Origin of the sequence: Rhizobium sp. L43 (genome assembly GCF_002531725.1) — a bacterium.
Taxonomy (GTDB): Bacteria; Pseudomonadota; Alphaproteobacteria; order Rhizobiales; family Rhizobiaceae; genus Rhizobium.
The window spans coordinates 1-57,671 of sequence record NZ_NWSQ01000028.1; the positions used below are offsets into that span (position 1 = coordinate 1).

A 57,671-nucleotide genomic window follows, 5' to 3' on the forward strand; every position below is an offset into this window, starting at 1 on the left:
CAGAGATTGGTCTTGCGGGAAAGGCAGGAATAACATTCGCGGCATTCCGGGGTGTAGAGCGGAATGACGTGGTCGCCCTTCTTGACCGAGGTGACGCCGGGACCGACATCGACGACGATGCCGGCGCCCTCATGGCCGAGAATGGCGGGAAACAGGCCCTCGGGATCGGCGCCCGACAGGGTGAAATCATCGGTGTGGCAAATGCCCGTCGCCTTGACCTCGACCAGCACCTCGCCGGCCTTCGGTCCCTCCAGCTGCACGGTCATCACCTCAAGCGGTTTGCCTGCCTGAACGGCAACGGCGGCGCGAACGTCCATGGGGTTTCCTTTCGATTGTTACCAAATTTGCCGCGGCGCGGCCGTGACACGCGAGTGTCAGATTGCGGAAGAATGAGGTGTGTTTTGATCGGCTGTTGGCGCCGAGGAGACGGTCGAGCTTCGCCGCGCGGGCTCACTGCAAACGAGCGACATTGCAAGCGAACGCATTTATAGATCCTCCCAATGCGCGCTTACGGCGGCTTTATTCCTGCCTTCCAAGCGCGCCATCTTTCGTTAACATACCATTTCGTATTTGCATACCGAAAAGTATCCGAAAGCCGAAAACCAACTCGGGTGCCCATCCCAGGCCGGACGGCATAAAGGTTGCCCATACGGAAAAATACCGTCGCTTTGCGGCGACGGTATCCTTTCGGGAAGTGACCCTACGGTCCGGATGGCGTTTGATCAGCCTTGGTGCTCGCGGCCTTCAACCTGAATCACGAGATCGACCTCATCACCGATCATTCCGAGCGCTGCCTTCATGCCGAAATCGCTCCGCTTCACCTTGGTTGTCGCGCTGAAGCCGACAACGTGGCTTTTGTCCCACGGGTTCTGGCCTTCCTTATTGAACTTGACATCCAGCGCAGCGGACTTGGTGACGCCCGCAATGGTTAGGTCGCCAATAATTTGTCCCGTGGTGTCGGAGGTTTTCTTGAATTCCTTGCCAACGAAGGTGATTTCCGGAAATTCCGTCGCATTGAACCAATCGGCGCCCTGGATGTCGCCGTCGCGCTGCTTGTTGTTCGTCGAGATCGAACCGACCGCGACTTTGACATCAAGGCTGCTTCCCTCGGGCTTCGTGGCATCGAATTCGAAAGCGCCTGAGAATTCCTGCGCCACGCCAATCACTTTCGAGAAGCCCAGGTGGTCGATGTAAAACGCGATTCCTGAATGGACCGGGTCGATGTCGAATTTGGTGGCCCAGGCGGGCGACACCGTTCCGGCGAGCGACGCCACCGAAAGCAACAATGCTGCAAATCTGTGTTTCATTTTCATTCTCCTCCTCAAGTTAAGCTGGAAAACTCGATCCATAGTCCAGGAACGCGACAGCGACCGCCAATGCGGCCGGAAGCAAGGCGAGGGACACATGGACGAAAAGACGCGGAAACGGCCGAGATACGGTAAGCATCCGGCAGACACGCTCCGAGAACATCGGCAGCACGACGCAGAGGGCGAGGATCGCAATGGCGATGGGATCGGCTTTGCGGGTGATCAATACCACCGTGTAAGCGACGGAAATCAATCCACCCAATGCTCCGGTCGCTGAAGCACCGCCGAAGCGGAAAACGGGGTTGACGACGTGCACGAGGAGAATGCCAAAGCAGCCCGCTGCGAGAATGAGACAGAGTTGAAATGAGGAGGACGACGCACCCAGAAGAGTTATCGGCGCGAAGCCGAGCGCGAGCACGGCAACGACGCCGCCCCGCTTCACATCATCTTCCGGGCCAGCCGTCGCCCCGGGCAAGATGAGCCACATTAAAACCACGCCCGCTGCCGCCGCAGCCACCACTTCCCAAGACGCCACCCCCAAACGGGGCAGGCCAATATAAACAGCGGCCGCTGCCGGCAGAAAAAGGGAAACAACTCGAACCGCGGGTTGGGCAGCGATCTCGACCGCGAAGCCGACTATCGTCCCGAGAACAATCACGTAGAACACCTTGTTGACCGCCCCGACGGGCGGAAAAGCCGGCACTTTGTTGTAGACGAGCCAATAGGCTGCCAGCAATGCAGCGGGCATTAAAAGGTCGGTAAGGCGCATCAGGCCGTGCCAGCGCAGCAGACCCGACGCAAAAATGCCGACGAGCACCATGGCGAGCAGCGACGCGGCCAGCGCCTCCTGCGGGGAGTTGCCAAATCCAAGCATGCGAAATTTTCCGAATTGCGAGATGTATATCCTGCAGCGCCAGCCCGCTAATACGGGACACGCGCACCAAGAAAACCGGGCCCTAGCCTTCGGCTTGCGTGCGTCGACAGCTCACTGTCAATCGCCTTTGCTCATAATCCCCCCTTAGCCCGCATATTCCTCAACAGCGGTCGCCGCAGTCTTCAACTTAAATACCAAATGGTTTTTACATACCAGTCGGACTTTGAATGAAACCTAGTCTTTGAATTTTCAGATGTCAAGCTCGCTATAGACGCAAAAGCGGGTGGTTTGTCCCCGCTGCGTGGCAGCTTCCGATGATCGATAGAATGTTTCGAGGTTGAGTGCGCGTGCGACGCCGAAAGTCAGAGCCGCGCGTTTCTCATGTCGACGGCAGATGGTCTCTGTCAGGCTTTTGCCAGGACGCCGGGCGTGGTTGCCCGCGACGACCGGTACATGTCTCGTAAGACGACCCGGACCATGTCCCCAGGCGCTCCGTCCTTGAGGAAGCTCGAAATACCGCCATAGGTGAGCTCGAGAACGATACCGCCGATATAGAATGGGCTCGCAGGGGATTGCACGACGAGATCCAACTTGTCGATAAGGATCTTACCTACGCCCTCCCACTGATCCCGGAAAAGTTTGATGTGACGATCTCCCAACGTATGATCATGCTGTGCCATGCGCAGCAGCTCGATCGCCAACATTCCCCACTTGCGGTCATCTCCACGGTTGTTCGCCCACGTTGCGAGAATGTCGATGAGGTCCATCGGGTCATCGCATTTCCCGAGAATTTCCGTCAGCTGGACCACGTCGCCACCGGCATTGCCGGCGAGGAGCTGGAGGAAGATGTCTTCCTTATTGGCAAAGTTCGAATAGAACGCCCCTTTCGAATAACCGGCCTCCTCGGCGATCCGTTCAATCGAAGCCCCAGCGTAACCGTAGCGTGCCATGACTTCATAAGCGGACGCTAGAAGCTTCTCTTTCGTTCGAGCCTGACTTTGCTCACGTGTCAGTCGTGCCATTCGCAATTCCCGTTCTCGCGTATCCAGACACCGAGGCGTACCTCAAAATGCAGCGATCATACAAGAGCCGTTAACAGACAAATGAGTGCCCAGAAGATCGGATACTCCGGCCCCATCTTCTGCCAGCGCCAGTTCATGCCGTTGATCTTCACGACCGCGTATCCGGCTCCGAGCAGCACCAAAGCACCGAAAACAGCTGCAACCCTGGGATAAACAGAAAGAATCAATCCCGCCGCCGCGCATGCCTCCGCAACGATGGTAACGCCAACGAAAAGCTTGCCAGGTTTGAAACCTGCCGCTTCGAATGTTCCTCCGGCTTTCTCATGGTGCAGGCCCTTGCCGATGAGATGTGGAATGAACCAGACGCCGCAGAGAATGCGGAGCCAGTCAACCAAAACGAAATCCATTTTTCCTCCTTGACGCCGGCCGCCGCCGGGTCGGCGAGGATAGTTGCCATTCCCCGCTTGCCTTTTCAGATACTAAACGGTATTCACAATCCAATTGGAATGTCAATGCGACGCAATTTTTGAGTTTGGGAGGAATACCGATGGAACTGATGCGTGCCGCCCGGCTTCATGCCGTGGGTCAGCCGATGAGCATCGACGAGGTCGAGCGTCCGAAGGCCACCGGCAGTGACGTGATCGTGCGCGTGAGAGCCTGCGGAATGGTTCCGAATCTCGCGAACGTTCTGGCCAATTGGGAGACTTGGTATCCGCAGATGCCGCTACCGCCGCGGCCGGCGATTCACGGCCTCGATCCGAGTGGCGTGGTCCACGAGGTGGGTCCTCAGGTTGTCGGCCTTAAGCCAGGCGACAGGGTTTATGTGAATCCCGGACGTTTCTGCGGCACATGCCATCATTGTTCTTCAGGCAAGCCGCAGGCCTGCGAATATTGGACGCTTGGCGGGTACTTCGGCTACAATCAAAAAAGCATGGAAATGTTCGCCCGCTATCCTTACGGCGGGTTCGGCGAATTCATGCTCGCCCCGCAGGCGCAGGTCATCAAAATCCCCGACAACATGACGTTCGTCCAGGGTTCCCGTATGGGTTATCTCGGCACCTCCTACGCCGCCCTTAAGAAATGCGGTCCGCTGATGGGCAAGACTTTGATCATCAACGGCGCCACCGGAACGCTCGGCTTGGGTGCGACGCTGTTCGCGTTGGCGATGGGTGTTGCGAAGATTTATGCCGTGGCCAGGGGCGAGGGGCTTCTTGAACGGCTGAAAGCGATCGCGCCGGACCGGATCGTCACCTTTTCGAACGTGAAGGGATCCTCAGGAGCCTTCGTCAAGGCGCAGACCAACGGGAGCGGGGCGGACCTGATGCTCGATACGCTCGGCGCCAAGGCGCCGCTCGACTCCATGCTGGACGCCATGGGTGGCGTCAAACGGGGAGGCCGCATCGTCAACATCGGCGGCACGTCTGGGGCTTTGCCTGTCGACGTCAAATGGTGGATGGACGAGCAGATGGAACTGATCGGCTCGGTATGGTTCACGGCCGCAGAAGGGATGGAGATTGCAGCGATGGTCGAAGCAGGGATCATCGATATGTCGGTCATGTCGCCGATGGTGTCGCCGCTGGAGAAGATCAATGACGCCATTTCCGGAGTCGGAAAGGACGAAGGTGGCTTCATCTACTACGCTGTCGAACTGTAGCGGAGTTCCAATGGAGCGGCCTAGTTGCTGATCGGCCGCCTGCCGTTCTGAAAGCCGGGCGCGGTGTCCGGCCAAATAGGAGGAAGAAGCAATGGCAAGTGTCTGCATACATCCCTATGTCGATGGGGGATTGAAGAAGGGCGGCGGCCTGTTCGCCGGAGGCACTCTCATATGCGAGTGCACGACCAAGCCGGTTAAGGTGAAGATTAAGGGCGATATCGCCCATAATCATGCCTGTGGCTGCACCAAGTGCTGGAAACCAGTAGGCGCAAACTTCTCGATTGTTGCCGTGGCACCCACGGAAGCCGTGGAAGTCGTTGAGAACGGCGATAAGCTCACGGTCGTCGATGCAACAGCCCTCATCCAGCGACATGCCTGCAAGGAGTGCGGTGTCCATATGCATGGGCCGGTGGAGCGGGATCATCCGTTCAAGGGCTTATCCTTCGTCCATCCTGAGCGTTTCGAAGAAGAAGGATGGGCCGAACCCGGATTTGCCGCGTTCGTGTCCTCAATCATCGAGGCCGGATATGACCCTTCGAAGATGAACGCAGTCCGCGAGCGGCTCATCGAGCTGGATCTTGCGTCTTATGACTGCCTCTCACCTGGTCTGATGGACTACATCGCCACGTGGACGGCAAAGAAAAGTGGTGTGCTGGCGGCGTAGGCGCAAGGAGCCGGGCAGCGACCCGGTTCCTCTGCTTATTCGTTTGATGTGAATGTCTGATTTCCCTTGGCTGGCGGGGCTGCTCGGAAGGTTCCATAATTCAGCTTATGCCGCTTTTGCACTATAAAGTTGCTTATATACGTTTATGCAATTTAGTGGATTCACCTCCCGGTGTTTGAAGACGCGACAAGCGGATCAGAGCTCACGCATTCGCCCGTTGGTCGTGGGGAAGGATCGCGCAGCGTAACGGTCGAAACAAAGCAGCCCACGGGTCTGATGACCCAGGCGCCGCATCGAGCCCATGCTCACCATCCCACAGGTGCGGATGTCCGGCCCATCATTGGGCACGCTTTGTCTTACAGGGAAATCGGCAACAACATAGCCCCGGCGAGCACGCCGTTGATGAACGAAACCGCCTTCCTATAATGCCGTTGTCTTGCCTGCGCCCCGCGGAGCGCGACAAGCCGCTTGATCCCTGCCTATAGCCTGCGATCAGCCAAAGAACGCACGCAGCCGAGAAAAAAAGCCGCCTGGCTTGTGGTCTGCCAACGCTCGCAAGCGGCGAGCGACCAATGCTGCGCTGACATGTTCACCAAAACGGCAGAAGCAGACAACATCATGCAGTTGGTGGTCGCTCAGTTCGAAGAACCGTTTGGCTTCGCCGTAGCTATCGTTTTCCATTCCCGCCGCCCGCAGGACTGGATCGGCAAATGCAACAGAGATCGGACTGTCGTCGCCCCGCATCGCCATCCGCTCTGTTAGCGGCTGGTATTCGGTTTCGTGAAGCGTCCTAAGAAACTGCCTGGGACTGCGTTCGAGAATTTCAGCCCACCGTTCAAGCCGCTCGCGCCGCGTTGTTTCAAGGTGTGCATAGGTCGGGCTGACCTTTGCTATGGTTTTCAACTGCTCAAGTGCATGCTGTTCCATTTCGGCCTCCTATCTTCAGAAAATAGATGGTCCGCTCCCAATAACAGCTTCACTCAGGAAGCAACCCGTGTCCAATCACGATTGGGAACAGCAGCGACTACTGTTCGCCTATTGCTTACCGAACAGAGATTTATGCTGCAAATCGGCCAATTGTTGCTCAACGACGGCAGAAAAGATCTCTTCAAGACATCGGCCGGCATGGAACCCAATCTTTTAGGAAATCGTAAATTCGATGGCGCCTCAATCTAGACATGCAGGGCGCTTCCCAAAGCTTTCAGGGCCGCCTCCATCACCGCTTCGCTGCGGGTCGGATGCGCATGGATGGTGCCGGCGATGTCTTCCAGACGTGCACCCATCTCGATCGCCAGCGCAAAAGCCGCCGAGAGCTCGGAGACGCCGGCTCCCACCGCCTGCAGGCCGAGCACGAGATTGGTGTCGGCACGGGCTACGACGCGCACGAAGCCTTCTTCGGACAACATCGTCATCGCCCGCCCGTTGGCGCTGAACGGAAACTGGCCGGTGCGAATGTCATAGCCTTGCGCCTTCGCGTCTGCCGGCGACAGGCCGGCGCTGACGATCTCCGGGTCGGTGAAGCAGATGGCGGGAATGCAGCGTTTGTCCCAGGCCCGCTTCTTGCCCGCGCTGATTTCCGCCACCATCTCGCCTTGGGCCATGGCCCGATGGGCCAGCATCGGCTCGCCGGTCACGTCGCCGATCGCATAGATGCCGCGCATCGAGGTGCGGCAACGATCATCGATCCTCAGATAAGGGCCGGCACGATCGAGATCGAGTTCTTCGAGACCGGATCCCGCGGTCCTCGGGCGGCGGCCGACGGTGACGAGGATGCGGTCCGCCGCCAGGCTCTGCTGCCGGCCATCTGAGGTTTCGACGATCAATGCCTCGCCGTTGTCGGCAAGGCCGATCGCCTTGGCGCCGGTCAACACCCGGAGACCGCCTTCGGTCAGCTTGCGCATGACGGGCCGCACCAACTCGGCATCATAGAGCGGCAGCACCTGCGGCGTCGCCTCGACGACCGTCACTTCAGATCCCATTTTGGCAAAGGCGGTCCCGAGCTCCAGCCCGATATAACCGCCGCCGACCACGACGAGTTTTTTCGGCAGTTCCGTCAGCGACAGCGCCTCCGTCGAGGAAATGACCCGGCCACCGAAAGGCAGATTGGCAAGCTCCACCGGATCGGAACCGGTGGCAATGACGACGGTTTCGGCGCGGATGATCTGCTGGCCGGTTTCCGTCTCCACCTCCACCGTCTTGCCGTCGCGGAAGTGGGCTCGGCCATGGACGATCTTGACCCGCGCCTTCTGCAGCAGCCCCGAAACACCGTTGGTCAGCCGGCCGACGATGCCGTCCTTCCAGGCAATCGTTCTGCCGAGATCGATCGAGACGCCTTCGACGCGGATGCCCATCGGGTTCTTGCCGGCAAGCATCTTTTGCGTCGCGTCGAATTCCTCGGCGGCGTGGATCAGCGCCTTGGAGGGAATGCAGCCGACCGTCAGGCAGGTGCCGCCCGGCTTGCCGGCCTCGACGATGACGGTATCGATGCCGAGCTGTCCGGCGCGGATGGCGCAGACATAACCGCCCGGGCCGGCGCCGATGACGAGGAGCTTGCAGACAATCTCTTTCATGGATCAGCCTTCGATGAAAATGAGCGCCGGTGTTTCGAGGAGCGTGCGGATGCGCTGGACGAAGGTCGCCGCATCCCAGCCGTCGATGATGCGGTGATCGAAACTGGAGGAGAGGTTCATCCTCTTGCGCGGCACGAACTGCGCGCCGTCCCAGGCCGGCCGCGTGGCGATCTTGTTGACGCCGATGATCGCCACCTCGGGATGATTGATGATGGGTGTCGAGACGATGCCACCGAGCGCGCCGAGCGAGCTGATGGTGATGGTCGAGCCGGAAAGCTCATCGCGCGTCGCCGTCCCTGATCGTGCCGCTTCCGCCAGCCGGTTCATCTCGGCGGCACAATCCCAGATGCCGCGGGCTTCCGCATGCCGCACGACAGGCACGGTCAGACCGGCCGGCGTCTGCGTGGCGATGCCAATATGCACGGCACCATGGCGCGTGATGACGCCGGCATCGTCGTCGAAGGTGGCGTTGACGTCGGGCTGCTCGGAAATCGCCTTGACCAGCGCCCGCATCAGGAAGGGCAGAACCGTCAGCTTCGGATGATCAGGCCGGCGATCGCCGTTCATGGTGGCGCGCAACTCCTCGAGCGCGGTCATATCGACCTCCTCCACATAGGTAATGTGGGGGATGCGCGAAGTGGAAAGCACCATCTTCTCGGCGATGCGGCGGCGCAGGCCCGTCAGCTTGATCTCCTCGGTCGCCGTCTTCCTGGCAAAACCGTTCTTTGCCGCGGCAGGCGCGCTCCCCTGGGCGAGGAACTGCTCGATATCCTCACGCAGGATACGCCCGGCCGGTCCTGTCCCCTGCACCTGCCTGAGGTCGACACCGCTTTCCCTGGCGAAGAGCCGCACGGAGGGAGCGGCCAGCGGCTTTTCCGCCGGCGCCGCCGCCGGCACTGGTGTCACCGCAGGCGCCGGCGCTACCAGAGCCGGCTTTGCAATCTCGGGCTTGGCGGCTTCGGCGACAGGCGTCTGCGAAATCCGCACCGGTTGAGCCTCGCCGATATCTCCCGCCGCCTCGATCCGCACCAGCGGGGCCTTGACCGCGATGCGGTCTCCGACCTCGCCGGCGAGCCAGATGACGGTGCCATTGACGGGAGAGGGAATTTCCACGGTGGCCTTGTCGGTCATGACGGCGGCGATCACCATGTCCTCGCGGACGGGATCGCCTGTCTTCACGTGCCATTCCACAATCTCGGCCTCGGCGACCCCTTCCCCGACATCCGGCATCTTGATGATGAATTCGCCCACGGCTCAGGCCTCCATGACTTCGGCAAGCGCCCGCCCGACACGGCCGGGACCGGGGAAATAGTCCCACTCCTGCGCATGCGGATAGGGCGTGTCCCAACCGGCAACGCGCACGACCGGCGCTTCGAGATGATAGAAGCAATGCTCCTGCACCAGTGCTGCGACCTCGGCGCCGAAGCCGGAGGTCAGGGTTGCCTCATGCACGACGACGCAACGGCCGGTCTTGGAGACCGATTGGACGATCGTATCGAGATCGAGCGGCAGCAGGCTTCTCAAATCGATCACCTCGGCATCGATGCCGGCATCCTCGGCCGCGGCAAGCGCCACATGCACCATCGTGCCATAGGCAACCACGGTCACCGCCGATCCAACGCGCCGCACTTCGGCCTTACCGATCGGGATGGTGTAATGGCCATCGGGCACCTCGCCGAGATCGTGTTTCGACCAGGGCGTCACCGGCCGCTCGTGATGACCGTCGAATGGGCCGTTATAGAGCCGCTTGGGCTCCAGAAACATGACCGGATCAGGATCCTCGATCGCCGCGATCAGCAGGCCTTTGGCGTCATAGGGGTTGGACGGCACGATGACCTTCAACCCACAGACATGGGTAAAAAGCGCTTCCGGGCTTTGGCTGTGCGTCTGGCCGCCGAAGATGCCGCCGCCTGTGGGCATACGCACGACGATCGGGCAGGTGAAATCGCCGTTGGAACGGTAGCGGATGCGCGCCGCCTCCTGCGTCAGCTGGTCATAGGCCGGGTACATATAGTCGGCGAACTGGATTTCGACACACGGCTTCAGCCCATAGGCCGCCATGCCGATCGCCGTGCCGACGATGCCGGATTCGCTGATCGGCGTATCGAAGCAGCGCGTCCTGCCGTATTTTGCCTGCAGGCCCTGCGTCGAGCGAAAGACGCCGCCGAAATAACCGACATCCTCGCCGAAAACGACGACATTGTCGTCCTTCGCCATCGAGACATCCATGGCGCTGCGCACCGCCTCGATCATCGTCATCCTGGCCATGTCAGTACCCCGCCTTCTGCCGCTGGCGGCGGATATGCGGCGGCATCTCGGCATAGACGCCCTCGAAAATGTCGCGCACCGAAGGCCTGCCGCCGGCATGCAGCGTGCCATGCGTCTCGGCCTGGCGCTGCGCCTCGATCACCTCGTCCATGATTTCGGCTTCGGCCTGCACATGCCGCTCCTCCGACCAAACACCCTTGACGATCAGATGTTTCTTCAGCCGCAGCACGGGATCGCCGAGCGGCCAGACCTCAGATTCCGTCTTCGGCCGATAGGCGCTCGGATCGTCGGAGGTCGAATGCGCGCCGACGCGATAGGTGACATATTCGATCAGCGTCGGGCCGAGATTGCGGCGCGCCCGTTCGGCTGCCCAGCGGGCGACGGCATGGACGGCGAGATAGTCGTTGCCGTCGACACGCAGCGCCGGAATGCCGAAGCCAAGACCGCGGGCGGCAAAGGTGCCGGAGCCGCCGCGGGCGATACCCTGAAAAGTGGAGATCGCCCATTGATTGTTGACGATGTTGAGGATGACGGGCGCCTTATAGGTCGAGGCGAAAACGAGCGCGGAGTGGAAATCCGATTCCGCCGTCGATCCGTCACCGATCCAGGCCGCGGCAATGCGGCTGTCGTTCTTGATCGCCGAGGCCATCGCCCAGCCGACGGCCTGCACATATTGGGTGGCGAGATTGCCCGAGATGGTGAAGAAGCCGTGCTCCTTGGAGGAATACATAATCGGCAGTTGCCGGCCGCGTAAGGGATCGCTCTCGTTCGAGTAGATCTGGTTCATCATCTCGACCATCGGATAGTCGTCGGCAATCAAAAGGCCCGCCTGGCGGTAGGTCGGGAAATTCATGTCTCCCTTCTCGAGCGCCTTGCGGAAGGCGCAACTGACCGCTTCCTCGCCGAGATGCTGCATGTAGAAGGAGGTCTTGCCCTGCCGCTGCGCCATCAGCATGCGGGCGTCGAAGGCCCGCAGCTTCATCATGTTGCGAAGCCCGGTCAGCAGCTGTTCATCGGAGAGCGACCCCGCCCAGGGGCCGACCGCCTCGCCGTCGCGGTTCAAAACGCGGATGATCGAATAGGCGAGATCGCGGATGTCTTCCGACGCGACATCCACCTCCGGCCGCGGCACCGAGCCGGCCTTGGCAATCTTGACGTTGGAAAAATCAGGCTGGCCGCCGGGGCGGACGGCGGGTTCGGGGACATGCAGGCTCAAACGAGCGGAATCCACCATATTTTTTCTTCCTCCCTGTGCCGGCCGTGCTCCCCTCCCCGGAAGCAGAGCCGGGTGGTTCCTATAGATTGCGGGCGATCACCATGCGCTGCACATCGCTCGTTCCTTCATAGATCTGGCAAATGCGCACATCGCGGTAGATGCGCTCGACTGGATAATCGGCCATATAGCCATAACCGCCGTGGATCTGGATCGCGTCGGAGCAGACGCGCTCGGCCATCTCCGAGGCAAAGAGTTTTGCCATCGAGGCTTCCGACAGGCAGGGCAGCTCGGCTTCCCTGAGAGCGGCGGCATGGAAGACGAGCTGGCGCGCCGCCTCGATCCGCACCGCCATATCGGCAAGGCGAAAGGCAACGGCCTGATGTTCGAAAATCGGCTTGCCGAAGGCCGTACGCTCCCTGGCGTAGTCGCGCGCTGCCTCGAAGGCCGCCCGCGCCATGCCGACCGCCTGCGCGGCAATGCCGATCCGCCCGCCCTCGAGATTGGCAAGCGCGATGCGATAACCTTCGCCTTCGGCACCGAGCCTCAAATCCGCAGGAATGCGCATGGCGTTGAAGGCGATCTGGCAGGTATCGGTGGAATGCAGCCCGAGCTTTTCCTCGACGCGGATCACCTCGTAGCCCGGCGTCTCCGTCGGCACGATGAAGGCGGTGATGCCTTTCTTGCCGGCGTCGGGATCGGTGACGGCGAAGACGATGATGACATCGCCGTTCTTTCCCGAGGTGATGAATTGCTTGGCGCCGTCGATCACGTAGTGGTCGCCATCGCGCCGCGCCCTTGTCTTCAGGTTCGAGGCATCGGAACCGGCCTGCGGCTCGGTCAGCGCAAAACCGCCGATCCATTCGCCGCTGGCAAGCTTCGGCAGGAAGCGCTGCCGCTGCTCCTCGGTGCCGAATTTCAGGATCGGCACGCAGCCGACGGAACTGTGCACGCTCATGATCGTCGAACAGGGCCCGTCGCCGGCGGCAATCTCCTCAAGTGCGGCGGCATAGGCGACCACACCCGTATCCGAGCCGCCATAAGTCTCCGGCACCAGCATGCCGAGCAGCCCGAGTTCACCCATTTCCTTCAGTTCCTCGCGCGGGAAGATATGCTCCCGATCGCGTTTGGCTGCCCCAGGCGCCAGCCGGTCGCGAGCAAAATCGCGGGCGAGATCTGCGATCTGCTGCTGGAGGTCGGAAAGGATCATCTGTTCTCTCCTCCTATTGCCGTTCGATGGCGACGGCCGTCGCCTCGCCGCCGCCGATGCAGAGGGCGGCCATGCCGCGCTTGAGGCCGTAGCGCTCCAGCGCCGCAAGCAGCGTTACCAGGATCCGGGCTCCCGATGCGCCGATCGGGTGGCCGAGCGCGCAGGCGCCGCCATGCACATTGACCTTTTCATGCGGCAGGTCGAGATCGCGCATCGCCGCCATGGCGACGACAGCGAAAGCCTCGTTGATTTCGAAGAGATCGACCTCCGACAGCGGCAAGCCGGTGCGATCGGACAGTTTCTGCAGCGCGCCGATCGGTGCGGTGGCGAAAAGATTGGGCGCCTGTGAATGGGTGGCATGGCCGAGGATCGTGGCAAGCGGCTTGAGGCCGCGACGCTCCGCCTCGGAGCGGCGCATCAGCACCAGGGCTGCCGCGCCATCGGAGATCGAGCTGGAATTGGCCGCCGTCACCGTGCCGCCGTCACGAAAGGCCGGCTTCAGCGTCGGGATCTTGTCGAGCTTTGCTTTGCCCGGCTGTTCGTCGCGGCTCGCCACCTGCTCTGATTTGCCCGATTTCACCGTGACCGGCACGATCTCGCTGTCGAAACAGCCTTCGGCAATGGCCTTCTGCGCCCGCGTCAGCGAGGCGATGGCGTAGGCATCCTGCGCCTCGCGCGTGAACTGATAGGCCTCGGCGCAATCCTCCGCGAAGCTGCCCATCAAGCGCCCCTTGTCATAAGCATCCTCCAGCCCGTCGAGAAACATGTGATCCACGACACGCCCATGGCCGAGCCTGTAGCCGCCACGGGCCTTGTCAAGGAGATAGGGCGCATTGGTCATGCTTTCCATGCCGCCCGCGACGGCTATCGAGCCACTACCGGCGGCGATCAGGTCGTGCGCCATCATCACCGCCTTCATGCCCGAGCCGCACATCTTGTTGACGGTGCTGGCCGCGGTCGCAAAAGGCAGCCCGGCATGGATCGCCGCCTGGCGCGCCGGCGCCTGGCCCTGGCCAGCCGGTAGCACGCAACCGAAGACGACCTCCTCGATCGCCTCGGCCGCGACGCGGCTGCGCTCGAGTGCGGCGCGGATCGCCGTTGCTCCGAGCTCCGGCGCTGTCGCCTCCTTCAGCTCTCCCTGAAAGCTGCCGATCGGGGTGCGCGCCGCACCGACGATGACGATGGGATCCTGCAAAACCATTTTTCCTCCTTGGGGCAACGTGTTCACCTCGCCCCCATCCGCAATGCGCCGTCGAGGCGGATGACCTCGCCGTTCAGCATGTTGTTTTCCAAGATATGGCGCACCAGCCCGGCAAATTCCGCCGGCCGGCCGAGCCGCGGTGGAAAGGGCACGCTCTGGCCGAGTGACGCCTGAACTTCGGCCGGCATATCAGCGATCATCGGCGTCTCGAAAATACCGGGTGCGATCGCGACGACGCGAATGCCGTGGCGGGCAAGCTCTCGGGCGATCGGCAAGGTCATCGCCGCCACCCCGCCCTTGGAGGCAGCATAGGCCGCCTGGCCGATCTGACCGTCGAAGGCCGCAACCGAGGCCGTATTGACGATCACGCCGCGTTCGCCTTCGGCATCCGGCTGCGTCTTCTCGATCGCCGCGGCGGCAAGCCGAATCATGTTGAACGTGCCGATGAGATTGATCCCGACCGTGCGCGCAAAACTTTCGAGCCGATGCGGCCCGTCGCGGCCGATCACTTTTTCGGCCGGTGCGACGCCGGCGCAATTCACCAAACCGCGTAAGTCCCCGAAGGCTTCGAGGGCTGCAGCGATCACTGCGGCTGCTTCCTCGCCATCCGTCACGTCGGCCTTGACGAAACGGGCGTCGCTGCCGAATTCCCGGACGATTTGCTCACCGGCTTCCTCGTTGAGATCGGCGATCGTCACCCGTCCGCCGGCCTCCACGATCATACGCGCCGTTGCCGCTCCGAGGCCGGAGCCGCCGCCGGTTACGATGAAACTTGCACTTGGGATCAGCATAAATGTTCCTCCCTGCCGGCCGCGCCCTCCTCCAAGCGCAACCGACGGGTAGGATTCTATTCGCTCCACCTATTGCAAGCGATGACAGAACTGCTCCATTATTTCGGCCAGTTTTGCCATAGAGAGTGCGATGGCCGAAATCGAGCGACGGATGATTGCGCCGGCCTTTGTCGAGGAAGCCCTCGACAGCCTGCGGCGGCTGGATAAGCCGACAGAGCCTGTTCTTGCGCGCGCGGGGCTGCTGCCGCGGGTCGACCAGCCAGTGTCGGCCGAGACCTATGGTGCGCTCTGGCTGGCCATCGCCGCCGAGCTCGACGACGAATTCTTCGGCATGGGCGGCCGGCCGATGCGCAGCGGCAGCTTCACGCTGCTCTGCCACTCTGTACTGCATGCGCCGACGCTAGGTCATGCGCTTCGCCGGGCGCTACGCTTCCTCGATGTCGTGCTCGACGACCCCAGGGGACAGCTTGTCATCCGCGACGGCCTGGCCGAGGTCGAGCTCAGGGATTCCGGCGGCCCGCGTTCGGCCTTCGCCTACCGCACCTATTGGATCATCCTGCACGGCATCATCTGCTGGCTGGTCGGCCGGCGCATTCCGATCCGGCTCGTCGATTTCCGCTGCGCCGAGCCGAAACAAGGCGCCGACTACCGGCTGTTCTTCGGTGCGCCGGTGCGTTTCTCGCAAGCCATCAGCCGGCTCGGCTTCGACAGCGCCCTGCTCGACCTGCCGATTTCACGCAGCGAACAGGCGCTCAAACAGTTCCTGCGCGGCGCCCCCGCCAATATCCTGGTGCGCTATCGCTATGATGCCGGCATCGCCGCCGCCGTCCGTCGGCGCTTGAGCCAGGCGACACCCGCCATGTGGCGGAGCTTCACCGAACTCGCCGCCGACATGCGCATGCCGCCTTCGACGCTCCGCCACCGCCTGCACGACGAGGGACAAAGTTATGCCGCCATCAAGGACGACATCCGCCGCGATCTCGCCGTCGAGCTGCTACTGGGTACACCGAAAACCATCGGCGAGATCGCCGTTCAGCTCGGCTATTCCGAGCCGAGCGCCTTCTTCCGCGCGTTTCGGAAATGGATGGGCAAGAGCCCCGAGGGCTTTCGTCGGGACGGAGCGGAAATCGAGGGCATGTCAGTCGACTCGGTTGACCCGCCCTGACTGGCCACGTGCTTTCGCGAACATGGCGGCAATCCTCATCACGAAGGACTTGCTGAAGCGACCAAGAACCTCCTGATGAGGCTCGATGTACCAGGAGCGCTCGACGATATCGTAATTGTATTCGTCGACGACGATCCAACTCTGTTTGAGATCACCGAGACCGGCGCGCCGGCGTTCGATATCGGGAATTTCCAGCCCAATCCTTCCCACCTCCGGCGGCTGTGTGGTGATTGCCAGAAGGACGAGATGCGTGTTTCCGTCGCTCGCACTGCGCATCGCGATGATGACACAGACCGGGCGCTGTTTGCGCCCCTCGGTCTCACCACGCTGCTATTGCCATGCCCAGAGATAGGGATAGGCCATCACCTCGCCAGGACGAAACTCACGGTTCATCGTCATAGCTTTCACCGCGCGCCAGCCGCTCAATCGCCTCGCCGAACAATTCGGCATGCTCGTCCGGCATCTCCGAAATGTGATGGGCACGACGCGGGTCCCCGCCGCTGCGCATCCGCTGATAGTGCTCATAGCTCATCAGCACGAAACGCGGCTTGTTGTGGCGGGTGAGAACGACCGGCTCGCGGCTCGCGACGTCCGTGACATCGCCGATCTGTTTGTTAAGATCACCTGTCGTGAACTGTCGCATGAATATAGCCTCCGGTTTAATTTCCATATATTCCATATTTTCCATCTTTTCAAGAAAATGGCGTTCACGCGCCCTCGACGAGAATTCGCAAGGCTCTTCCCCCGTATCATTCAAGGGCACTTTGACCCCGCCGCAACCCGCGCTACATATTTCAGCGGGAGGAGTGCCATGTTTGATTTTTCGCTCGGCGAAACCGCGGACGCGATCCGTGAAACGACGGCGCGGTTTGCTGCCGCTCATATTGCTCCGCTGGCTGCGGAGATCGACGAAAGCAACACATTTCCACGCCAGCTCTGGCCTGAGATGGGTGCAATCGGCCTGCACGGGATTACCGTCGAGGAAGAATTCGGCGGCGCCGGTCTCGGTTATCTGGATCACGTTGTCGCCATGGAAGAGGTTTCGCGCGCCTCAGCCTCCGTGGGGCTCAGTTACGGCGCCCATTCCAATCTCTGCGTCAACCAGATCCGCCGCTGGGCCTCGCCGGAGCAGAAGCGCCGCCATCTGCCGAAGCTGATCTCCGGCGAACATGTCGGCGCGCTTGCCATGTCGGAGGTGGGCTCCGGCTCCGATGTCGTCTCCATGCGGTTGCGTGCAGAGAAAAAAGGCGACCGCTATATTCTGAACGGCACCAAATTTTGGATCACCAACGCGCCGCATGCCGATGTGCTCGTCGTCTATGCCAAGACCGATCCCGCAGCCGGCCCGAAAGGCATTTCCGCCTTAATCGTCGAAAAGGGCCTGCCCGGTTTCAGCGTCTCCAAGAAACTCTCCAAACTCGGCATGCGCGGCAGCGATACCGCCGAACTGGTCTTCGAGGATTGCGAGGTGCCGGCCGAAGCGCTGATGGGCCGCGAGGGAGAGGGCGTGAAGATCCTGATGTCCGGTCTTGATTACGAGCGCGCCGTGCTTGCCGCCGGACCGCTCGGCATCATGCAGGCCTGCCTCGACGTTGTGCTGCCCTATGTTCGCGATCGCAAGCAGTTCGGCAAAGCGATCGGCGATTTCCAGCTGATGCAGGGCAAGATCGCCGACATGTATGTCGCGCTGAATTCGGCGCGCGCCTATGTCTATTCCGTCGCCCGTGCCTGCGATGCCGGCCGGGCGACACGCACCGATGCCGCCGCTGCGATCCTCTTTGCCAGCGAAAATGCCGTTAAGGTCTCGCTGGAAGCGATCCAGGCGCTCGGCGGCGCCGGCTATACCAAGGAATGGCCGGTCGAGCGCTTTTTGCGCGACGCCAAGCTCTACGATATCGGCGCCGGCACAAACGAGATCCGCCGCTATCTGATCGGCCGGGAGCTCATCGCATCATGACGGTGATTTCCTCGGCAATCGATCGCGACAGCGAGACTTTCAAGGCCAATGCAATCAAGAACAGGGCGCTCATCGACGAGCTCTACGAGCGCTCGGCGAAGACCCGCGAAGGCGGTTCACAAGCAGCCCGCGAACGCCACACCGGCAAGGGCAAGCTGCTGCCGCGTGACCGCATTCAACTCCTCATCGATGCCGGCAGCCCTTTCCTGGAGATCGGCGCACTTGCCGCCAACGGCATGTACGGCGACGAGGCGCCGGGTGCGGGCATCATATCAGGCATCGGCCGCGTTTCCGGCCGCGAGGTGATGATCGTCGCCAATGACGCGACGGTAAAGGGCGGCGCCTATTTCCCCCTGACGGTGAAGAAACATCTGCGGGCGCAGGAGATCGCCCTGCAGAACCGGCTGCCCTGCCTCTATCTGGTTGATAGCGGCGGCGCCAATCTTCCGCATCAGGCCGAAGTCTTTCCCGACCGCGACCATTTCGGCGCGATCTTCTACAACCAGGCTCAGATGTCGGCCGAAGGCATTCCGCAGATCGCCTGCGTCATGGGAAGCTGCACCGCCGGTGGCGCCTATGTGCCCGCCATGTCCGACGAAACGGTCATCGTGCGCAATCAGGGCACCATCTTCCTCGCCGGCCCGCCGCTGGTGAAGGCCGCGACCGGCGAGATCATTTCGGCCGAAGAGCTTGGCGGCGCCGAGACCCATGGCCGCCGCTCCGGCGTCGTCGATCACGTCGCGGAAAATGACGAACATGCGCTGCTGCTCGTCCGCGATATCGTGAGCACCCTCAACAGCGTCAAATCAGTCGATATCGACCTCAAGCCACCGCGGCCGCCGAAACTCGATCCCGAGGATCTCTGCGGCCTCATCCCGGATGACGTGCGCTCGCCCTATGATGTGCGTGAAGTCATCGGCCGGATCGTCGACGGCTCGGAACTGCACGAGTTCAAGCCGCTCTACGGCACCACGCTGGTCTGCGGCTTCGCCCGTATCTGGGGCATGCCGGTCGCCGTCATCGCCAATAACGGCGTGCTGTTTTCCGAAAGCGCGCTGAAGGGCGCCCATTTCATCGAGCTCGCCTGCCAGCGCCGCGTGCCCTTGCTTTTCCTGCAGAATATCTCCGGCTTCATGGTCGGCGGCCGTTACGAGGCCGGCGGCATCGCCAAGGATGGAGCAAAGCTGGTGACGGCGGTCGCGACCGCGACCGTGCCGAAGGTCACCGTCATCATCGGCGGTAGTTTCGGCGCCGGCAATTACGGCATGTGCGGCCGCGCCTATCGGCCGCGTTTCCTCTTCACCTGGCCGAACAGCCGTATCAGCGTGATGGGCGGCGAACAGGCGGCCTCCGTGCTTTCCACGATACGCCGAGACTCCATGGAAGCGCGCGGAGAAGATTGGCCAGCCGATGAGGAGGAGGCCTTCAAGGCGCCGATCCGCGCCGGTTACGAGGCCGAGGGCAATCCCTATTATGCCACAGCCCGCCTCTGGGACGACGGCATCATCGATCCCAGCCAGACGCGGGACGTGTTGGGCCTTGCCTTTTCCGCCTGCCTGAATGCGCCGATCCCGAAAGGGCCGCACTTCGGCCTGTTCAGGATGTGAGGCGGCGATGATGGAAAGCCTTCTCATCGCCAACCGGGGCGAAATCGCCCGCCGCATCATCCGCACCGCAAAATCGCTCGGCATCCGCACCATCGCCGTCTATTCCGAAGCCGATGCCGGCCTGCCCTTCGTGAGAGAGGCTGATGAAGCGATTGCCATCGGCCCCTCGCCGGCCCGCGAAAGCTATCTCTCGCAGGAACGCATCCTCGAGGCCGCCCGCAAGAGCGGCGCCGCTGCGATCCATCCGGGCTACGGATTCCTCTCGGAAAATGCCGATTTTGCCGAGGCCGTTGAAAAGGCCGGCATCATCTGGGTCGGGGCGCCCCCGGCGGCCATCCGGGCGATGGGGCTCAAGGACGCCGCCAAGGAATTGATGCAGGCAGCCGGCGTGCCCGTGACCCCCGGTTATCTTGGATCGGACCAGAACGAAGAGCGGCTGGCGGCGGAAGCCGAGACCATCGGTTATCCCGTGCTGATCAAGGCGGTTGCCGGCGGCGGCGGCAAGGGCATGCGCCGCGTCGACCGTCCGCAAGAATTCGCCGAACTTCTGGCCTCCTGCAGGCGTGAGGCAGCCGCCGCCTTCGGCGACGATCGCGTTCTGATCGAACGCTATATCGCCAATCCGCGCCATATCGAGGTGCAGATCTTCGCCGATCAGCTCGGAAATTGCGTGCATCTCTTCGAACGCGATTGCTCACTGCAGCGCCGTCACCAGAAGGTGATCGAGGAGGCTCCCGCCCCTGGTCTCGATGCCGCCACCCGCGCTGCGATCTGCGATGCGGCAGTCAAGGCAGCAAGAGCGGTCAATTATGTCGGCGCCGGCACCATCGAATTCATCGCCGATGCCTCGGAGGGCCTGCGTCCCGATCGGATCTGGTTCATGGAGATGAACACCCGGCTGCAGGTGGAACACCCCGTTACCGAAGCGATATCAGGCGAAGATCTGGTGCTGTGGCAGCTGAAGGTCGCGAGCGGCGAGCCACTGCCGAAAACGCAGGACGAGATCGTCATGAACGGCTGGGCGTTCGAAGCCCGACTCTATGCCGAAAACCCCGCCGCCGGCTATCTGCCCTCGACCGGCCGGCTCGACCATCTCAGACTGCCGCAAACGGTCCGCGTCGATAGCGGCGTCGAACAGGGCGATGAGATCACCGCCTTCTACGATCCGATGATCGCCAAGATCATTGCCCATGGGGCGACCCGCGAGGCCGCACTTTCGAAGCTTGCAGCCGCCTGTGCCGGCATCGAGGTCTGGCCGGTCAGATGCAATGCCGGCCTGCTTGCCCGCATCGCCGTCGATCCGGATTTTCGCGCCGCCCGGATCGATACCGGCTTCCTCGACCGCCACGACGATAGCCTTGTGGCGACGGAGCCGGATTTAACGGCCATCGACCGTGCCGCCACGGTGCTTTCGAAGAAAACCGACGATGATCCCTGGTCGGCGCTGACCGGTTTTCGCATCGCCGGGCCAAACGACAACCGGGTGCGCGTGCGCATCGACGGTCACCTCTATTGGGGACGCGCGCACCCGGACCTTGAAGCAAATGCCTTTGAGATGGACGAAACAACGGTGCTTTTTGACGCTGGCAATGCCTGGCCGATCAGCCTGCCCGCCGCGAGCGGGGTCGAAGCAAACCATGGGCCAGGCGATGGCGCGATCCTGTCGCCTATGCCCGGCCTCGTCATTTCGGTGGATGTCGCCGAAGGCGATCATGTCGCCAAGGGGGACCGCCTGCTGACGGTCGAAGCGATGAAAATGGAGCATTCGCTGCGCGCGCCCTTCGACGGCATTGTCGGAAAACTGCAGGTTTCCACCGGCACCAGGGTCTCGGAAAACCAGCTGGTCGTCACCGTCATAAAGGAGCAGGACTGATGGCCGGCCGCTATTTCGACGAATGGACGGTCGGCGACCGCATCGCCCACGAGATCCGCCGCACGGTCACCGAGACCGACAACCTGCTGTTTACGACGCTTTCCCACAATCCGCAGCCGCTGCATCTCGATGCCGACTATGCGGCCGGCACCGAATTCGGCCGGATCGTCGTCAACGGCACCTTCACCTTTGCGCTCACCGTCGGACTTTCGGTCGGCGACACCACGCTCGGCACGCTCGTCGCCAATCTCGGTTACGACAAGGTGACGATGCCGAAGCCGGTCTTCATCGGTGACACGCTGCGGGTGGAAACGGAGGTGACGGAACTGCGTCGCTCGAACTCCCGCCCCGATGCCGGCATCGTCACTTTCCGGCACAGCACCCTGAACCAGCGCGGCGAGACCGTCTGCCAGTGCCTGCGCATGGCGATGCTGAAGGTGAAGCCATCATGAAGCTGCGCTCGCTGCTCTTCGTGCCCGGCGACCGGCCGGAGCGTTTCGAAAAGGCGCTCGCCTCGGGCGCCGATGCGGTCATTCTCGATCTGGAAGATTCGGTTGCGCCCGCCAACAAGCCACGAGCCCGCGGGGCCGTGCACGATTTCGTCCTGCGTCCAGCGGGTGACACCCATCTGCTGATCCGCATCAATCCCCTCGCCTCCCCGGAATTCGAAGACGACCTTGTCGCTCTGAGCGGCCTTCATCCTTTCGCGATCATGCTACCGAAGGCCGAGGGTGCGGCCTCCGTGCTGAAGCTCGCAGGCTCTCTTGCATCTGAAATCCCCATTTTGCCGATCGCAACCGAAACACCATCCGCGATCTTCGAAATCGGCAGCTACCGGGAGGTCGCGGCGAACCTTTGCGGCTTGACCTGGGGTGCCGAGGATCTGCCCGCCGCGATGGGGGCTGCGACCGCGCGCAGGACGGATGGCCGTTATACGCCGCCTTTCGAGCTTGCCCGCTCGCTGACTCTATTTGCGGCGCACGCCACCGCCGTTCCGGCCATCGACACCGTCTATCCCGATTTCCACGATCTCAACGGTCTCAGGGCCTATGTCGGCCGTGCCCGGCGCGACGGCTTTTCCGGCATGATGGCCATCCATCCAAGCCAGATCGAAACGATCAACCACGCCTTCACGCCTGAGGCTTCCGAGGTCGCCTGGGCAGAGAAAGTCGCCGCCGCCTTTGCCGCCAGGCCAGACGCCGGCGTCATCCAGCTTGACGGACGCATGCTGGATTTGCCGCATCACAAGCTCGCCCTCCGCATCCTGAAGGCCGCCGGACGTTAGACAGCCGCTCCGGGGGCTCGAAAGGACGCCGGCTCAATCGTAGGGGGAATAACATTGCCTGCGCGGTCCCCGGGAGGGCTGAAAACTATTGTCATAGGCTGAATACGACCGGTACCGGCGCGCGCACCAAGCATAGTGTCTCCCGTCATAGTCATCCGAATATTCCTCCGATGGCGCAGGAGCATCGGGCGGTGGCGGCATGATAACGGGTGGTGGCCCCGGAGGGCCGGGAAGCAATGGAATGGGCGGCGGAACTTGCGCCATGGCAGCCGATTGCGCTGCCAGAAGCAACGAGACCGTGGCGAAGGTCAGCAAATATTTCATCGAAAACTCCTCATGTTGCAGCGCATCTCTGAAAGGTGCTCCCTGCCGTCAACGGCTGAATTTCAGATCCGGCTTGTCGCCGTCCCAGCCTTGAAGCCCTCCTGGAACCGAGCGGAATCGAAGGCAGTGCGTACCCATCTTGCCGGATATGCACATCGCATCGTCCTTGACCGTCCAGCTGATGGAGAGCGCAAACGGCATCGGACCACGAATGCTTCCGGTGCCGTCCTTCGCCAGGGTGACTTTGAGGGCCTTGCCATCCGGCGCCAGTGCCGACCAGGGCGCCCCATCGGCGAGGATCGCGGCCGCCTTCTCGGACGGCAGGAACGGTTCCTGCGCTGAGAATGCCGGGCTCGCCGCGAACGCTGCAATCACTGCTCCTGCAAGCCGTAGATATGTCTTCATGCCAATGTCCTTTCTGCTGGTTTTGAAATGCTGCAGCCGCTACGCCGCGCGTGAATTGAGAATTGCCGTCATTGAGAGACCGTCGCGCCCTTGTCGCTCCAGCTCGGCGGCAGACCGAGCTGACCGGCGACCGCCCCTTTGATGCCGGGCGCAGGTCCGAAGGCCTTGCAGGCGTCGTATTTCGGGTCCCTGCCGAACGACGCCTTGATCTTCTGCATCAGCCGGATGGATGACGTTGCCTTGAACGGATCCTGACCCTTGACCAGCATGCGGCTGAAATCGGCGCCGAATGCGGATGACAGGGAATAGGCATCCCCGACCTGGGATATCCGCGCCTTTGTCGTCAGCATGTTCGCGCCGCGCGACCAGATCATCGCCGCCTGCTGCGTACCGTCCTGGCCGACCGCTTCGGCTTCCACCGACAAGCCGCCGAGACCGATCGGAATCCTGGGAATTGGAACCATTGCCACCGAAGCGCCGAGCGTGGCGACGGTGGAGGTCGCGGCAACCGCACGGTTCGTCGCGACGATGTCGGTGACGGTCGCATGGACGACGAGATCTGCCGGCTGGTTTGGAGCCACGACCTTGAAGCGGTCGATGAGGCCCATACACAGCGCCCGGTCGACGGCATTGCTCAGGAGCGCCAGGTCCTTGGCGTCGAAAGAACCGCCGCCGGCATTCTCCACCACCGTCGGAACGATGCGTACCGTTTGCGCGGCAAGAACCGCTGGCGAATTCACGCGCAATTTTGCCTTCGTCAGAGAGCCGCCCGACGCGGCCATTCCCGCATAGGAGCCGAGGGAAGTGCCCTGCTGCAGGGGTACGTTCGTGCAGGAGGAGAGCAAAGCGAGGAGGACGGCGCAGATTGCCGCCCGCATAGGCACTTCTGCTGGTCGGATATTGGGGGTCATCGGCGAATCTTCTGAACCGGGATCATGGATTCAGCTTTTAGAGAGGCCAGCGTTAATGGCGGTAAAGCCGGTGTAAAGTTGGGTAAAATATTGAAATCCGAGACCCGCGGGCGCCGTTTGACTTGCGCCGCCGCGGGGTGGCGGGTGGCCGATCAGCCCGATTTCGCCGTTCGCTCGGAGACGACCTGCTGTTGCGGAGGCAGGTAACCGGCGCCGATGGCGACGTAGAGATCGACATAATCCTTGGCGACCTGCTGCACGGTGGCGGCTAGGCTTGCCTCAGCATCGGAGACCGAACGCTGCGCGTCGAGGACGTCGAGCAGCGACGAGGCGCCGTCCTTGTAGCTCGTGGTCGACAGTGCCAGCGATTCCTGAGCCGTCTGCACCTGCCTGCGCAGCGGCGCCAGTGTCTGGGTGTCGCGGCGAACCGCCGACAACGCGTTTTCCACCTCTTCGACCCCGTTCAGTACCGCCGCTTTCCAGGCGAGATATTGGGTCTTGGCATCGGACTTCTCGATATCGACATTCGCCCGCAATTTACCGCCGTCGAAGATCGGCAGGTTGAGCGTCGGCCCGAAGGACCAGCTGGTCAGGCTTGCACCGCTGGCGCCCGATGATTTGACCCAGCTCGGCGAAATCGAACCGGAGAGCGAGATCGACGGATAAAGCTGGGCTTCGGCAGCACCGATATCGGCGACGGCCGCCGCCAGCTCGCGTTCGGCCTTTCTTATGTCGGGACGGTTGCGGATGAGATCGGCCGGAATGCCGGCGCGAATGTCGCCGCGGAAGACCGGCTGGCCGGGGCTTTTCTGCAGCTCGCCCATCAGCGAGGCCGCCGGCATCCCGAGCAGAGTGGCAATGTGATGGGCCGATTCGGTGAAGCTCTGTTCGAGGCCGGGAATGTCGGACTTCGTCGACTGTACCAGACCCTCGGCCTGAACGACGTCGAGGCGGGAGGCGGCCCCTGCCTTCAGCTGCAGCTGGGTGAGTTCGTAAGTCTGTTGGCGGGATTTCAAGCTCGCCTGTGAAAGCGCAATGCGCTCCTGATAGTAGCGGGCGTCGATATAGCTCTCGACCAGGTCTTTCAGGAAGGTGAGCTTTGCATTGTCGGCCGTCGCATAGGCGGCCCCCAGCGAGGCGATGGCGCTCTCCTTCGAGCGACGGTACTGGCCGAAGACGTCGAGCAGCCAGGAAAGGCTGGCCCCGCCGGCCGTCGTGTTGGTGGTGCCGACCGTCGTGCGGAGCCGCCCCTTCTCGCCGGATACCGTGTGCGATGCATCGACACTGAGGCTCGGCAGAGCGCCGGCGCCGGCAACCGTGACATTGGCGGAAGCCGAGTTGATGCTCTCGAGCGCCTGCAGCACATCGAGGTTCTCGCTGAGGCCATGGGCCACCAGGCCGTCGAGCCGCTTGTCGCGATAGGCCGTCCACCACTCAGCCGTCGCGACATCGCCGTTGCTCTTGCTGCCACCCTCTGCGAATTTGGCGGGGAGCGGCATCTCAGGGGGAACATGATCCGGCCCGCTGACGCAGCCTGCGAGCAGCAGCGTGAGGGCGGATGCGGCGTAGCGGAGCGATGATAGTCTTGTAGAGAGCGACGGATACACTGGCGAGCTTCCTGAACCGGGATCGTGGGTCAGGCTTAGCGAGGCCAGCGTTAACAGCGGTTAAGAAACTGTAAAGTTAGGTAAAATCGCGAGGGTCAGCCGAACCAGGAGACGTCGGCCGCCGCGGAAGCTCGATTGTGATGGCCAGTCCGCCGCCGTCGGGCAAGGATGCATGCACCCGCCCGCCATGGCGCTCGACGGCCTGCCGGGTGATGGCGAGACCCAGGCCGTATCCGCCTCTCGGCACGGCCTCTTTCCCGCGTGAGAACGGCTGGAAGATGCGCTCGAGTTCGTCGCGCCTGACGCCCGGCCCCTGATCGGTGACGCAGATTTTGAGGCGCTCGGCCGCCGCCTCCCAAGACACGGATATGCCCGAATGTTCGGCCGTGTACTTGACGGCGTTGCGCACGACGTTTTCGAGCGCCCGGTAGATCAGCTCGCCTTCGACCTCGGCGCGGAAGGCGCCGTCGACGCTCTTTGTAATCGAGACATCCCGCGTCTGGGCTTCGAATGCCGCGTCGCCGAGGATTTCGTTCAGCAGTTCGATGACATCCAGAGCCTGGGTTTTCAGCGGCAGGCCGGATCCCGCGGTCAGCCTGGCGAGCGTCAGAACTTCGCCGACCAGCGCATCGAGCCGTTCGACCTCCCGGTCCATGCGATCCAGCATGGCGCCAAGCTTCGCCGGGCTCTGCCGGAGCACACCGACAGCGGCCTGCAGGCGGGACAAGGGCGAGCGCAATTCATGGGAGACGTCGTGGAACAGCCTCTGCTGCGCATTCTGAAGCTCCTGAAGCCGCGCGGCGGTGGAATCGAAGTCATGCGCAAGTGCGGTGACCTCGTCCCTGCGGCCGGCCATCTGGTCGCCGATACGGACGTCGAAGCGGCCATGAGCAAGCGCGCTCAGGCCATCGCGAAGGTGCACGACAGGGCGAATGAGATAGCGGGCGAGTGCTGCGGCAGCGACGGTACTCGAAACGAAAATCGAAAGCCAAGGCACCAGCAGAGCCAGGTTGTCGACAATGTTGAGAAGGAAGTTCGCTTCCGGCGCCACGGAGATCCGGTAGCAGATTCCGTCCTTCAGGATGGACTTCGTCTCTGCCGAGCCCTCGTCTCCGCAGGCAAGCAACTCCGTGGTTTTCGACAGCGTCAGGCCCAGCGGCACCGTCTCCTCACTTGTGCGGATGAAGCGCGCGGCGGCGTCCTCGCCATCCCTTGCAAGCACATTCGCCGTCAGCGTCAGAATGATCGCCCGCTCCTGGTATTCCCGATCGCGGCCGGGGGGCGGAATTTGAAAGAGGTTGACGATCACGATGATGACAGCGAGCGTCGTTGCCAGCGTCAGCCAGATCGTCGCGAAAAACTTCCAGAAAAGCCTAGGCATGGTCAGTCCACGAGAAGTTGATAGCCCTGGCCGCGAACGGACTGGATCCAGGATTGCCCGTCCTCCCTCAGGCCGAGCTTCTGGCGCACGCTGCTGATATGGACGTCGATACGGCGATCGAACGGGGTCAGCGGCTTGCCGAAGGCCCGCTTCGAAATCTCCTGCTTCGACACAAGCTGGCCGGCGCTGCGGGCAAGCACCTCGAGCAGGCTGAATTCGGTGCCGGTCAGGTCAAGGCTTTCTCCGCGCCATTCGGCGATCCTGCTGCCCGGATGGATCACGAGCTGTCCCGCCCTTACGGTATCGGTGGACGCGCCGGTCGCCGGCTGACCGGCGCGGCGAAGGATGGCGCGCAGCCGCGCCGCCAGCTCGCCCGGCGAGCACGGCTTCGGCACATAGTCGTCGGCGCCGAGATTGAGACCCGATATCCTGTCTACGTCATCGCCCCTTGCGGTCAGCATCAGCACCGGGACCTGGCTGAGCTTCCGGATCCTTTGCAGAACCTCGATCCCGTTCATCCGGGGCATCATGATGTCGAGCACGATAATATCGACCGTATTGCCGGCGGCAGCCGCAATGGCGGCGCGGCCGTCCGTATCCGTTACGACGTCATATCCTTCTTCGACCAGATATTCCTGCAGAAGCGTCGTCAGCTCGGCATCGTCGTCGATGAGGAGAACCTTGTTCATTCACTTCGTCCGTCATTAATCCCGTCAAGCCATACAGCACAAACACCGTCGTGGGAGCGAGTTTTACCTAACTTAACACTAACTTGACCGCACTTAACGTTCGTCCCGTTACTTATCCTGCCATGACATAGACGCGCGCCGAGGCCGGTTGCCGCGCATGAGCAACAATCATCCGTCGAGTTGGCGCGGATCGGTCAAAGGCAGCGATGTCTTTGACCACAAGGAGTGCATCGTTGAGAAAACCGTCTGGCATATTCGCCACCGCCGTTGTTGCGGCGGTGCTTCTGTTTCCGCTGCGCAGTGCCGCGGCGGATCAAGCCGCTGCGCCGGCCCTCACCGTCTCGCTGGTGACGCCGGCCGAGCGGGATTGGCCGGAAACCGTTCCCGCAAGCGGCTGGCTGAAGCCCTGGCAGGAAGCCATTATCGCTTCCGAGACGAGTGGCCTGCGCATAACCGAAATCCTGGCCGATGTCGGCTCCGTGGTTAAGAAAGGGCAGACCCTCGTCCTGTTGTCGCAGGACAGCGTACAGGCCGACCTTCGCAAGCAGGAGGCGGCCATCGCGACCGCCAATGCGACGCTCGCAAAGGCGAAGGCCAATGCGGATCGGGCACGCCAGCTTCAGCCCTCAGGCGCCCTCTCGGATGAGAAGATCGTCGAATATTTCGCCGACGAACAGACGGCGACAGCAAGTCTTGCCTCTGAAAAGGCGGCACTCGACAGCCAGAAGATCAAGCTCGACCAGACGACGGTCACGGCCGTCGACGACGGTCTGATCACCTCGCGCTCGGCCGAGCTCGGCGCGGTCGTCTCCTCCGGCACCGAGCTGTTTCGTATGGTCCGCCAGCAGCGGGTCGAATGGCAGGCGGAGGTTTCCGCCCGCTATCTCTCGCGCATCTCAGAAGGATTGAGCGTCGACATCGACGGGCCGGACGGGCGCCGCATTCAGGGCAAGGTGAGGCTCGTCGGACCGTCGGTCGACACCAATACGAGCCGGGCGATCGTCTATGTCGCGCTTCCCCAGGACGTTCACCCGCGCACCGGCCTTTACGTCACCGGCACGATCGAACTCAGGACCACGCCGGCGCTGACGGTTCCGGAGACGGCGATCGTGTTCCGCGACGGGATCAACTACGTCTTTGCGGCCGGCGAGGACAAGCGGGTAAGACGGGTGCGGGTGGAGACCGGCCGCCGCAACGCCGGCGAAGTCGAAATCGTCTCCGGCATCGATAAGTCGGCGCGGGTGGTGACGTCGGGCGGAGCATTTCTGTCGGACAACGATCTCGTGAAGATTGCGGGAGAAGGCTGATGAACTTTTCCGCATTTTCGATCCGCAATCCCGTCCCGGCGATCCTGCTCTTTGCGATGCTTGCCGTCGGCGGTTTGCTGGCTTTCAAACACCTGCCGATCCAGAATTTCCCCGATATGGACCTCCCGACCATCAAAGTGACCGCGACGCTCGACGGCGCAGCACCTTCGCAGCTGGAGACGGAGGTCGCCCGCACGATCGAGGACAATCTTGCCTCGCTGAGCTATCTCGATCACATCACCACGACGATCACCGACGGCACGGTGTCGATCAGCGTCTCCTTCAAACTGGAGAAGGACAGCGAAACCGCCTTGAACGAAGTCCGCAATGCCGTGGACAGCGCCAAGGCCGATCTGCCGGCGCAGATGCAGACGCCGAGCGTCACCAAGGTTACGGTGCAGAATTCGGCGCTGGTCACCTATGCCGTCCAGTCTGCCACCCTCAATGAAACCGAGCTCTCCTGGTTCATCGACAATGATCTGACCAAGGCGCTGCTGTCGGTGCCGGGTGTCGGGCAGGTCAACCGCATCGGCGGCGTCGACCGCGAGGTTCACGTCGATCTCGATCCGACGACGATGGCCGCCTTCGGCGTCACGGCGACCACTGTGTCGGCGCAGTTGAAATCGGTTCAGGCCGATACGTCGGGCGGCCTCGGAGAAATCGGCGGCACCCGGCAGACATTACGCACGCTCGGCGCCGTAGCCTCGGTCGATGCCCTGAAGGAATTGCGAATTCCCCTGGCAAACGGACAGCAGGTTCGCCTCGATGACGTCGCATCCGTCACCGACAGCTTCGCCGAGCGATCCTCGATGGCCTATCTCGACGGCAAACCGGTGATCGCCGTCGAGATCAAGCGCTCGAATGGGTTTTCCGACAGCGGTGTCTCGACCGATGTCGACACGGCAATGAAAGAGTTCGCAGCCAAGCATTCCAACGTCCAGATCGAGGAAGCCTACAGCACCATCGGGCCGATCCTCGACAATTACGACGGCTCGATGCACATGCTGTACGAAGGAGCGATCCTGGCGATCGTCGTCGTCTGGCTCTTCCTTCGGGACTGGCGTGCGACGGTCCTGTCGGCGGTGGCGCTGCCATTGTCCGTCATACCGACCTTCCTCGTCATGTACCTGGCCGGCTTCAGCCTTAATATCGTCACCCTGCTTGCGCTGTCGCTCGTCGTCGGCATCCTCGTCGACGACGCCATCGTCGAAGTCGAGAACATCGCCCGCCACCTGCAGATGGGCAAACGGCCGATCGACGCCGCTCTGGAGGCGGCCGACGAGATCGGGCTCGCCGTCATCGCCACCACCTTCACGCTGGTTGCGGTCTTCCTGCCGACGGCCTTCATGAGCGGTATACCGGGACTGATATTCCGCCAGTTCGGCATCACGGCCGCGGTCGCCGTCCTTGTCTCGCTCGTCGTCGCACGCCTGCTGACGCCGATGATGGCCGCCTATTTCATGAAGGCTCATCCGACAGAGGAAAAGGATGGCCGCATCATGCGTGCCTATATGGCGATCGTGAAAGCCGCCATGAACCATAGGAAGACCACGGTGGCCCTGACCGCCGTCGTCGTCGCGCTTTCGCTCGCCACCATCCCGCTGCTGAAATCCGGCTTCCTGCCCGCTTCCGACGACGCGCGAGCCCAGATCACGCTCACCGTGCAGCCGGGCGCCACGATCGAGCAGACGGACGCCGCGACCAGGCAGGCCGCCGATATCGTCGGCAAGCTGCAGGACGTGACGCATGTCTTTTCCGCGGTCGGTTCCGCATCCCAGGGCGGCGGCCCCGACACCAGCACGACGAGCAGCGTCGGATCGGCGACGATCGTCGCCGTGCTCTCACCCATCGGCGAGCGCGACCGCAAGCAATCGGAAATCGAAAACGACATCCGGCAGGCGCTCTCGGTCCTATCAGGCGTGCGGGTCGCGGTCGGCGGCGGCGGCAACGGCACGAAGCTCGAGATCACCCTTGCCAGTGACGACGCCAACGCACTCGACAGCGCAAGCACGGCGCTGGAAGAGCAACTCCGAACGCTGCAGGGCATCGGCGCGGTGACGTCGACCGCGGCGAGACAAGCGCCGGAGATCCAGATCACGCCCGACTTCGCGCGCGCAGCAGCGCTCGGAGTGACGTCGAACGCCATCGCCGAGGCTGTGCGCGTGGCGACGAATGGCGATTATTCCGCCGATCTGCCGAAGCTCAACCTGCCGCAGCGCCAGGTTCCCATCGTCGTCCGCTTCAGCCCCGAGACACGCACGAAGCTCGACGACATCAAGAACATGCGGGTTGTGGGAACGAACGGCAATGTCGATCTCGGATCGATCGCCGATATCCGGATCGGCGGCAGTCCCTCCGAGATCGACCGCATCGACCGGATGCGCAACGTCACCGTATCGGTCGAGCTCAACGGCCGCATCCTGGGCGATGTCAACCGCGAGGCGCAGGCGCTGCCGGCGCTTCAGCATCTGCCGTCGGGCGTCACCCTCGTCGAACAGGGTGAACTTCAGCGCAGTTCGGAACTGTTCCAGAGCTTTGGCCTGGCGATGGCGATCGGGGTGTTCTGCATCTACGCGATCCTCGTCCTGCTCTTCCACGACTTCCTGCAGCCGTTCACCCTGCTGATGGCTCTGCCGCTCTCGCTCGGCGGCGCGCTCCTGCCGCTGGTGTTGACCGGAACCAGCTTCTCGATGTCGGCTGTCATCGGGCTGCTCATGCTGATGGGCGTGGTGACGAAGAACTCGATTCTTCTCATCGAATACGCAATCATGTCGCGCCACCAGGGCATGCCCCGGTTCGATGCCCTTGTGGATGCCTGCCACAAGCGCGCCCGGCCGATCATCATGACCACGATCGCCATGGCATCCGGCATGCTGCCGGTCGCCCTCAGCCTGACCGGCGGCGATTCCAGCTTCCGGCAGCCGATGGCGATCGTGGTGATCGGCGGGGTGATGATGTCGACGCTGCTCAGCCTCATCGTCATCCCTGTCATCTTCACCTTCGTCGACGATCTCAACGAGGCACTCAAGCGCCTCGTGCACCGGGCCGGGCGTGAAACCACCGACGCCGAACCGCAGGCATCCAACGATCGCGCAGCGATCACTTTCAAGCCCGAACTTTCCAAGCGAGGGCAAGGTCAGAGATGACTGCGCTCGCCGGATTATTGGCCAGACGGTGTCGCACCCGATACGGACGACGCCTGGCGATCGTCAACCTCTTCGGTCGAGTTCCTCCCCCCGGAACAAGGCCGCGGGACGTGTCCCCCCGCAGGCGGCGTCATGCCGCCTGCGCGTCCTGCCATTCGATGGAGACGGCATAATGTCGGACCTCCCCGCAACCAGGCGACTGGGGAAGAGCCTGGTGCGAGCCCTTGTCGCCTTGCTCTCCTTCGCGCTTGTCCTGTCCGGATGCACCGAGATCATGGACAGGGCGCTCGATGCGAAGGAAGCGGAAACGGCTTCGATTGCCGGTTATGGCGAGATTCGAACCTATCTGGATGCCCGGCTCGACGAAGCGCCGAAAGACATCCTCGATTGGGAACCGGCAACCAGGCGGGATCGCGTCGACGCATTGATGATTTCAGGTGGCGGCGCCGGCGGCGCCTTCAGCGTCGGCGTGCTTTCCGCATGGAGCGTGATGAAAACACGCCCCCGGTTCGATGTCGTGACGGGCGTGAGCACGGGTGCTCTGATCGCGCCCTTTGCCTTCCTCGGATCGGCCTATGACGATACTCTGGTGCATCTCTACACGAGCGGCGTCGCCGAAGAGCTCGCCCGCAGCAAACGAGCCGGCGGATTGTTCGGCCCAAGCCTGCTGAGAGCCGATCCCTTGCGGCGAATGGTCGAGCAGTTCATCACGCCGGCAATCCTGCGGCAGGTTGCGGCCGAGCATTGCAAAGGCCGTCGTCTCCTCGTTCTGACGACCAACCTCGACACGCAGAGAGCCGTCGTCTGGAACATGGGCGCCATCGCAACCAGCGGCCGGCCGGATGCGCTGAGGCTGTTTCAGGACATCATGGTGGCCTCGGCAAGCATACCGGGCGTTTATCCCTCAGTGATGATCAAGGCCGAGTCCGGAGGACGCCACTTCGAGGAAATGCACTCGGATGGCGGCTCCGCCTCTCAAGTCCTCATGCTCCCACAGGCTCTCCTGACAAGCTCCCATCGCCTCGGTCCGACAAAGCGGGCGGCCGTTAATTTCTATGTGATCATCAACAACGCGCTCATGCCCGAATTCGCCAAGACGCCCGACAAGACGTTATCCGTGGTCGCAAGAGCCTTCTCCATTTTCGTCAAATCCCAGACGCAGAGTGCACTGACGGCTCTCTATAACTATTCGAAATTGACAGGCGCGCGTTTCCATCTCGCCTCAATCGACGTGCAAGTTCCCTATTCCATGCTCGATCCGTTCAACACCGGCTATATGCGCGCTGTCTATAATCTCGGCTACGCGGAGCTCATGGCTGGAACCTTGTGGAGAGACAGTCCGGTTTTTCGCTAATCGAGCGACGCGTCGCGGTAACATCGGGCTGCTCATGCCGATGGGTGTGGTGATGCTTCGCCTGCGCCGCAGAAGAAGCTTTACCAAACTTTACACTTCCTTAACCGCGCTTAACATCCGCACGGCTATTAGAGTACGACCTCAGTCAATCCGGAGTGTCGTGTGTCCAAGGCACATCGAAATATTCTCCGTTGCCGTTTCACGGAGCGGAAAAACCTATACTCCGCGATATCGCGGCAACTTCTCAATTTCAATTCGGAATTTCTTTATTATTGTACTTTCTGTCGCGACCGAGTTATTACATTTATTCAGTTTTTTATTCAAAATCATTACATCTCAATTGCGGACTTCCTATGGCTTAGGATTCGATCAGGCCGCATAGAAAATGTTCGAATAGAGCGCGATGCTCTATCGGAAGACATTTCAATTGGAGGAACGGGGTGATTGATCACATGCGCCGGGTGATCAGGGCACGTTTTCCGAATAGATCGAACAGTTGCACGGCAGCACTCCTGCCTCCCATGCAGACGAGGGCGTCATCGCTTCGAAATCGGGCAATGGGCCGCTCGCGTAGCCGACCGCCCCGAGCGAAGCGATGGCAATCCGGCCGTCGCTGATCGAGAGCAGCGGTCCATCGGCACCCTGCTCGTAGAGATCGGAATGGGCAGCGGCAAAGCGCGCTTTCTCCGCCTGCGGCGCACCTTGCATGCCGGCCACGTAGTGATGGCCGTTGCGCTCGACATGGGAGAGGCCGAGCAGCGAGACCAGCGCCAGATCCTGCTGCACGGCAAGCCCGGCCTGGCAGGTCAGATCCTCGCCCGAGAGAAACAGTCCTGGCACGGTTCCGGTTCTGATGCGAATCGCCTTCATCAGCGAGCGGTAGATGCCCTTGCAGGTTTTCGAGGAGACGCCGGTATAACCGAGCCCCCGGGCACGGGCGAAGGCCTCGTCGCCGTCGTCGCTCTCGTCGATCAGGAAGGGCAATTGTGCGGCGAGAACGCCGAGCGGTGTTTCCATAGTGATCAGGCGTGAGAACGGCTGTTCGACAAAGGCGATGGCGGCACGCAGCCTCGCCAGCCGGGGCGTCTCCTCGATCCGCGCCAGCAAGGCGGCGAGCTGTTCGGCAGAGCCGAACTGTTCGTTGCCGTCGACCGTCAACCGGTAGTCGGGCACCCGGTCCAGCACGGCGGCGATCCTCATCAGGCGGTCGATATCGGCATCGGTCGCGCCCGAAAGCTTGATCTTGAACCAGCGATTGCCATAGCGCCTTATCACCGCCTCGAGGCTTTCCGGCAGGCCGTCGTCGACGGGCCGGACGATATCGCCCTCGGTGATCGGGTCGAGAAGCCCGATCGTATGCCGGGCCGAGATCGCGCCGGCGGGGCGAAGATCGGCGAGCACCGCCGAGGCGGCGTCCGCGTCGATATCGCGGGGCAGCATGCGGCCGCCGATGCCGACGAGGTTGCGCTGCACCGCCTCGAAGAAGGAAAGCCCCACAAGACGGCAATAGGCATCGAGCGCAGCGCGGGCGATGAGCGACGGGCCGAAACCGGCGGCCAGCGGATTTCCGGGCAGGCGCCGCACGGTCTCCATCTCGTTCAGGCGAGCGGCGGCGAATAAAGTCGCCGGCGCAGACGGCTCGAGCGACGCAGCCGCAGCGGTGCGGATCGAGGCGCGCAACTGATCGACATTTTGCGCCGGGGTCAGCGCCGGATCCTTGTCGAACCATTTCGGCACCATCATCTCCGCCGCGCCGCCAATGGCGGTTCGCCCCTTTTCATCCTCGACACGGACCCTGAGGAAGGCTTGCGGCGCCTTTTCAAGGGTGGCCGCACCAAAGCGGAACGGCAAGCGCAGGCTGATATCGCGCTCGAAGGCATCGATCTCGACAATTCTGATGCGTGGCGCCGTCACGAAACCTCCAATGCTTCTGTCCATGCTCATGCCATGCGGTCGAGCATGGCGCGGGTCACTTCGTGTTGAAGCGGTTCGCGGCGTAGCAGTCGGCCGATCTCATCCACCATGGCCTGCCCTTGAGCGAAATGCGCCTCTTCAGTATGGCCGGCAGCATGCGGTGAAATCGTGACATTGGCCAGGGCGGGATCACGGAAAGGGCTATCGGGAGGCAACGGCTCGTCGTCAAAGACGTCGAGTGCGGCCTCGATGCGGCGGGAGCGGATCTCGGCGAGCAGCGCTGCCTCGTCGACCAGCTGCGAGCGCGCCGTATTGATGAACAGCGCACCGGGGCGCAGCAGCGCCAGTTCGCGGGCACCGATCATCTGACGCGTTTCAGGCAGGACAGGCGCATGCATAGAGACCACGTCGGCCTGAGCCAGCATATCGTTCAGCCCGGCTCTGAAAACGCCGAGTGCTGCGGCCTCGCTGTCGTCAAGGAAGGGATCGACGACCAGCACGCGGCAACCGAAGGGAACAAGCAGGCGCATGACCGCCCGGCCCACATATCCGGCGCCGACGATGCCGACCGTTCTGGCGCCCAGCAATCTCTGCGGCACGGCGGCGCGGACGTCGAGCCATTCGCCTCCGTTGCGCAAGTGATGATGCAGCCGATGAATGCCGCGCATGGCGAGAAGCGCTTCGGCGACGACGAATTCGGCAACCGAGGCGGCAATTTTCGAGGCGGCATGAGAGACACGAAGGCCATCGTCGAACAGACGCGCCGGGACCAGTGTGCGGACACTGCCTGCCGAATGGGCGACGAGGGCAAGGTGCGGGTGGCGCTGGCGCGCGGCGGCGTCGAAGGGCGGCGTGCCCCATCCGGTGAGGCAGGCCGTCGCCCCTTGCAGCAGTTGGTCGAGATCGCCGGCATCGATTGTGGCGGTAGTCGGCCAACGCACCTCGCCAAGGGCGTTCAACTGGGCGATCGCCGCATCGTCCAGCATCATCCGGCGAGTCTTTTCGGTCAGCAATACGGCGATGACGGGAGCCTGTTCGTTCATGATTCTACTCTTTCGCTGCGGCGACCAGGCGCCTGAGATGGGCAAGATCGGCGCGGGCTTTGTCGAGCGCCTGTTGCCGGGGAACCCGGTATTGTGAATGCATCGACAGCACCCCGGCAAAGCCGGTCGCCACCAGATGCGGGACGATGTCGTTCCAGGGCACCATGCCTTCGTCGAGCCCGTACCAGTCCGAGTGCCATGCGCGCTGGCCATGGGCTCCGTAAGCGCCGGGGAACCAACCGCTGTTCTTGACGCCCATGCAGCAGAACCACGGATCGAGAATATCGAGGCTCAAACGCCAGTCCTCGCTTCCCTCGCGAATGATCTGATTGGCCGGATCGGCATAGGCGCCGATCCTGGTGGGATCGCGCCCAGCCAGCAATTGCACCGCCAGTGCGCCCGAGCTGTGCAGGGTCCCGCCATGAAGCTGGATGGTCAGCTTGATGCCGATCCGTTCGGCAAGGTGCTCGAAGCCGTCGAGATCACGCCGCGCCTCATCGACCTGGACCTGCCAGCGCCGCGTTGGGTCATAACGCCAAAAACCAAGCCGGACCTGGCTGATGCCAGCATCGCCGCAACAGCCGAGGAGCCGGGATGCGGCCTCGTCGGGCCGTGTGGAATCGATGGTCGCCATCGGCGTGCGCAGGCCGGCCGCGGCAAAGAGTTTTACGGCATTGACGATCTCCTCCGGCCTGTCGGGGGAAACGGCGTGGCCGTCTCGAATGAGAAGATCGGCGCAATCGAATCCTAAACCGGCGGTGATCTCGGCCGCCGTCTCGAGCGGCAAGTCCTCCAGGGTCTTGGTGAAATAGGCGATATCCATGGATCAGATCCCAGAGAGAAAGGCGCTGTTCATGAGCGGGCGATACAAAGCTCGCTGCGGCGGCCGAATGCATCGCGGGCGCACACCGCATAACGCACGCCCTGTGGCGGCGACATATGCAGGAATGCCGTCGAGATTAGCGGCGCGGGACTGACCTTTTCAAACGTCCCGCCGCCGGTGCCGGCCAGGACATCGTAGAAAATGGCAGGGCCGGCATCGCCGGCGGCCCAGAACAGCATGCGTTCCTCCCGGCCGCCGAGACCGAGGTAGCGTTCGACGACGAGGCCGGTTGGTGCCGCCGGCGGCGCGCCGATATCGGGAACGACAAGCACCTGCGTCAGCGACGGCAATGGCACATCGAGATCGACACTGATCCGGCCGTCGTCGCAGTCGACGGTGCTGATCGGGTGCAGCAAGGCGGGCTCCTGCGCCCGGCGCAGCTCGGCAAACTGCGCTTCATCAGGTGCGGGCGGCGCGCCGACCGGCTCGAAGGGGCCGCGCGGGTTGCTTTCGTCGCGCTGGGCCTCCCAGACCTCCATCGGATTGGTGAATTCCTCATCGATGCGCAGCAGACAAAGCGCATGCCGGCCGGGAACCAGGCCGCTCACTTCGAGACGGACGGCGGTCCGGCCCGAACGGTTGATGGCATCGACGCTATGGATGAGGCTGATGGAAACACCGCCGCCCGGCAGCCGCGTCGGCAGGATCGCCAGGCCATCCTGGTCGGGCGCAAGCGGCGGTTCGGCCGTCACCTTGCAGACGGTATCGCCAAGCGTTGCCAGCAGTTCCATCGATGTGAGGCCGGGCTTCTTGATGATGTCGAAGGGCGCGCTGTCGACATCCGTGACCAGCATATCCAGATTGGTCTTGTGCTCCCACTGCGCCTTGGTGAAATTGCGCGAACCGAAATAAGCAAAGATCGTGCGCTGGCTCCAGCCGCCGATAAAGGCGTGGTCATTGCTGAGGAAGGTGAAATTCGCTGCTTTCGGGGCGATGATGCGCCGGTCGTGCTGTTCGATGATGCGGGCGATGATGCCGGCGTAATAGGCTTTGCCGTGCCAGCTATGATGATCGCTCCAGCCGAGCTGCGGATCGCATTCATCATTGATGATGGGAAGGCCCGCCAGGCGCGGGTGATGCTCCTTGAGATAGTCGACGACGAGAAGCGTGCGATCGACGATGGCGTTGGTTTTCGGGGTCAGGTCTTCCTTGCTGCCGTTGACGCCCTTTTCATGGATCGAGATGTAATCGATGCGCGGCGGGCCGTCACCGCTGAGGCAGCTCGTGCCGCTGTCGCAATGGGCCATGAGGGCGCGAAAGATCGGCGAGAGCGTGCGGGCGGTGCCAGGCCCGCCCATCGGCAGGCTGGGATCGATGGCATCGAGCCCGGCGACGCAGGCGTCGTAGTAGTTGGTGTAACCCTTGATCCCGTAGGTCCACCAGCCGGAGTCGGCCTCATTCGTCGTTTCGAAATACCATGTCCGCAACTCGTCCATGCCGTAACGCGCGCCATAACGGTCGACTGTTGCCGTCACGAGATCCCGCCAGCGCTTGACCTGATCCATGTCCTCATAATCGGTGAACAGGCCCGACGGGTTGCCCATCAGCTCGAAGAACGGCTTCAGCCGGTGTTCGATCATCACGTCGAGCGCGCGGTCGAGCAGCGACCAGTCGTAGCCGGCCCCGCCCTTCGCGCTCAGCAGGTTGTAGAGATAATGCACGCGCAGGAACCGGATGCCTTCATTCGGCAGGCCGCCAATATAGGCAAGCATCTGGCGCATCTCGGGCTCGAGCAGAAGCTCGGCCGGCGAAAAGCCGGTGCCGCGCCAGAACCGGTTGAACGGGCGTACCGCTTCACTGGCATCAACGTTTATTCGCGTACGTTCACGCATGGGTCGTCTCTCCTTGGGCGGACGTTTGGCAGTGCGCCGCAATGCCGGCGCACGAGGCCAGGAGCCGGATTATTTGAACTTGTCGCGCATCGCATCGATGCCGGGGATGGTTTTGGTCAGATGCTGATGGGCGGGATCGAAGCGTTGGATCAGCCCGCGGCGATGCTTGCCGACGAGAATGGTGAAGATATAGCCCCGGTGCCCCGGCGAGGTGACCGTCGGATGGTAACCCCGGTCGACCAGGACTGTGTCGCCGTTGCGGGTCATGAGGATCTTGACCGGACCGTCTTCGTCATAGGTGATCTGGCTGCCGAAGCCGGTCTCTGGCTGGAAGCGGTAGTGATAGAGTTCTTCGTGCCGGGTCTCGACGTCGCCGTCTTCGGTATCGTGCTTGTGGGGGGGATAGCCGGACCAGCAGCCCTCGCCGGCATAGAGTTCGCTCACCAGCAGGTTGCCGCAGCGCCCGTTCTGCCGTTGGCCGAGCAGGTGGACGATCCGCCGCTGGCTGTGGGTGTCAGACGAGCCGACATTGACCGCGTCAACCTCATCAGGCGTCACTCGGAACGGGGCGTAGCGCGTGTCGCAGAGACCGCCGGCGATCGCGACTTCCGCAGGTCCGCCGTGAGCCGATATCCGGACATTGGCGCCGACCGGCACGTAAACCGAGTCCGCATCGCCTCCCCAGATATCGGCTCGCCGGCCCACAGCTTCGAACATGATGCCATCCACCTCGATATCCACCTGACCCGACAGCACGACGTAGAGGCTTTCGTGCACGGGCAGCCGCCGGATGTCCTGCTCGTTGGAGGCGAGCGTGACGAGATCGAAGTAGATGAGATCGAGCGTCGTGGAGGAGGTATCCACAATAGGACGCTGCTCGGAGCGTGGAATGAATTCGGGCATCAATTTAACTCCGGAACGGTACGGTCGGCGAAGGGATTAAGCGACAAGGATTCGGCATGATGGCAGGCTACTGCATGCCCATCGGTGGTGACGGTGCGTAAGCCCGGCACCTCCTGCTTGCAAAGCTCTGTGGCGTAGCGACAGCGCGGATGAAATGCGCAGCCGGGAGGCGGATGGGCGGGATCGGCGACCTCACCCGCCAGCCGGATGCGCTGGCCGTGGCGGCGCATCCTCGGATCGGCGATCGGCACAGCCGAGAGCAGCGCTTCGGTGTAAGGATGGAGCGGGCGTGAGAAGATCTGCTCCGTCGGCGCTTTTTCGACGACCCGGCCGACATACATGACGGCAATGTTGTCCGAGATGTGCCGGACGACCGAAAGGTCGTGGGCGACGAAGAGATAGGTCAGGCCGAACTGTTCCTGCAGATCCTGCAGGAGGTTGATGGTTTGTGCCTGCACGCTGACATCGAGCGCCGAGACGGCCTCATCGGCGATTACCAGGCGCGGATTGGAGGCCAGCGCCCGGGCGATGCCGATGCGTTGGCGTTCACCGCCGGAAAACGCGTGCGGATAGCGGTGCATGTATTCGGGCCGCAGGCCGACGCTCTGCATGAGGTCGGCCACCCGGTGCTCGAGCTCCCGGCCCTTGGCGATGCCGTTGACACCAAGCACCTCACCGATAATGTCGATGACGGGAAGGCGCGGATTGAGCGAAGATTGCGGGTCCTGAAACACAATGCGCAGGTCGCGATGGATTTCGTCGAGGGCAGACCCCGACAAAGCCGCAAGATCGACCGTACCGCCACTGCGGTTGCGATAGCGGATTTCGCCACTCGTCGGCTGATAGATGCGCAGGACCGTGCGGGCAAGCGTGGACTTGCCGCAGCCCGATTCCCCGACAATGCCGAGTGTTTCGCCATCCTCGACGCGAAGCGAAACGCCGTCGACCGCCTTGACGTGGCCGACCACGCGCCGGAATGCGCCCTTGCGAATGGGGAAATGCATCCTGAGATCGTTCAGTTCGAGCAGCGGGCTTCGTTGGCTCACGGGATCGACCATCATCGTCCTCCTTCGTAAAGCAGACAGCTGGCGACATGCCCGTCGCCGATGGCGACGGGTTGGGGATCCCGCTGGTCGCACAGGCCCGCCCTCGCCTCCTTGCACCTGGGATGAAAGCTGCAGCCCTGGGGTCGGTTGAAACGCGAGGGCACCATGCCGTCGATGATCGCCAGCCGTTCGGTGGGTTGCCCATGCATGCGCGGCACCGATTGCAGCAGCGCCTTGGTGTAGGGATGAACAGGTGCGTGGAAGATCGTGTCGACATCCGCTGCCTCCACGACCCGGCCGACATACATGACGACGACCTCATCGGCGATTTCGGCCACCACGCCGAGATCATGGGTGACGAACAGCACCGAGAGCCCGAATTCGGCCTGCAGCGAAGCGAGCAGATCGAGGATATTGGCCTGGGTGGTCACATCGAGCGCCGTCGTCGGCTCGTCGGCGATCAACAGTTTTGGGCGGCAGGCGAGCGCGAGCGCAATGCAGACGCGCTGGCGCATGCCGCCGGAAAACTGGAAGGCATAACTTTCCATGCGCTCGGCCGGCCTGGGAATACCGACCAGGGCCAAGGTCTCGATCGCATGTTCGCGCGCCTCCTTTTTTCCCATCTTCAGATGCAGGCGGATCACTTCCACCATCTGGTTGCCGATCGTGTGGACGGGCGAAAGGGCTGCCATCGGCTCCTGGCTGATCAGGCCGATCTGGGCACCGCGGATCGCCCGCATATCGTGGCCGCGCGGATCGAGCGCCGCCAGATCGACCGAGGGTGCTGCCGGATCGGGTCGGTAGCGGATTGTGCCCGAGACGATCCGCCCTCCGCGCGGAACCTGGTTGAGGATCGAGCGGCCAGTGATGCTCTTGCCCGAACCGGATTCGCCGACGACGCAGACCGTCTTGCCGCGCGGGATGGAAAAGGAGACGCCGTCGACCGCCTTGATCGTGCCCGCACCACCGAAGAAATGCGTCGTGAGATCAACGACCTCGATCAGCGGGTCGCGATCCCCGTGCCGGCCGCTGGCAACGGCAAAATTGGGATCAGTATTCATAGGGATCTGCAGCATCGCGTAATCCATCACCGAGGAAATTGAGGGCGAGCACCGTGACGATCACCGCGATACCCGGAAGAAACAGCCAGGGCGCGCTCGAGACGGCGAGAATGTTCTGCGCTTCTTGCAGCAGCACGCCCCAGCTCACGACAGGCGGACGCAGGCCGATGCCGAGGAAGGAGAGCGCGGTTTCGGCGAGGATCATCGTCGGGATGGCGAGCGTCACCGAGGCGATGATGTGGCTCATGAAGGACGGCACCATATGCCGCCAGATGATGCGCATCTGCGAGCAGCCATCGAGACGGGCGGCGATCACGAAATCTTCCGTCTTGAGCGACAGGAAGCGCCCGCGCACCACCCGCGCCAGATCGGTCCAGCCGATCAGCGACAGGATGATCGTGATCCAGAGATAGACCAGAATCGGATCGGCGCTGATCGGAACGGCCGCCGCAAGGCCCATCCACAGCGGGATGGTCGGGATGGAATTGATGAGTTCGATGGACCGCTGGATCACATCGTCCACCCAGCCGCCGTAGAGGCCGGAGATACCGCCCAGAATGATGCCGAGGATGAGGCTGATGGTGACCCCGATGAGGCCCACGGACATCGAAACCCGCGTGCCGTGGACCGTTCGGCTGAAGACGTCGCGGCCGAGCCGATCGGCGCCGAACAGGTAGAAGGGTTTGCCCATCTCGGTCGGGCCGATCAGGTGCCGGTCGAGATCGAACAGGCCCCAAAGCCGGTAAGGTTCGCCCTTGACGAAGAAGCCGATGGGAATGACGACGGCCGGATCGGCCACGTAATTGCGGCTGAGCGCGATCGGGTCGACCTTCATCGAATAACCGTTGACATAGAGCGGATGAAATTGCCCCGACGCGTCGTAGCCGGCGAACTTGATCTGCTGCGGCGGCGCATAGGTGTAGCGGGAATCATAGGTCTGCGATGAAACAGGCGCGAGAACCTCGGCAAACAGGGCGACCATGTAGATCAAAAAGATGACGACGCCGGCGGCGAGCGCCAGCCGATGGCGACAGAAGCGCCGCCAGATGAGTTTCCACTGCCCGGCGACGGCGTCGGAATTCTGGATCACTTCGGGCTGCAGCGCGATGGCTTGATCGGTCATATCTATCGTCCTTCAACCGTTGCGAATGCGTGGATCGAGCCAGGCGAGCAGCAGGTCGGAGATCAGCGTGCCGATCAGCGTCAGCATGCTCATCAGCAGGATGAAGGTGCCGGCGAGATACATGTCCTGCGCAAACAGGGCGTTGAGCAGCAGCGGCCCGGTGATCGGCAGGCTGAGAACGATGGAGACCACCACCGAGCCGGAGACGAGGTGCGGCAACACCCAGCCGACGGTGGAGACGAACGGATTGAGCGCCACCCGCACCGGATATTTCAACAGCAGCCGGATTTCGCTCAAGCCCCGGGCGCGAGCCATGTCGACATAAGGCTTGTTGAGTTCGTCGAGCAGGTTGGCGCGCATGATGCGGATCAGCGCCGCGGTGGCGCCGGTGCCGAGAACGACGACCGGGATCCACATATGCGACATGAGATCGCCGAGCTTGGCCCAGCTCCAGACGGCGTTGATATAGGCGGGTGAAAACAGCCCGCCGGTACTTTGGCCGAAATACTGTGCCGAAACATACATCAGCACCAGCGCCAGCAGGAAGTTCGGGATGGCGAGGCCGAGAAAGCCGAAGAAGGTGGCGAAATAATCGCCCAGTGAATATTGCCGCACCGCCGAATAGATGCCGATCGGAAAGGCCACCGCCCAGACGAAGAGCAGCGTGGTGACCGAGACCACCATCGTCAGGCCCATGCGGGCCCAGATCAGCTCGCTGACCGGCTTGTTCCAATCGAGGGACTGGCCGAAATCGCCGCGCAGCAGGATGCCGCTGATCCATTTCCAGTATTGCACCGCCCAGGGCTGATCGAGGCCATAACGTTCGCGCAGGCCGGCGATGACGCCGGGATCGATCGTTTCATTCTGGGAGGCCAGACGCGCCGTCATCGCGGTCAGGAAGTCGCCGGGCGGCAGCTGGATGATGATGAAGGTCACGACGGAGATCGCGAACATCATCGGGATCATGTAAAGTAGACGTCTGATGATGAAGCCGGCCATGGTCAAGCTCCTTCAATCGGCGATCGCCGATCAGATGATTGGGACTGGGCTGGTGTCGATGGGGTGGCGCCCGTAGACGCCATCCCTGTCGGTCGCGTTCCGTTATTGCTGGTAGTAGAAGGTCTCGGGCTTTGCCGGTCCCGGTGTCATGTAGAACGATGTGCTGGGAATGACCTTCGGGACATTGCGCATATTGGTCTTGACGATGCCGACGCGGTCCGGCTCCAGGTTGGTGCCGATGACGTAGAATTCGTCACGGGTAATCGCCAGCAGCTCCTTCATCGCGGCGAGCTGCTTTTCGAGCGTCGGCGCTTCCTGCACCTGCCGGTAGAGATCCATCTGCTTCTTGGCGGCGGGGCTCGGTTCTTGCGCGTTCGGATCCTTGGGGTTCTGGTAATAGAGGCCCCAGGCCGTGGCGAAGCTCGATTCATATTCGTGCGGGAAATACCATTTGGGATCGAGCAGGCCGAGGAAGTCGTAGCCACCGCCGCCAACCCATCCAAGGCCGTCATTCTCATTGTTCTGCAGGCGGGAGAAGATCAGCGAACGTTCGGCCGGGCGGGGCTGCATGTCGATGCCGACGGCCCGCCAGTAGCGCTGAATCATCTCGAGGGCGTCCACCTGGATCGGGCTTCCGGTCAAGGCGTCGATCGCGAAGGTGATCCGCTTGCCGTCCTGACCGAGGCGATAGCCTTCGGAGTCATGTTTGGTAAGGCCGGCCTTATCGAGATACTGATTGGCGAGATCGACATTATACTCCAGATACTGCGTCGCCATCTTCTCGTCGTAGAGCGCGGTGCCTTCACGCGGTGCTGCCTGATAAGGCTTGGCCTGTCCGGCATAGATCAGCTGGTTGAGCTCTTCGCGGTTGATGGCGTAGCTAAGGCCGATGCGGAAATCCTTGTTGGAAAAGACAGCGCGCAAGGCCGGATTCTTGTGGGTCTGGTTGAGGGTGATCAGCAGGGCGTTCGACCACGCCGGCCGAGCGATGAACAAGCCGTAGCCGCCTTTCTCCTGGTTCTGCACGATCACCGTACGGGCGTCGGTCGTCTCGATGAAGCGGTTCTGCATGTCGATTTCGCCGCTGATCGCCTTCAGAATGATCGCCTGGGTATCCTGCATCACATCGATAGTGATCCGATCGAAGTAAGGCAGCTGGTTTCCTGCGGTATCCACCTTGGCATAGTATGGATTGCGTTCAGCGACGACCTGGGTGGTGCCATTATAGGGCGCGGTCAACACCCAGGCATCGAGCGTTGGGCGGCCAAGATCGCGCCAGCGGCCGGGAAACCCGGTCTTGTTGTTGAAGAGCTGGACCCAGTCGGTTGCGCCGGCTGCCTTCACCAGGGCGTCGACGCCGTCGGGATTGAAATCCTTGTGAAATTGCTTGAGGTAGTGGGCTGGTGCGGCGGCCAGAATATCGGAGCCGCGCACAGTGGCCATGTTCATCAGAAACAGGCCGTTCGGCGCGGCAAATTTGAAGACAACCTTGTCGTCGGCGAGTTTTTCGACCTTGACGGTCTCTCCGCCCCCGGTCAGCCAGTCGGGTGCTGCAGGCGTGATCTTGGTGTTGCGCAGCACGTTCTCGTTCCACCACACCAGATCGTCGGCGGTAAAGGGCTCGCCGTCCGACCAGCGCGTGCCTTCGCGCAGGGTGAAGGTATATTCGGTGGCGTTATCATTGACCTCGACGCTCTTCGCGATGTCGGGGATCACCTCCGTCCATTCCGGATTCCAGCGGACCAGTCTGGTATAGCCGATCGAACGCTCGATCTCGCTGTCGCCGCCGCCAAAGGTCGCCGTGCGCCAGGTGCCGCCATAGGTGCCGACCGATTCAAGCGGCGTGAGCACCAGCGGTTCCTTGGGCAGCCGTTTTTCCACCGGCGGCAGCTTGCCGGCGTCGACCAGCGCCTTGAGGTCCGGCGACTCCTGAAAGCCGAATGCGGCGCCGGCCCAGCCGGCGCCAATGAGGATTGCCGCGGCAACTGTGGAAATAACCTGCCGCTGTAGAATTCTAGCGTGCTGCATACCGTCCTCCCAATGTTCTGCTCTAGGTTATCGTTAACGTATTCTCCTCTTCCCCAAACGTTAACGTTACCGTACATTCTTGTCAAAGAGATTCTTCTCGCCTTATGCTGACCGCGAATATCCTTGGCTTTCCGGGAAATCATGTTAGTTATCGTTATCGTAATTCCTGTACATCCGAAGAGATCGCGCCGTTGAGCCGCCCCAAAGAACCAGACTCCAAAATCACCATCGCCGACGTCGCCCGCGCCGCAGGCGTGTCGCCGATGACGGTGTCGCGCGTGCTCAACGATCAGGGCGGCGCCAGCGCCGAGACCACCCAACGCATTCTTTCAGCCGCGAACGAGCTCAACTATCGGCCCAATCCCTTCGCACGCGGATTGCGGTCCGATCGGTCGAAGACCATCGGTCTTCTTGTTCCCGACATCACCAATCCGTTCTTTCCTGAAGTCATCCGGGGCGCCGAGGATGCGGCAAGTGCTGCCGGCTACAATCTGCTGCTCTCCAATGTCGTCGAAAACAGCAAGCGGGAAGAAGAACTCATCGAGACGCTGCTCAGGCATCGGGTCGACGGCATCATCGTCTGCAGCGCGCGACTGCCCGATGCCGCCCTCCACAAGGCGCTGGCGCCCCACCGGGCCGTGGTGCTCATTAACCGCGAGGCGCCCAACGAGGTCGCCGGGACGATCGTCACCGATTACGAGACCGGCGCGTCGCGCGCCATCGATCATCTGGTCGAGCGCGGCCGGCGCAAGATCGCGATCGTCGCCGGACCGCGCAGTTCCTTCGGCGGCAAGAGCCGCCTCGTCGGCATTCGCAAGACACTGGCGTCTCACGGGCTCAAGGCGGAAGGCCTCGTTTATTGCGACCCCACGGCGGCCGGCGGACAGACGGCGGCGGCGCAATTGCTGGCCGAGACGCCCGGCATCGATGCCCTTGTCTGCTACAACGACCTCAATGCGATCGGCGCCATGAAGACCTGCCGGGCCGCCGGCATTTCGATCCCCGGGCAGATCGCGCTGATCGGCTTCGACGACATTCCGACGGCCGAACTGCTGTCACCGGCGCTTACCACGCTCCGGGTGCAGAAGCGGGAAATGGGGGAGGAAGCCGTGCGCCTTCTGCTCAGCCGCATCGCCACCAGAAACCGCCAGCACGGCATCGTCATCGTGCCGGAGCTCATCGTCCGCGAAACGACCTGATTCCAATCCCAACAGGAGGAATATCCCATGGATGGCGACAATCTGCAGTCACTGGCCCTGCCCGAGGAGAAGAAGGCCTGGTTCGTCCACGACCGGTTCGGCATGTTCGTGCATTGGGGGCTCTATGCCCTGCCGGCGCGTCATGAATGGGTCAAAAGCCGGGAAGAACTGAACGACGCCGACTACCAGAAATATTTCGATCATTTCGATCCCGATCTCTACGACCCCCGCGAATGGGCGAGACGCGCGAAAGCTGCCGGCATGAAATATGTGGTGCTGACGACCAAGCACCATGAAGGCTTCTGCCTCTGGGACACCAAGGCCACCGACTTCAAGGTGACCAACACGCCTTACGGAAAAGATCTGCTGCGCCCCTTCGTCGACGCCTTCCGCGCCGAGGGCTTGAGGATCGGATTCTACTATTCGCTGATCGACTGGCATCATCCCGACTTCACGGTCGATCCGCGCCACCCGCAGCGCAATCATCCCGACGCCTCGAAGATCAACGAAGGCCGGGATATCAGCCGCTATGCCGCCTTCATGCGCGAACAGGTGCGTGAGTTGCTGACCGAGTTCGGCCGGATCGACATCATGTGGTTCGATTTCAGCTATCCGCAATGGAAGCTCGGCGACCTGGTCGGAAAGGGCCATCAGGATTGGGAAAGCGAGAAACTCGTGCGCCTGGTGCGCGAGCTTGCTCCCGAGATCATCATCAACAACCGGCTCGACCTTGCCGGTCTGCAGCCCGATATCGTCACGCCGGAGCAATATATGCCGCGCGCCTGGCCGAAGCGCGACGGCAGGCGCGTCGTCTGGGAGGCGTGCCAGACGCTCAGCGGCTCCTGGGGCTATCACCGTGACGAGGACACCTGGAAAAGCACCGAGCAACTGGTGCAGATGCTGGTCGGCACCGTTGCCATCGGCGGGAATCTCTTGATGAATGTCGGGCCGACGGCACGCGGTACGCTCGATCACCGCGCGATATCGGCGCTTTCAGCCTACGAGGAGTGGATGGCGCTGCACGAGCGCAGCATCGTCGGCTGCACCCAGTCCGACTTCGCCGCCCCGCCCGATTGCCGCCTGACCCAGAACGGCGACCGCCTCTATATCCACCTTTTCAACTGGCCCTATAAGCATCTGCATTTCGATGCGCTGGCCGGGAAAATCGAATATGCGCAATTCCTGCACGATGCCAGCGAGGTCACTTGGCTGCGCCCGTCTGCCAATACGTTATGGGCGAACACCCAGTTCCCCGTCGGCGAGGACGAGCTGACATTCGTCCTGCCGGTGCGCCGCCCCAAGGTCGTCGTCCCGGTTATCGAGGTCAAGCTCAAGGCGGGGAGTGCCGCCAGCCTTCAGGATTGAAGACTGCTGACGCCGTTAAGCGGTCGAGCCATGCCCGCTCAGGAGAACGGCGCGGTCGGTCCCGCTGCGGGACTGGTGAACCAGCGCGGTCCCTCGGCGGTCATATAGATATGGTCCTCCAGCCGGACCCCGAATTTTTCGGGAAAGACGATCATCGGTTCGTTGGAAAAACACATGCCGGCGGCAAGCGGCGTATCGTTGCCGCGAACGATGTAGGGCTCCTCGTGAATCTCCAACCCGAGACCATGTCCGGCGCGATGCGGCAATCCCGGCAGGCGGTAATCGGGGCCGAGGGAGTGTCTGGCGAGCACCGCGCGGGCCGCATCGTCGAGATTTGAACAGGCCGCACCGATCCGGGCTGCGTCGAACACAGCCTGCTGCGCCTCGCGTTCGATCCACCAGGCGCGTTCGAAGGCGCTGTCGCCGGCCTCCAGCACATAGGTTCTGGTGAGATCGGAATGATAACCGTCGATCCGGCAGCCGGTATCGACGAGAATGACGTCGCCGCGGCCGAGGATCTGATCGCCGTCGGCGCCGTGCGGCAGCGAGGTCGCTAGCCCGAAGGACACGATGCAGAAAGTCGAGCCGTCATCGGCGCCGGCCTGGCGATGCCGGCGATCGATGAAATCGACCACCTCGGATGATCTGATGCCCGGCTTCAACAGCGCATGCACCTGCCTGTGGACGTCGAGCGTCAGGTTCATCGCATATTGAATGAGGGCGATCTCGGCGGCCGATTTAATGCGCCGCAGGTCGCGGATCAGCCGGCCGCCATCGGCGAGCCGTTCGGCGCCCATCGCCGCTGCCAAGGCATGATAGAAGAACAGCGGCAGACCATCGTCGAGGGCAAGCCCGCCGTCTTGGCCGACAAGGCGGGCAACGAGCGCGGCGCTGTTCTCCTCCTCTTCCCAGACCAGGATTTCCCCCGGCAGATGCGGCAGCGTTTCGACGCGGCTGCGCTCGAAACCGGGAACGATGTAGGAAATGGCGGTGGGTGTGATCAGCGCGCCGAGGAACCTTTCGCTCGGATGCCAGACGAGCCCGGTGAAGTAGCGCAGACTTTCGGTCGGGCCGAGAAGCACGCCGGCTAGTCCTTCGGCTTCGATCGCTTCTCGAAGACGGGTGAGACGGGTCTGCCGTTCGTCATCCGTGATGCGGGGTATAGGGTGCTGCCACGACATGTCGTTTTCCTGTTCTTACCGTTTCTGCTTCCCTCGCCCCGGCCAGCGCTTCAGGTCAGGGCGATCGCCACCGGCCGGTCGAGGTCGCGGGCGATATAGTCCTGGATCTGGCGGACGATCTGGCCGGCATGAGCGATCGCCAGCCGGTCGGCCCGCTCGGCGTCGCCGGCCTCGATGGCGGCGATCATTTCCTCGTGTTCGTCGACATATTGGCGCGGCAGGCGGTCGTCGAAGGTCGAATAATACAAGCGAAGGATGCGCCGGCCTTCGTCGAGCAGCCTGGCGAAGAAGGTCGTATAATAGGAATTGCCGGCAAGCTCGGCGATCGCCACGTGAAATTCGCGGTTCGCCTCGATCATCGCATAGGCGTCGCGCGCGGCAACGGCGTCGGCGAAATCCTTCTGATGCAGGCGGATGGTCTTCATGATTGCCTCATTCCGCCGTTGGGCGGCCCCGCGGGTGGTCACCCGGTACATCAGCGTCAGCGCTTCGAAATAGGTGGGCAGGCTTGCGAAATCGATCATCGCGACGATCGTGTTCCGGTTCGGCAGTGTCGTGACGAGCCCCTCGGCGGCAAGCCGCAACAGCGCCTCGCGAATAGGAGTCCTCGACATGCCGAAGCGTTCCGACAGTCGAACCTCGTCGAGCGGACTGCCGGGCTCCAGCGCCATCGACAGGATTTCCCGGCGCAGCGTGACATAGACGCTCTGCGTGCCGGAGCCCCGTACCCGCACATTTTCCGCGTCGTTCTGCATCCGTCCCTCCCCTGTCATGACAGCCTTGTATGGCGTTTTCGCCGATTCCCGCAACGACAGTCTTCCGCCTGCAAATTTCCGGATCGCGCCGGATTGAGTCTTGTCGACAGTTTGTATATAACGAAACCAATCTTAACGGAGTTTCGATCGATGACAACAGGATGGAAGGGCGTATTCCCCGCCGTAACGACCCAATTCAACGAAGATCTATCCGTGGATCTGACCGCGACCCAGCGCGTCCAGGACGCGCTGGTGACCGACGGCGTCAACGGGCTGATCGTCATGGGCACCTGCGGCGAGAACAATTCGCTCGATCCCGATGAGAAGCGCACCATCCTGAAAGCCGCCGTCGAGGTCGTCAACGGCCGCGTTCCGGTTGTGACCGGCGTCTCCGAATTCGACACGCGCCGCGCCGTCGCCTATGCCCGCGACGCCGAAAAACTCGGCGCCGACGGCCTGATGCTGCTGCCGGCCATGGTCTATGTACCGAAGCCGGAAGAGCTGATCGCGCATTTCCGCACCGTCGCCGAAGCGACCTCGCTGCCGATCATGCTCTACAACAACCCGCCGGCCTACCGCGTCAACATCGGCGCCGATGTGCTGAAGGTGCTTGCCGACGTGCCGAATATCAAGGCGGTCAAGGAAAGCGCACCGGATCCGCGCCGCTTCACCGATCTCATCAATGAATTCGGCGATCGTTTCGATATCTTCGCCGGCCTCGACGACGTCGCGCTCGAAGGCCTGATGCTCGGCGCCAAGGGCTGGGTCTCCGGCCTGACCAGCGCTTTCCCGCAGGAATCCGTGCAGCTGGTTGCCGCCGCCGAACGCGGCGACTGGGAAGAGGCCCGCAAGATCTATCGCTGGTTCATGCCGCTTCTGCATCTCGATGCCGAGCATGACCTCGTGCAGTCGATCAAACTTGCCGAGCAGATCATGGGCCGCGGCTCCGAACGGGTGCGCATGCCGCGCATGCCGCTTTCCGGCGCGCGCCGCGCCGAGGTCACCGCCATGGTCGAGAAGGCCGCTGCCACGCGCCCCTCGAATATCCGCCAGGCTGCCTGAGACACAATGGGGCCGGCAAGCGTCGACTGCCGCTGCCGGCCTTACCTTCAACCTTGTTTCGTGGCCTCGGACCCGGCCAGGCTGTTGCGGCTGACCAGCGACGGTATCTGGAGAATATGCTCGGCCGCACTGCGGCCTTCAATTCTGGAAATCAAGGCCCGGGTTGCGACCTGACCGAGTTCCCTGCCCGACTGATCGATGCTGGCGAGATTGACGAGGCCGAGGGCTGCGGTCGACGAATTGTCATATCCGATGACGGCGAGATCTTCGGGCACGCGCACGCCCATCTCCACCGCCAGGCTCAGAAGGGTGATCGCGTCGAGATCGCTCCAGCAGAACACGGCACGCGGCCGGTCCTTCCTCGACAGGAACTTTCGCATCGCCTCTTCTCGCTTCGGCGAGGCGATCGGAATTTTGCCGATCGGGGCGGAGGAGCCGAGCCCGCCGCGCTGCATCGCCCGGCGAAAGCCGATCTCTCGCTGGCGGACAACGGAAACCGCATGCCCCTCGCGCTCGCCGAGGCTGAGCATTTCGATGTCGCGGTAGCCGCGGGCCAGAAGCGCCTCCACCGCGATCTCGGCCCCGCGCTGATCGTCGGCGTTGACGGTATCGAAGGCCGTGGCGCCGGCAGCGTGGTAACCGACCGCGACGATCGGGATCTCCACCGCGAACTTTGCCAGGATCTCCGAGGGCAAGCGCGGCGCAACCAGGATAAGGCCGTCCATCTTGTAGTCGATCATCGACTCGATCAGCGAGGTCTCAAGCTGCACCTGCGCATCGCTGACGCCGATCATCGCCTGATAGTGCGACGGCGCCAGCACGCCGTTCACGCCGGCAATCACCTCCGGAAGGAAAGGATTGCGGATATCGATCAGAAGCACGCCGATGGTGAAACTCTGGCCGCGCAGCCCCCGCGCCGCCCGCGAAGGGCGATATCCGAGCACATCGATAGCGTCGGTGACTTTTGCACGCAGCGCTTCACTGACGCCGTAGGCGTTTCGCATCACCTTGGAAACCGCCGCGACCGATACACCTGCGTGGGTTGCCACGGTCCGGATCGTCACCCGGTCGTTTCGTTGCGGCTTTTGTTTGTCTTCGACTGACATGAAATCTCTGGCTTGCGGGCTGCGGGTCGTCAATCGCCCGCAAAACCACCATGGCAGACTGGCAACGAAATTTCTATTGCGCTTCCGAAGAAAATGTAGAACGTTATATGGAGAACGTTCTACAAATCATTGGGAGGTTTTGATGAACTTTCAGCCGGCAGCCATCAGCGGTAATCTCGTTTCACGCGCCTGGTCGGGGGACATGATCGCGCCGCTGTCGGATGGCGGCCAGGGAACGCCGGCAAGCTTCATCTCCAAGAGCTTCGAACATGACGGCACCGGACTTCCGGTCCAACTGTTCATCTCCGCGCTCGGACTTTACCGCTGCTTCATCAACGGCGCCCGGGTCGGCGACGACCTGTTGACGCCGGGCTGGACGAATTACGACGATCGCATCGCCTATCAGCGATACGATGTCTCGAAGCTGCTCAAGCCGGGCCGGAACCGCATCGAGATCTGGCTTGCCGACGGATGGTACCGGTCGCCCTTGATGTGGGGCGCCAAGGCGATCCCGAACTGCTGGGGCGACAGGATCGGCGCCATCGCCGAGATGATCGGGCCAGGCGGCACCCTTCTTTCCACCGACACCACGTGGCGGAGCGGTCTTCTGCCGATCCTGAAGTCGGGGATCTATTTCGGCGAGATCTACGATGCTCGCGCGGAAAATCTCTTGGAGAGCCACGGAACGGAGAGATTGCCGTTCGACAAGGCGCTGCTCGTCGCCCATGAAACTGCGGCGGTGCGGGAACTGCAGCCGCTCGCCCCGGTGGAAAGCTGGACCGACGACGGCAGGACCGTCTACGACTTCGGCCAGAATGCCGGTGGTTATGTCAGATATACCGTCCGCGGGGCTGCCGGCGCTGAGGTGCGGGTGGAGCATTCGGAAGTGCTCGGCCCCGACCGTCATTTCGACAATCGCAATTATCGCACGGCCGTGGCGCAGACCGTCTATACGCTGCGCGGCAACGGAGACGAGACCTACTCCCCGCATTTCACCTTCCAAGGTTTCCGTTATGCCCGGGTGACCATCACTGGCGATGCTGAGATTCTCGCCATTGCATCCATCCCGATCTCGTCGGTACCGGAGCCCGCCGGCGGCTTCACCTCGGGCAACAGGCTCGTCAATCGCCTCGTTGAGAATACCATCTGGTCGCAGCGCGCCAATTTCGTCGAAGTGCCCACAGATTGCCCGCAGCGCGACGAACGCCTGGGCTGGACGGGCGATGCCCAGGTGTTTGCGGCAACCGCCTGCTGGCTGAGCGACAGCCAGTCTTTCCTGCGGAAGTATCTGCGCGATGTGATGGCCGACCAGCGCGAGGATGGCGCCGTCTCGCATTTTTCGCCGGATCCGACACGTCTGCATCCTACCGATTTCCCTGGCTATGCCGGCTCGACTGGCTGGGGCGACGCGATCGTCGTCATCCCCTGGGTTCTCTACACCCATTACGGCGATCGGGCGGTTTTATCGGAGTGCCTGGATTCCATGGTTCGCTGGGTCGATTTCGTCTGGTCGATCTCGGATGGCCCGCTCGTGCGCCCGCCGTCCCGCTGGGGCGATCGCGGCTTTACCTTCGGAGACTGGCTGCAGCCGGTCGGCGACAATAGAAAGCCTCGTCCGACCATCGCCGACGACTGCGCGGCCACACTCTATCACTTCATCTCGACCGACCTTCTGGCGAAGATCGCAGCTGTTCTCGGCGAGCCCAAGCTTGAGGATGAGATGAAGCGGCGCGCCGGCGAGATTCGCCGCGCCTTCGCCAATGAGTTCATCACGCCGGCGGGACGGCTGGCGCATAACGACCAGACGTCCTATGCGCTGGCCTTCCTGCACGAGCTGATACCGGCCGAACACAGGCAAGCCGCTGAGCAGCATTTCCGCCAGGTGATCATCGATGCCGACTACAGGATCGGCACCGGTTTCATCGGCACGCCTGCCCTGCTGCCGGCGCTGACGAAGCTCGGCATGGACGATCTGGCCGAAAAGGTCTTCCTGCAGGAGGATGTGCCGGGCTGGCTCTATCAGGTCTCGAACGGAGCGACGACGATCTGGGAGCGCTGGGATTCCATGGCGCCCGACGGCACCATCTACGAACCCGACATGAACAGCTACAACCACTATGCCTATGGCGCCGTCTGCCAATGGCTGTTCGAAAGCGTCGCCGGAATTTCGCCGAGCCCGAGCGCACCCGGCTTTGCCGAGGTGACCGTCGATCCCGCGCCGATTCCGTCCCTTTCGCCGGTTGCGGCCCATCATGACGTGAGCCAGGGCCGCATCGAGGCCGGCTGGCATTGCACCGGCAACCAAGTCACCTATGTCCTGACCCTTCCGGAAGGCTGCATCGGCCGCTTCCGGCCCGGGCGGCGGCACCGGAACCCGTCGCTCAACGGCGAACCTGTCGTCGGGGAAGCCGTTCTTCCCCCGGGCACGCACCGGCTGGTCTTTTCGCTACCCGATTCCTGAGGAGCATACACGTCACATCGTTCAGAGGAGGAACGTCATGACATATCGGATAAAGCGCATTCTTGCCGGCGCATCCGCGCTTCTGGCCGTGGTCGCGGCCAGCCCGTCGCATGCAGAAACCACGCTGTCTTTCCTGATCGACAACAACCCCGACACGGTCGCGGCGGCCGAAGCCCTGGTTACTGCCTACCAGGCCAAGGCGCCTGACGTGACGATCGAAATCGAGCCGCGGGCAGGAGGCGGCGAGGGTGACAACATCATCAAGACGCGCCTGGCAACGGGCGAAATGTCCGATGTGTTCCTCTATAATTCCGGTTCGCTGCTGCAGGCGCTGAAGCCGGGGCAGACACTTGTCGATCTGAGCGGCCTCGCGGCGCAGGCGAAGGTGGACGAGGGCTTCAAGTCGGTGGTCAGCGCCGGTGGCAAACTCTACGGCGTTCCCTTCGGCACGGCGATGGCGGGCGGCATCCTCTACAACAGGAAAATCTACCAGGATCTCGGCCTCACCGTTCCGAAGACATGGGCTGATTTCATGGCCAACAACGCGAAGGTCAAGGCTTCGGGCAAGGTCGCCGTGGCGCAGACCTATCGCGATACCTGGACTTCGCAGCTGTTCGTTCTGGCCGATTATTACAATCTGCATGCCGCCGTGCCGAACTTCGCCGCCACCTATACCGCCAACAAGGCAAAATACGCAGAGACGCCGGCGGCCATGAAAGGCTTCGAACGGCTGAAGGACGTTCACGACGCCGGCCTGATGAACGAGGATTTCGGCGCGGCAAGCTACGACGATGGCCTGAGAATGGTGGCGACCGGCGAGGCAGCGCACTATCCGATGCTGAGCTTCGCCATCGGCGCGCTCAAACAGAATTATCCCGAGAACCTTACAGATGTCGGTTTCTTCGCGCAGCCGAGCGACGATGCGGCGACGAACGGCCTGACGGTGTGGATGCCGCCCGCCCTTTATATTCCCCTGACCAGCCAGCACGCAGAGGAAGCGAAGAAATTCGTGGATTTCGCCGGAAGCGTCGAAGGCTGCAAGATCATGGTGGAAACCAACACCGTGCAGGGGCCACCGCTGATCGACGGCTGCGATCTGCCCGCCGACGTACCGCCTGCCGTAAAGGACATGCTCCCCTACTTCGAAACCAAGGGCATGACGACCTCGGCGCTCGAATTCGTTTCGCCGGTCAAGGGGCCGGCGCTCGAGCAGATCACCGTCGAGGTCGGCTCCGGTATTCGCCAGCCGGCCGAGGCGGCGAAACTCTATGATGACGACGTGCGCAAACAGGCCAAGCAGCTCGGCCTGCCGAATTGGTAGCGGTCTTTCGGGGCCTCGCTCCTGAAGGAGCGAGGCTCCACCCGACCGAAGAGGTAGTCATGACCGAGACACGCCCCCGCTCGCGCAAATCGCCCTATCCGCTGTGGTTTTTCATTCCCGCCGCCGTCATCTACGGCGTGCTGTTTCTTTTTCCGACGGTATCGTCTCTCTGGTACAGCCTCACCCGCTGGGATCTTACGACGGCCGAATTCATCGGGCTCGAAAACTTTCAGCAGTTCTTTTCCGAACCGTTCCTGGTCAAGGGGCTGGTCAACACGCTGATCTATGCGGTGACGACCTCGGGCCTGAAGACCGTCTGCGGGCTGCTGCTGGCGGTGCTGCTGACCAGCAATATCTTCGCCCGCGGCTTCCTGCGCACGCTGGTCTTCTTTCCGGTCCTGGTCTCGACCATCGGCATCGGCATCACCTTCACGGTGATGATGCATCCGACCAAGGGCATCATCAATGTGACGCTCGAGGCGCTCGGCATTCCGGGACCTGGATGGCTGACCAATCCGGCGCTTGCGCTTTTCTCCGTAGCCCTGGTCGATGTCTGGAAAGGTGTCGGCCTCGCCACGCTGATCTTCATCGCCGGGCTCGCTGC

At 62.4% G+C, this 57,671-nt stretch carries 47 protein-coding genes and 4 pseudogenes (1 of these 51 running past the window's edge); 17 read left to right on the top strand and 34 right to left on the bottom strand.

Annotation, left to right across the window (positions count from 1 at the left end; all coding sequences use genetic code 11):
• The 5 genes from CO667_RS27380 to CO667_RS27400 form a co-directional block, all read right to left on the bottom strand.
• Window positions 1–317: alcohol dehydrogenase catalytic domain-containing protein (locus CO667_RS27380; RefSeq protein ID WP_179874174.1), on the bottom strand; the 317-nt coding region annotated here is incomplete at its 3' end.
• 405 nt (window positions 318–722) lie between these two features.
• Complete coding sequence (locus tag CO667_RS27385; RefSeq protein WP_097621336.1) at window positions 723–1,307, bottom strand: YceI family protein; 585 nt, start codon at window positions 1,305–1,307, stop codon at window positions 723–725.
• A 19-nt stretch (window positions 1,308–1,326) separates the two neighbouring features.
• The gene (locus CO667_RS27390) at window positions 1,327–2,181 is read right to left on the bottom strand and encodes a hypothetical protein (RefSeq protein WP_097621337.1); all 855 of its coding nucleotides are present in this window, start codon (window positions 2,179–2,181) and stop codon (window positions 1,327–1,329) included.
• A gap of 404 nt (window positions 2,182–2,585) precedes the next feature.
• Window positions 2,586–3,203: a TetR/AcrR family transcriptional regulator gene (locus CO667_RS27395; protein WP_097621338.1), complete on the bottom strand. Its 618-nt coding sequence runs from the start codon at window positions 3,201–3,203 to the stop codon at window positions 2,586–2,588.
• Between the two features lie 56 nt (window positions 3,204–3,259).
• Window positions 3,260–3,610, bottom strand: a complete 351-nt coding sequence (locus CO667_RS27400; RefSeq protein WP_097621339.1) for a DoxX family protein — start codon at window positions 3,608–3,610, stop codon at window positions 3,260–3,262.
• Between the two features lie 140 nt (window positions 3,611–3,750).
• Here CO667_RS27400 and CO667_RS27405 point away from each other — a divergent pair, with 140 nt between their 5' ends.
• The gene (locus tag CO667_RS27405; protein WP_097621340.1) at window positions 3,751–4,857 is read left to right on the top strand and encodes an alcohol dehydrogenase catalytic domain-containing protein; all 1,107 of its coding nucleotides are present in this window, start codon (window positions 3,751–3,753) and stop codon (window positions 4,855–4,857) included.
• 91 nt (window positions 4,858–4,948) lie between these two features.
• Window positions 4,949–5,521, top strand: coding sequence for an S-(hydroxymethyl)glutathione synthase (gene gfa, locus CO667_RS27410; protein WP_097621341.1), 573 nt, complete (start codon window positions 4,949–4,951; stop codon window positions 5,519–5,521).
• Between the two features lie 492 nt (window positions 5,522–6,013).
• On the opposite strand, the gene CO667_RS27415 is transcribed toward gfa, so the two are convergent.
• From CO667_RS27415 to CO667_RS27450, 8 genes are all read right to left on the bottom strand, one after another.
• Window positions 6,014–6,448: a hypothetical protein gene (locus CO667_RS27415; protein ID WP_097621342.1), complete on the bottom strand. Its 435-nt coding sequence runs from the start codon at window positions 6,446–6,448 to the stop codon at window positions 6,014–6,016.
• 245 nt (window positions 6,449–6,693) lie between these two features.
• Window positions 6,694–8,091 (bottom strand): dihydrolipoyl dehydrogenase, encoded by a 1,398-nt coding sequence (gene lpdA, locus CO667_RS27420; protein WP_097621343.1) that lies wholly within the window; start codon window positions 8,089–8,091, stop codon window positions 6,694–6,696.
• A gap of 3 nt (window positions 8,092–8,094) precedes the next feature.
• A complete protein-coding gene (locus CO667_RS27425; protein ID WP_097621344.1) occupies window positions 8,095–9,342 on the bottom strand; it encodes a dihydrolipoamide acetyltransferase family protein in 1,248 nt (415 codons plus the stop codon).
• Between the two features lie 3 nt (window positions 9,343–9,345).
• Window positions 9,346–10,359 carry an alpha-ketoacid dehydrogenase subunit beta gene (locus CO667_RS27430; RefSeq protein ID WP_097621345.1) on the bottom strand — a complete coding sequence of 338 codons (1,014 nt, stop codon included), beginning with the start codon at window positions 10,357–10,359 and terminating at the stop codon, window positions 9,346–9,348.
• A gap of 1 nt (window position 10,360) precedes the next feature.
• On the bottom strand, window positions 10,361–11,593 hold the full coding sequence (locus CO667_RS27435) for a 3-methyl-2-oxobutanoate dehydrogenase (2-methylpropanoyl-transferring) subunit alpha (RefSeq protein ID WP_097621346.1): 1,233 nt from the start codon (window positions 11,591–11,593) through the stop codon (window positions 10,361–10,363).
• Window positions 11,594–11,654: 61 nt separating this feature from the next.
• Window positions 11,655–12,782, bottom strand: coding sequence for an acyl-CoA dehydrogenase family protein (locus tag CO667_RS27440; RefSeq protein WP_097621347.1), 1,128 nt, complete (start codon window positions 12,780–12,782; stop codon window positions 11,655–11,657).
• Window positions 12,783–12,795: 13 nt separating this feature from the next.
• The gene (locus CO667_RS27445; protein ID WP_097621348.1) at window positions 12,796–13,983 is read right to left on the bottom strand and encodes an acetyl-CoA C-acyltransferase; all 1,188 of its coding nucleotides are present in this window, start codon (window positions 13,981–13,983) and stop codon (window positions 12,796–12,798) included.
• A gap of 23 nt (window positions 13,984–14,006) precedes the next feature.
• Window positions 14,007–14,774 (bottom strand): 3-hydroxyacyl-CoA dehydrogenase, encoded by a 768-nt coding sequence (locus CO667_RS27450; RefSeq protein ID WP_097621349.1) that lies wholly within the window; start codon window positions 14,772–14,774, stop codon window positions 14,007–14,009.
• Between the two features lie 81 nt (window positions 14,775–14,855).
• On the opposite strand from CO667_RS27450, the pseudogene CO667_RS27455 reads away from it, so the two are divergent.
• Window positions 14,856–15,939 (top strand): annotated as a pseudogene (locus CO667_RS27455) (AraC family transcriptional regulator).
• Here CO667_RS27455 and CO667_RS27460 read toward each other — a convergent pair.
• Window positions 15,913–16,332 (bottom strand): annotated as a pseudogene (locus tag CO667_RS27460) (hypothetical protein). The pseudogenes CO667_RS27455 and CO667_RS27460 sit on opposite strands and share 27 nt — an antisense overlap.
• Complete coding sequence (locus tag CO667_RS27465) at window positions 16,322–16,582, bottom strand: type II toxin-antitoxin system prevent-host-death family antitoxin (RefSeq protein WP_097621458.1); 261 nt, start codon at window positions 16,580–16,582, stop codon at window positions 16,322–16,324. Before CO667_RS27465 ends, CO667_RS27460 begins: the two are co-directional and overlap by 11 nt.
• A gap of 168 nt (window positions 16,583–16,750) precedes the next feature.
• Between CO667_RS27465 and CO667_RS27470 the strand changes: the two genes are divergently transcribed.
• Genes CO667_RS27470 through CO667_RS27490 form a run of 5 tightly spaced genes read left to right on the top strand, consistent with a single transcriptional unit; the run spans window position 16,751 to window position 22,661 of the window.
• Window positions 16,751–17,896 (top strand): acyl-CoA dehydrogenase family protein, encoded by a 1,146-nt coding sequence (locus tag CO667_RS27470; RefSeq protein ID WP_097621351.1) that lies wholly within the window; start codon window positions 16,751–16,753, stop codon window positions 17,894–17,896.
• Window positions 17,893–19,503, top strand: coding sequence for a carboxyl transferase domain-containing protein (locus tag CO667_RS27475; RefSeq protein WP_097621352.1), 1,611 nt, complete (start codon window positions 17,893–17,895; stop codon window positions 19,501–19,503). The genes CO667_RS27470 and CO667_RS27475 overlap by 4 nt, the downstream gene beginning before the upstream one ends.
• Before the next feature lie 7 nt (window positions 19,504–19,510).
• Window positions 19,511–21,376: an acetyl/propionyl/methylcrotonyl-CoA carboxylase subunit alpha gene (locus tag CO667_RS27480; RefSeq protein WP_097621353.1), complete on the top strand. Its 1,866-nt coding sequence runs from the start codon at window positions 19,511–19,513 to the stop codon at window positions 21,374–21,376.
• Window positions 21,376–21,828, top strand: a complete 453-nt coding sequence (locus tag CO667_RS27485) for a MaoC family dehydratase (RefSeq protein WP_097621354.1) — start codon at window positions 21,376–21,378, stop codon at window positions 21,826–21,828. Before CO667_RS27480 ends, CO667_RS27485 begins: the two co-directional genes overlap by 1 nt.
• Window positions 21,825–22,661, top strand: a complete 837-nt coding sequence (locus tag CO667_RS27490) for a CoA ester lyase (protein ID WP_097621355.1) — start codon at window positions 21,825–21,827, stop codon at window positions 22,659–22,661. The genes CO667_RS27485 and CO667_RS27490 overlap by 4 nt, the downstream gene beginning before the upstream one ends.
• Window positions 22,662–22,694: 33 nt before the next feature.
• On the opposite strand, the pseudogene CO667_RS36010 reads toward CO667_RS27490, so the two are convergent.
• The 6 genes and pseudogenes from CO667_RS36010 to CO667_RS27520 form a co-directional block, all read right to left on the bottom strand.
• Window positions 22,695–22,859, bottom strand: a pseudogene (locus tag CO667_RS36010) (BA14K family protein); the annotation flags it as partial.
• 174 nt (window positions 22,860–23,033) lie between these two features.
• Window positions 23,034–23,390, bottom strand: coding sequence for a hypothetical protein (locus CO667_RS27500; protein WP_097621357.1), 357 nt, complete (start codon window positions 23,388–23,390; stop codon window positions 23,034–23,036).
• A 68-nt stretch (window positions 23,391–23,458) separates the two neighbouring features.
• Window positions 23,459–24,301 (bottom strand): DUF3313 domain-containing protein, encoded by an 843-nt coding sequence (locus CO667_RS27505; RefSeq protein ID WP_179874227.1) that lies wholly within the window; start codon window positions 24,299–24,301, stop codon window positions 23,459–23,461.
• A 152-nt stretch (window positions 24,302–24,453) separates the two neighbouring features.
• A complete protein-coding gene (locus CO667_RS27510; RefSeq protein ID WP_097621359.1) occupies window positions 24,454–25,908 on the bottom strand; it encodes an efflux transporter outer membrane subunit in 1,455 nt (484 codons plus the stop codon).
• A 76-nt stretch (window positions 25,909–25,984) separates the two neighbouring features.
• Entirely contained in the window at window positions 25,985–27,289 is a 1,305-nt protein-coding gene (locus tag CO667_RS27515) for an ATP-binding protein (protein WP_097621361.1), read from the bottom strand.
• A gap of 2 nt (window positions 27,290–27,291) precedes the next feature.
• The gene (locus CO667_RS27520) at window positions 27,292–27,978 is read right to left on the bottom strand and encodes a response regulator (protein WP_097621363.1); all 687 of its coding nucleotides are present in this window, start codon (window positions 27,976–27,978) and stop codon (window positions 27,292–27,294) included.
• A gap of 206 nt (window positions 27,979–28,184) precedes the next feature.
• On the opposite strand from CO667_RS27520, the gene CO667_RS27525 reads away from it, so the two are divergent.
• From CO667_RS27525 to CO667_RS27535, 3 genes are all read left to right on the top strand, one after another.
• Complete coding sequence (locus CO667_RS27525) at window positions 28,185–29,285, top strand: efflux RND transporter periplasmic adaptor subunit (protein WP_097621365.1); 1,101 nt, start codon at window positions 28,185–28,187, stop codon at window positions 29,283–29,285.
• On the top strand, window positions 29,285–32,431 hold the full coding sequence (locus CO667_RS27530) for an efflux RND transporter permease subunit (RefSeq protein WP_097621366.1): 3,147 nt from the start codon (window positions 29,285–29,287) through the stop codon (window positions 32,429–32,431). Before CO667_RS27525 ends, CO667_RS27530 begins: the two co-directional genes overlap by 1 nt.
• Before the next feature lie 172 nt (window positions 32,432–32,603).
• Entirely contained in the window at window positions 32,604–33,785 is a 1,182-nt protein-coding gene (locus CO667_RS27535) for a patatin-like phospholipase family protein (protein ID WP_097621368.1), read from the top strand.
• A gap of 465 nt (window positions 33,786–34,250) precedes the next feature.
• Here CO667_RS27535 and CO667_RS27545 read toward each other — a convergent pair whose 3' ends face one another.
• The 10 genes from CO667_RS27545 to CO667_RS27590 form a co-directional block, all read right to left on the bottom strand.
• Window positions 34,251–35,729: a mandelate racemase gene (locus CO667_RS27545; RefSeq protein ID WP_097621369.1), complete on the bottom strand. Its 1,479-nt coding sequence runs from the start codon at window positions 35,727–35,729 to the stop codon at window positions 34,251–34,253.
• Window positions 35,726–36,742 (bottom strand): hydroxyacid dehydrogenase, encoded by a 1,017-nt coding sequence (locus CO667_RS27550; RefSeq protein WP_097621371.1) that lies wholly within the window; start codon window positions 36,740–36,742, stop codon window positions 35,726–35,728. The genes CO667_RS27545 and CO667_RS27550 overlap by 4 nt, the downstream gene beginning before the upstream one ends.
• Window positions 36,743–36,746: 4 nt before the next feature.
• The gene (locus CO667_RS27555) at window positions 36,747–37,565 is read right to left on the bottom strand and encodes a TIM barrel protein (protein ID WP_097621373.1); all 819 of its coding nucleotides are present in this window, start codon (window positions 37,563–37,565) and stop codon (window positions 36,747–36,749) included.
• Between the two features lie 29 nt (window positions 37,566–37,594).
• A complete protein-coding gene (locus CO667_RS27560) occupies window positions 37,595–39,457 on the bottom strand; it encodes a glycosyl hydrolase (protein WP_097621375.1) in 1,863 nt (620 codons plus the stop codon).
• A 69-nt stretch (window positions 39,458–39,526) separates the two neighbouring features.
• Entirely contained in the window at window positions 39,527–40,360 is an 834-nt protein-coding gene (locus CO667_RS27565) for a 5-deoxy-glucuronate isomerase (protein WP_097621377.1), read from the bottom strand.
• Window positions 40,360–41,418: an oligopeptide/dipeptide ABC transporter ATP-binding protein gene (locus CO667_RS27570; RefSeq protein ID WP_179874228.1), complete on the bottom strand. Its 1,059-nt coding sequence runs from the start codon at window positions 41,416–41,418 to the stop codon at window positions 40,360–40,362. The genes CO667_RS27565 and CO667_RS27570 overlap by 1 nt, the downstream gene beginning before the upstream one ends.
• Window positions 41,418–42,467, bottom strand: coding sequence for an ABC transporter ATP-binding protein (locus tag CO667_RS27575; protein WP_097621381.1), 1,050 nt, complete (start codon window positions 42,465–42,467; stop codon window positions 41,418–41,420). The genes CO667_RS27570 and CO667_RS27575 overlap by 1 nt, the downstream gene beginning before the upstream one ends.
• Window positions 42,457–43,590, bottom strand: a complete 1,134-nt coding sequence (locus tag CO667_RS27580; RefSeq protein ID WP_097621383.1) for an ABC transporter permease — start codon at window positions 43,588–43,590, stop codon at window positions 42,457–42,459. Before CO667_RS27580 ends, CO667_RS27575 begins: the two co-directional genes overlap by 11 nt.
• A 12-nt stretch (window positions 43,591–43,602) precedes the next feature.
• Complete coding sequence (locus tag CO667_RS27585) at window positions 43,603–44,589, bottom strand: ABC transporter permease (RefSeq protein WP_097621385.1); 987 nt, start codon at window positions 44,587–44,589, stop codon at window positions 43,603–43,605.
• Between the two features lie 102 nt (window positions 44,590–44,691).
• Window positions 44,692–46,617: an ABC transporter substrate-binding protein gene (locus CO667_RS27590; RefSeq protein ID WP_097621386.1), complete on the bottom strand. Its 1,926-nt coding sequence runs from the start codon at window positions 46,615–46,617 to the stop codon at window positions 44,692–44,694.
• A 191-nt stretch (window positions 46,618–46,808) separates the two neighbouring features.
• Here CO667_RS27590 and CO667_RS27595 point away from each other — a divergent pair, with 191 nt between their 5' ends.
• Together CO667_RS27595 and CO667_RS27600 are read left to right on the top strand one after the other, a co-directional pair.
• The gene (locus tag CO667_RS27595) at window positions 46,809–47,816 is read left to right on the top strand and encodes a LacI family DNA-binding transcriptional regulator (RefSeq protein WP_097621387.1); all 1,008 of its coding nucleotides are present in this window, start codon (window positions 46,809–46,811) and stop codon (window positions 47,814–47,816) included.
• 21 nt (window positions 47,817–47,837) lie between these two features.
• Window positions 47,838–49,181: pseudogene (locus tag CO667_RS27600) on the top strand (alpha-L-fucosidase); the annotation flags it as partial.
• 38 nt (window positions 49,182–49,219) lie between these two features.
• On the opposite strand, the gene CO667_RS27605 reads toward CO667_RS27600, so the two are convergent.
• Together CO667_RS27605 and CO667_RS27610 are read right to left on the bottom strand one after the other, a co-directional pair.
• Window positions 49,220–50,362: a Xaa-Pro peptidase family protein gene (locus CO667_RS27605; RefSeq protein WP_097621390.1), complete on the bottom strand. Its 1,143-nt coding sequence runs from the start codon at window positions 50,360–50,362 to the stop codon at window positions 49,220–49,222.
• A 50-nt stretch (window positions 50,363–50,412) separates the two neighbouring features.
• Window positions 50,413–51,117, bottom strand: coding sequence for a GntR family transcriptional regulator (locus tag CO667_RS27610; RefSeq protein ID WP_097621392.1), 705 nt, complete (start codon window positions 51,115–51,117; stop codon window positions 50,413–50,415).
• 150 nt (window positions 51,118–51,267) lie between these two features.
• On the opposite strand from CO667_RS27610, the gene CO667_RS27615 reads away from it, so the two are divergent.
• Window positions 51,268–52,179 carry a dihydrodipicolinate synthase family protein gene (locus tag CO667_RS27615; RefSeq protein WP_097621394.1) on the top strand — a complete coding sequence of 304 codons (912 nt, stop codon included), beginning with the start codon at window positions 51,268–51,270 and terminating at the stop codon, window positions 52,177–52,179.
• A 47-nt stretch (window positions 52,180–52,226) separates the two neighbouring features.
• On the opposite strand, the gene CO667_RS27620 is transcribed toward CO667_RS27615, so the two are convergent.
• Entirely contained in the window at window positions 52,227–53,285 is a 1,059-nt protein-coding gene (locus tag CO667_RS27620; protein ID WP_097621395.1) for a LacI family DNA-binding transcriptional regulator, read from the bottom strand.
• Between the two features lie 142 nt (window positions 53,286–53,427).
• Here CO667_RS27620 and CO667_RS27625 point away from each other — a divergent pair, with 142 nt between their 5' ends.
• The 3 genes in view from CO667_RS27625 to CO667_RS27635 are tightly spaced (at most 59 nt apart) and all read left to right on the top strand, a layout consistent with a single transcriptional unit that may run on beyond the window.
• Window positions 53,428–55,746, top strand: coding sequence for an alpha-L-rhamnosidase (locus CO667_RS27625; RefSeq protein ID WP_097621397.1), 2,319 nt, complete (start codon window positions 53,428–53,430; stop codon window positions 55,744–55,746).
• Between the two features lie 37 nt (window positions 55,747–55,783).
• Window positions 55,784–57,067, top strand: a complete 1,284-nt coding sequence (locus CO667_RS27630; RefSeq protein WP_097621399.1) for an extracellular solute-binding protein — start codon at window positions 55,784–55,786, stop codon at window positions 57,065–57,067.
• Window positions 57,068–57,126: 59 nt separating this feature from the next.
• Window positions 57,127–57,671, top strand: the 5' portion of a protein-coding gene (locus CO667_RS27635; RefSeq protein WP_097621400.1) for a sugar ABC transporter permease. 334 nt of this gene lie beyond the right edge of the window; the window shows 545 of its 879 coding nt (coding positions 1–545); the start codon lies at window positions 57,127–57,129; its stop codon lies beyond the right edge, outside the window.

Excerpts from the sequence above, each read along its gene's own strand:
- CO667_RS27385 (WP_097621336.1), bottom strand. The coding sequence starts at position 1,307 with ATGAAACACAGATTTGCAGCATTGTTGCTTTCGGTGGCGTCGCTCGCC.
- CO667_RS27390 (WP_097621337.1), bottom strand. The coding sequence starts at position 2,181 with ATGCTTGGATTTGGCAACTCCCCGCAGGAGGCGCTGGCCGCGTCGCTG.
- CO667_RS27395 (WP_097621338.1), bottom strand. The coding sequence starts at position 3,203 with ATGGCACGACTGACACGTGAGCAAAGTCAGGCTCGAACGAAAGAGAAG.
- CO667_RS27400 (WP_097621339.1), bottom strand. The coding sequence starts at position 3,610 with ATGGATTTCGTTTTGGTTGACTGGCTCCGCATTCTCTGCGGCGTCTGG.
- CO667_RS27405 (WP_097621340.1), top strand. The coding sequence starts at position 3,751 with ATGGAACTGATGCGTGCCGCCCGGCTTCATGCCGTGGGTCAGCCGATG.
- gfa (WP_097621341.1), top strand. The coding sequence starts at position 4,949 with ATGGCAAGTGTCTGCATACATCCCTATGTCGATGGGGGATTGAAGAAG.
- CO667_RS27415 (WP_097621342.1), bottom strand. The coding sequence starts at position 6,448 with ATGGAACAGCATGCACTTGAGCAGTTGAAAACCATAGCAAAGGTCAGC.
- lpdA (WP_097621343.1), bottom strand. The coding sequence starts at position 8,091 with ATGAAAGAGATTGTCTGCAAGCTCCTCGTCATCGGCGCCGGCCCGGGC.
- CO667_RS27430 (WP_097621345.1), bottom strand. The coding sequence starts at position 10,359 with ATGGCCAGGATGACGATGATCGAGGCGGTGCGCAGCGCCATGGATGTC.
- CO667_RS27435 (WP_097621346.1), bottom strand. The coding sequence starts at position 11,593 with ATGGTGGATTCCGCTCGTTTGAGCCTGCATGTCCCCGAACCCGCCGTC.
- CO667_RS27440 (WP_097621347.1), bottom strand. The coding sequence starts at position 12,782 with ATGATCCTTTCCGACCTCCAGCAGCAGATCGCAGATCTCGCCCGCGAT.
- CO667_RS27445 (WP_097621348.1), bottom strand. The coding sequence starts at position 13,983 with ATGGTTTTGCAGGATCCCATCGTCATCGTCGGTGCGGCGCGCACCCCG.
- CO667_RS27450 (WP_097621349.1), bottom strand. The coding sequence starts at position 14,774 with ATGCTGATCCCAAGTGCAAGTTTCATCGTAACCGGCGGCGGCTCCGGC.
- CO667_RS27465 (WP_097621458.1), bottom strand. The coding sequence starts at position 16,582 with ATGCGACAGTTCACGACAGGTGATCTTAACAAACAGATCGGCGATGTC.
- CO667_RS27470 (WP_097621351.1), top strand. The coding sequence starts at position 16,751 with ATGTTTGATTTTTCGCTCGGCGAAACCGCGGACGCGATCCGTGAAACG.
- CO667_RS27475 (WP_097621352.1), top strand. The coding sequence starts at position 17,893 with ATGACGGTGATTTCCTCGGCAATCGATCGCGACAGCGAGACTTTCAAG.
- CO667_RS27480 (WP_097621353.1), top strand. The coding sequence starts at position 19,511 with ATGATGGAAAGCCTTCTCATCGCCAACCGGGGCGAAATCGCCCGCCGC.
- CO667_RS27485 (WP_097621354.1), top strand. The coding sequence starts at position 21,376 with ATGGCCGGCCGCTATTTCGACGAATGGACGGTCGGCGACCGCATCGCC.
- CO667_RS27490 (WP_097621355.1), top strand. The coding sequence starts at position 21,825 with ATGAAGCTGCGCTCGCTGCTCTTCGTGCCCGGCGACCGGCCGGAGCGT.
- CO667_RS27500 (WP_097621357.1), bottom strand. The coding sequence starts at position 23,390 with ATGAAGACATATCTACGGCTTGCAGGAGCAGTGATTGCAGCGTTCGCG.
- CO667_RS27505 (WP_179874227.1), bottom strand. The coding sequence starts at position 24,301 with ATGACCCCCAATATCCGACCAGCAGAAGTGCCTATGCGGGCGGCAATC.
- CO667_RS27515 (WP_097621361.1), bottom strand. The coding sequence starts at position 27,289 with ATGCCTAGGCTTTTCTGGAAGTTTTTCGCGACGATCTGGCTGACGCTG.
- CO667_RS27520 (WP_097621363.1), bottom strand. The coding sequence starts at position 27,978 with ATGAACAAGGTTCTCCTCATCGACGACGATGCCGAGCTGACGACGCTT.
- CO667_RS27525 (WP_097621365.1), top strand. The coding sequence starts at position 28,185 with ATGTCTTTGACCACAAGGAGTGCATCGTTGAGAAAACCGTCTGGCATA.
- CO667_RS27530 (WP_097621366.1), top strand. The coding sequence starts at position 29,285 with ATGAACTTTTCCGCATTTTCGATCCGCAATCCCGTCCCGGCGATCCTG.
- CO667_RS27535 (WP_097621368.1), top strand. The coding sequence starts at position 32,604 with ATGTCGGACCTCCCCGCAACCAGGCGACTGGGGAAGAGCCTGGTGCGA.
- CO667_RS27545 (WP_097621369.1), bottom strand. The coding sequence starts at position 35,729 with ATGAGCATGGACAGAAGCATTGGAGGTTTCGTGACGGCGCCACGCATC.
- CO667_RS27550 (WP_097621371.1), bottom strand. The coding sequence starts at position 36,742 with ATGAACGAACAGGCTCCCGTCATCGCCGTATTGCTGACCGAAAAGACT.
- CO667_RS27555 (WP_097621373.1), bottom strand. The coding sequence starts at position 37,565 with ATGGATATCGCCTATTTCACCAAGACCCTGGAGGACTTGCCGCTCGAG.
- CO667_RS27560 (WP_097621375.1), bottom strand. The coding sequence starts at position 39,457 with ATGCGTGAACGTACGCGAATAAACGTTGATGCCAGTGAAGCGGTACGC.
- CO667_RS27565 (WP_097621377.1), bottom strand. The coding sequence starts at position 40,360 with ATGCCCGAATTCATTCCACGCTCCGAGCAGCGTCCTATTGTGGATACC.
- CO667_RS27570 (WP_179874228.1), bottom strand. The coding sequence starts at position 41,418 with ATGGTCGATCCCGTGAGCCAACGAAGCCCGCTGCTCGAACTGAACGAT.
- CO667_RS27575 (WP_097621381.1), bottom strand. The coding sequence starts at position 42,467 with ATGAATACTGATCCCAATTTTGCCGTTGCCAGCGGCCGGCACGGGGAT.
- CO667_RS27580 (WP_097621383.1), bottom strand. The coding sequence starts at position 43,590 with ATGACCGATCAAGCCATCGCGCTGCAGCCCGAAGTGATCCAGAATTCC.
- CO667_RS27585 (WP_097621385.1), bottom strand. The coding sequence starts at position 44,589 with ATGGCCGGCTTCATCATCAGACGTCTACTTTACATGATCCCGATGATG.
- CO667_RS27590 (WP_097621386.1), bottom strand. The coding sequence starts at position 46,617 with ATGCAGCACGCTAGAATTCTACAGCGGCAGGTTATTTCCACAGTTGCC.
- CO667_RS27605 (WP_097621390.1), bottom strand. The coding sequence starts at position 50,362 with ATGTCGTGGCAGCACCCTATACCCCGCATCACGGATGACGAACGGCAG.
- CO667_RS27610 (WP_097621392.1), bottom strand. The coding sequence starts at position 51,117 with ATGCAGAACGACGCGGAAAATGTGCGGGTACGGGGCTCCGGCACGCAG.
- CO667_RS27615 (WP_097621394.1), top strand. The coding sequence starts at position 51,268 with ATGACAACAGGATGGAAGGGCGTATTCCCCGCCGTAACGACCCAATTC.
- CO667_RS27620 (WP_097621395.1), bottom strand. The coding sequence starts at position 53,285 with ATGTCAGTCGAAGACAAACAAAAGCCGCAACGAAACGACCGGGTGACG.
- CO667_RS27625 (WP_097621397.1), top strand. The coding sequence starts at position 53,428 with ATGAACTTTCAGCCGGCAGCCATCAGCGGTAATCTCGTTTCACGCGCC.
- CO667_RS27630 (WP_097621399.1), top strand. The coding sequence starts at position 55,784 with ATGACATATCGGATAAAGCGCATTCTTGCCGGCGCATCCGCGCTTCTG.